The organism is Phenylobacterium sp. (assembly GCF_016793225.1).
Taxonomy (GTDB): domain Bacteria; phylum Pseudomonadota; class Alphaproteobacteria; order Caulobacterales; family Caulobacteraceae; genus Phenylobacterium.
In genome coordinates this window covers 1-53,416 of record NZ_JAEUMN010000156.1, presented here as the reverse complement: position 1 = coordinate 53,416, position 53,416 = coordinate 1, and the positions used below count along the sequence as shown (strand labels likewise).

Genomic DNA, 53,416 nt, shown 5'->3' with positions numbered 1-53,416 from the left:
GACGATATCCGGGACGCTCGACTCCACCGCCCTGCCCAACGCCGCCTTCTGGTTCATCAATCCGGCCGGCGTCGTGTTCGGGGCCGGCGCGCGGGTGAACGTGCCGGCGGCCGCCTACTTCTCCACGGCGGCGGCGCTGCGGTTCGCGGACGGGATGCGCTTCTCGGCCGCCGCGCCCGACGGCTCCACCCTGTCGATCGCCGCGCCGGAAGCGTTCGGTTTCGTGGGCGGCGAGGGCGCCATCACCATCAACGGCGCCGGTCTGACCTTCGCCCCCGTCCAGTCGACGCTCAGCTTCACAGCATCCAGCATCCGGGTGGAGGACAGCGAGTTCGCCGTGCGCGGGCTTGATCTGGTCGCCGCCGGCGGAGCGGCCAATGTCCGGCTCGGCGAGCCGTTGTCGGGGTCGACTTCGGGGAACGTGGAGATCTTCAACAGCCTGCTCGGGGTTGTGGACATCGCGGCGGTGGGCGGGCGCTCGCTCCGGGTCGGAGGCGGGGCGATCGATCTCCAGACGTCCAGCCTCTTCTCGGACGGCAACGTCATCGTGCAGGCGTCTCGTCGTATCGACGCCACGGGCGCGTCGATCAACGTCTCCGGCCTGTCGGGCGACGCAGCGGGCGTCATCGTGCTTCGCGCCCCCGAAGTCATCCTGGACGACACCCGCCTGCGCGCCGACGCCGCCGCCGAGAGCGCGCCAGGCCGCATCCTGGTCGAGGGCGAACGAGTCGCCCTCCTGGGCGCCACCGTGCTTGCCGACGCCAAGGACGGCGTCGGCGCCCTGCCGGGGCTGGTCCAGATCCGCGCCACGGACGACCTCTTGCTCTTCGGCAGCAACATCAGATCGAACGCCAACGGCGACGCCGACGGCGGGGTCGTGACCCTGGAGGGGCGCGCCGTCGAGATCATCGACAGCAACGTCGAGTCCGACACCCTGCCGATCGCCCGTGGCAGCGCGGGCCTGGTGACCGTGAAGGCCGAGACGCTTTTGCTGGCGGGCGCGAGCACCATCACCTCCACCACCAACGGGGAGGGCGCCGGCGGGAACGTCCTGATCGACACGGGCGAGCTGCGGATGCAGGACGCCTCCGCGATCCGCTCCGACACCCGCGACTCCGGAGACGCGGGCAGCGTCACCATCCGGGCCGACAGCATCGATCTCATGGACCGCGCGTCCATCACGTCGCGGGCGCGCTCCGGCACGGGGGACGCCGGCACCGTGCTGCTCGACGTCGGGCGGCTCACGATGACGGACGCCCTCATCTCCTCGGGCACCGACAGCCGGGGCGACGCCGGCGCGGTTTTCATCACCGCGCAGGACATCGTGATGGACGGGGCGCGCCGCGCGTTCACCGCCATCACGTCCGAGACCTTCGGCCCCGGGGCGGCCGGCAACGTCTTCATCGACGTCAAGACCATGACCGTGCGGGACGGCGCGCTGGTGTCCTCCGACACCCGCAGCGAAGGCGACGCCGGCGGCGTGGCCGTGGTGGCCCAGGACCTCACGGTCGCCAACGGCGGCGCCATCTCCTCCGACAGCCTCGGCGAAGGGGACGCGGGGGACGTGGTCATCTCGGCGCGCCGGCTGACCGTGACCGGGGGCGACTTCGACGTCACCTACATCAGCTCCGACAGCCTGAGCACGGGCGACGCCGGCACGGTGAGCATCGAAGCCGGCTCCATCCTCGTGGACGGCCGGGCGTTCATCTCGTCGGACGCCTACTCCGGCGGTGAAGGCGGCCAGATCGTCGTGGCGGCCGACAGCATCGAGCTGCGCGACTTCGGCGCCATCCGCTCCCAGACGCGCTCGGACGGCGACGCCGGGCTGGTGCTGATCGAGACCAAGTCGCTGACCCTCGCGGACGGCGGCTTCATCTCCTCCGAAGCGATCGGGCGGGCCAGGGGCGACGCCGGGATCCTCGACATCGCCGCCGAGCGGGTCCTGGTCGGCGCGGAGTCCTCGATCTCCACCTCCACCGCCGGTTCGGGCGATGCGGGCGCGGTTTCCATCATCGCCGACGAGATCACCCTCGACGGCGGCACGGTCAGCTCGTCGGCCGAGCCCGGCGCCACCGGCTCGGCCTCGCTGCTCAGCCTGGAGGCCCAGACCCTGCGCATCCTGAACGGCGGCGCGGTGTCCACCCTGTCCACAAACCCCAACCCGGCCGGGATCGTGACCATCGCGGCCGGCGAGTTCCTGGTCGACGGCCGGGGCTCGATCGTCTCCAGCGAGAACCAGTCGGGAAATCCGAACTTCGGCGGCCTGGGACCGGGGCCCGGCGGCGACGCCGGCGCGATCTTCATCGCCGCCGACAACGTGACCATCTCGAACGGGGGCCGGGTCAGCACCAACGCCTTCAGCGGCGCCGCCGGCGACATCCAGGTGAGCATCCAGCGGCCGGGATTGTTCACCCTGGAAGGCGCTCAGGCGCCCGGCGTGATCCAGACCTCGTCCGGCCCCGGCACGGGCGGCAAGATCACCATCGCCGACCCCCTGGCCTTCATCTCCAACGGCGGCTCCGTGCTGGCGCAGGGCCAGCAGCGCGGCGCAAACGTGGTGATCCAGAGCCGCTACTTCATCAACTCGACCGATCGGGCGAACATCGTGGACGTGGCCGGTGACTTCACGCTGAACACCGCCACCTACGACGTCTCGACCGGCATCGTCAGCCGCGACATCTCGGTGCTCGACGCCTCGAAGGTGCTGCGCGGCCAGTGTCCGGCGGCCCGCTCCACCGGCGCGGTGAGCCAGCTCATCACCCGCCCCGTGGGTCCCTACGCCCGCGAAGGCGCCGCGGAGGCCCCGCAGCCCCGGGCGGTCGCCACGCCCGGCGGAGCCTGCCCTTGAACCGCCCTGCAGCCGGTCTGGCCGTCCTTCTCGCCGGCGTCGCCCCGGCGGCCGCCCTCGCGCAGCCCGCCCCGGCCGAGCTCTCGCCCGGACGCACGGGTCCCCAGGCGACGCCGCCCGCGCCGCCCCCGTTCGCCAAACCGGCGCCCGCCCTGATCCCCGCCCCGCCCCAGGGCGGCGGCGCGGCGCCCGCGCAGGACGGCGGCCTGCCGGTCCGCGACGTCCGGATCGCCGTGGCGGGTCCGCATCGTGCGGCCGTGCCGCCGCGCGGATGGCGGCCCCCGTCGGAACCGGGCGAGGGTCTCGCACTCGACCATCAGGCGGACGAGGCGCTCGACGAGGCCTGGCTGCGTCGCCAGTTCGCGCGCAACGGCCTGCCGGGCGCGGGGGTCGCGCGGGCGCTCGCCCTGGTTCAGGTCGTCAACCGCAGCTTCCTCAGCGCGGGCTTCATCAACTCGGGCGTCGTGGTGCGACCCAGCCCCGAGGACGGCGTGCTGGCGCTGGAGATCGTCTACGGCGGCCTCGCCTCGCCCGCCGGCGACCTGCCGCCGGTGACCGTCGCCTGGACGGGGGGCCGCGCCAAGGGTCTAGACGCCGACTACGTCATCGCGCGGATGCCGTCGGCGGCGCGCCGCCCGCTTTCGGCCTTCGAACTGGAGCGGGATTTCCGCCTCCTGGCCGAGGACCCTGCGATCCGCACCATCAACGCCGACCTGCGCCCGGGGGCCCGCCCCGGCGAGGCGTCGCTGGCGCTGGCCGTGCTGCCGCAGGACCGCTACGACCTCTACGTGACCGCGGCGAACAGCCGCTCGCCCACGGTGGGCGGCGAGCGTGCGGCCGTGGGCGGCTCGATCCGCAACCTTCTGGGACCCGGCGATCTCTTCAGCGCCGAGCTCGGCGTCACCGACGGCGTGGAGGACGTGACCGCGGCCTGGACCTTCCCGCTCGTCTCGCCGCGCACGCAGGTGTCCGTGCGCGGGGCCTACAACGACGCCGCTGTGATCGACCGGCTGCTCGCGCCGCTGGACATCAGCGCCAAGGACCGCGCCCTCGAGGCCGGCGTGACGCGCAAGGTCCTCGACGTCCCGCTGCTGCCGGCGACCCAGCCGGGGCGGTGGACGCCCGCGCGCACATTCAGCGTGGGGGCGCTGTTCGCCTGGCGTCAGTCCACCTCGTACCTGCTGGGCGAGCGCTTCTCCTTCGCGCCGGGCGCCGTCGACGGCCGCACCGAGTACTATGCCCTGCGGCTGGTGGCGGACTATGTGACCCGCAACGTCGACCGGGTGTTCGCGCTCTCGGTGACGGCCACCCAGGGGCTCGACGGGACCCGGCCCCCTGTGGTCTCGCGCCTCACGCCGGACCGCGACTTCCGGGCCGTGCTGGCCCAGGTCAACTACGCGCGGCGCCTGGACGACGCGGGGACCGAGCTGCGCCTGCGCGCCTACGGCCAGTGGTCCGACAGCGCCCTCTATTCGGGGGAACGGTTCTCGGCGGGGGGCGAGTCCACCGTGCGCGGCTACCGCGAGAACCTGCTGCTGGCCGATCACGGCGTCGCGGGTTCGGTCGAGGTCGCCCGGCCCATCAACCTCGGGGGAAGCGCGCGCGCGGGCGGCTTCGCCTGGGGCGCCTTCACCCTCTCGGCCTTCGCCGACGGCGCGTATCTGCGCGACTACAAGAACAGCCTTTTCGACTCGCGGATCTACAGCGTCGGCGGTTCCGTCACCTGGACCCCGGCAGACTGGCTGTTCGCCCGCGCCACGTTCGCCGAGGACCTCAAGGAGGTGGAGGTGGCGGGCGTCCGGGACCTGCAGGACCGCGGCCTCTCCTTCCGCGTCACCTTGCGGCCCCTTGCGCTCTGGCGCTGAACGCAGATCGGCTCAGCGGGCCTTCCCGGCCGCGTTGACCGCAACGGCTGCCCGGATCAGCGCCATGAAGGCCGCCTCGTCGATGCGCGCGCCTTGCGGCAGGTCGATCGCCCGCCGCGTCCCGCCTGCGAGGCTGGCGTTGAACAGGCCGGCGGGGTCGGGGACGGAGGCGCCCTTCACGAAGGTCAGCTTCACCGCCGTCTTGTAGACTTCGCCGGTGCAGAGGACGCCGCCGCACGACCAGACGGGACCACCCCACTTCCATTCCTCGACGATCGCGGGATCCGACGCCAGGATCAGGCGCCGCGCCTGCGCCAGCAGATCGCCCCGCCACTCGCCGGCTTCCTCGATGCGGGCGTCGATCATCTGCGACGGCGTCACGCCCGGCGGCGGCGGCCCCATGGTCTTCTTCATCGCGCTCTCCTGCCCACAGGTAGACCCCGGTTCCCGATCCGGGGGAAGGCCTCGCCGCCGCGCGATGAAAACGCTTTCCCGAGGCCGCTCGCCGCGCCACGCTGCGGCGAGAACCGCCGGGGAGGACGCGATGGCCGGACGTGCAAGGGCAGGCGCATGGGTCGCACCGTCGTTTCTGGCGTTCGCCGCCGCCGCAGTCCTCGCCTGCGCCGCTTCGCCCGCGGCGGCGCAAAACGCCCTGACGGCGGCGGAGGCCCGCGCCGGGTGGAAGCTGCTGTTCGACGGGCGAACCGCGGCGGGCTGGCGCGGCTTCAAGGCGCCGGCGCCCGATCCGGGCTGGCATGTGAAGGACGGCGCCCTCAGCCCCGATCCGAAGACCTCCAAGGATATTATGACCAAGGAGACGTTCGGCGACTTCGAGCTCGCCTTCGACTGGAGGATCGGTCCGAAGGGGAATTCGGGCGTGATGTACCGGGTCACCGAGGAGGGACAGCAGACCTACTGGAGCGGGCCGGAGTACCAGGTGCTCGACAACAGCCGCGGCGAGCCGCCCCGGCAGCGCGCCGGCGCGCTCTACGACCTTGTCGCGCCCACGCAGGACGTCACGCGGCCGGTGGGCGAGTTCAACGAGTCCCGCATCGTCGTCCGCCGCAACCACGTCGAGCACTGGCTGAACGGCGTGAAGGTGGTCGAGTACGACCTCGGCTCGGACGACTTCAAGGCCAAGGTCGCGGCCAGCAAGTTCCGCATCTGGCCGATGTTCGGCACGGCGGCCCGAGGCCACATCGCCCTCCAGAACCACGGCGACGAGGTGGCCTACCGGAACATCAGGATCCGTCCGCTGGACTGAGCCGGCGCCGCTAGAGCCTGTCCGTTTGATGGACCCCTCAAGACCGGTCGAACAGGCTCTGTCTCTTTGAATTGGAACGCGCTCTCGCGGCGAGCGCGGCTTCCACTTTCGCCGAACGCGCTCAGCCCTTCACCAGCTCCACGCGGGTTCCGCAGAGCTTGACCGCGCCGTCGTCGTCGACGGCGCCGCGGGCGGCGGCCCGGGCCTTCACCGCGTCCGGGTCGCGGACCTTCACGTCGAACGCGCGCAGGCCCTCGCCGCGGCCGTCGGTCACGGGCACGAAGCGGATCTCGCCGCCGTCGACGCCGACCACCCACGCGCCGTCGCGGTAGCTGACCGGGCGGTCCATCACCTGGCCCCAGCGGGTCGCCATGGCCTCGGGGTCGTCCCCCTGCAGCTCGGCGCCGACGATTTCCAGCGAGGTGTCGGTCCGGACGTTTTTCTCCCAGTCGGGACCGCCCCACTCCCAGCGCGACTTGGGGACCATCACGTCCAGCGAGAGGATCGCCCCGCCCACGTCGCGGGGGTGGAGGTGGCTGTAGGCGACCTTGCCGTCGTCGCGGTCGGTCTGGTGGACGATGCGCACGCCGATGTCGGCCATGCGCTTGCGGGCGCCCGCCATGTCGCCGTCGATCTGCATGATCACCATGTAGCCGCCGTCGCCGCCGCGCTTGTCCAGAAGGCGGCCGGCGGTGGTGCCCTCCTGGATCGGCGAGACGACCTCCAGGAAGGTGTCGCCGATCGGCCAGACGGCGTTGTGCAGGCCGAAGTGGCCGACGCCGGGGTCAGGGTAGTCCTTGCCCAGGCCCAGCACCTCGACGATCTCGGCCTTGGCCTTCTCGAGGTCCTGGCCCACCAGGGCGATCTGCCGAAGCCGCATGCTGTCCTCCCGTCGCTTTGCCGAAGACTACGGGGTCCGCCGCCACGGCGGTCAAGGTCGATCGCGCGCGGACGTCTTCCAGACCGGACGTTCAAAGGCGTAGTGTCGCGCCCAACGAACGGAGGGAGACCCACCATGGCCGCGATCGACACCGGCACGAACGACCTCTTGGCCGACCTCGACGGCGGCGTGCTCACCATCACGCTGAACCGTCCCGAGGCGCGCAACGCCATGAGCGACGACATGAACCAGGCCCTGGCGCGCACGCTCGCCGACGCGGAGTTCAATCCCGACGTGAAGGTCCTGGTGCTGACCGGCGCCGGCAAGGGTTTCTGCGCCGGCGGCGACGTGAAGGGCATGAACAGCCGCAACGAAGGCGGGGGCACCGGCCAGGGCATCGACTACGCCATCCACCGCCAGCGGGTGAACCAGCGGGCCACCGCCGGCAAGCTCTTCAAGATGCCGAAACCCACCCTCGCCGCCCTGCCCGGCGCCGCGGCGGGCGCGGGCCTGGGCCTGGCTCTCGCCTGCGACCTGCGGATCATGGCCTCGACCGCGATCATGACCACCGCCTTCGCCAAGGTGGGCTTCTCCGGGGACTACGGCGGCACGTACTTCCTCACGCAGCTCGTGGGCTCCGCGAAGGCGCGCGAGATGTACTTCCTGTCCGACCGCGTCGACGCGCAGGAGGCGCTGCGCCTGGGCCTCACGAACTGGGTCGTCGAGCCCGACGCGCTGCAGGCGAAGACCAAGGAGATCGCCGCGCGCCTCGCGAACGGCCCCACCATCGCCTACCGCTACATGAAGGAGAACCTGAACCGCGCCATGGCGGGCGACGTCGACGACTGCCTCGACCTCGAGGCCACGCACCACGTCCACTGCGGCCAGACCGCGGACCACAAGGAAGCCGCCCGCGCGTTCGTCGAGAAGCGCGAGCCGGTGTTCGTCGGGCGCTGAGCCCTGGCGCGCTGCGAGGTCCTCGCCGCGGTCGCGGCGCTGGCCGTTCTGGCTGGTTGCCGCGAGGCGCCGCAGGCGACCGCTGGCGCGCCCCGGCGACCGTGCCTGGCCGAACGCGCGGCGCCTGAGGCCGCGCCGTCCACGGCCGGCATGGTGCTGATCGAGGGCGGCGCCTTCCTGCAGGGCGCCAAGCCCGCCCGTCGCGAGGAGGGCCCGCCGCGCCGCACCACGGTGGGCAGCTTCTGGATCGACCGCACCGAGGTGACCAACGACGATTTCGCCCGGTTCGTGGCGGCGACCGGCTACGTCACCCTGGCCGAGCGGCCGCTCGACCCCAGGGCCTATCCGGGACTGTCGGGAGACCAGCTCAAGCCGTCGGCGATCGTCTTCGTGGGCGCCGAGAACATCGACGCCGGTCCTGGCGGCTGGTGGCGGGTCGTCCAGGGCGCGGACTGGCGCCATCCGCATGGGCCCGGCAGCTCGATCGAGGGCAAGGGCGCCTGGCCGGTCGTGCAGATCGCCTACGACGACGCCCTCGCCTACGCGCGCTGGCTGGGCCGCGACCTGCCCACCGAGGCCGAATGGGAGTACGCGGCGAGGGGCGGCCTCGACGACGCGGCCTACACCTGGGGCGATGCACCCATCGACGCCCGGGCGCCGCAGGCCAACACCTGGCAGGGCCCCTTCCCCGCCGTGGACGCCGGCGGCGACGGCTACAAGGCGCAGGCCGCGCCGGTGGGCTGCTTCCCCGCCAACGGCTACGGCCTGCGCGACATGGCCGGCAACGTCTGGGAATGGACCCGGGACTGGTACGCGCCGAACCTGGATCCGTCGGAGACCCGCGATCCCGTCGGTCCCCCGGCCCGGACGGCCTTCGCGCCCGGCGAGGAGCGGCGGCGCGTGATCAAGGGCGGCTCGTACCTCTGCGCCGACAACTTCTGCTTCCGATACCGTCCGTCGGCGCGGGAGGCGGGGCCCACGGACACCGGCTCCGACCACGTCGGCTTCCGCACGGTGCTGCGCGTCGCCGACGCGGCGGGCGGCGGGCGCGCAGGCGCCGCGGGTCAGAGCGGCTCGACGATGCGCTGACGCTGCAGGCCGAGGCCGTCGATTCCCGCCTCGACGACGTCGCCGGCCCGCAGGAAGCGGGGCGGCCGCTTCCCGAGGCCGACGCCGGGCGGGGTGCCGGTGAGAAGAACGTCGCCGGGCGCGAGGCTCATGAAGCGGCTCACGTAGCTGATCAGGGCGGGGATTCCGTGGACCATCTGGTCGGTCGAGGAGTCCTGCATCCGCTCGCCGTTCACGGCCAGGTGGATCGGAAGGACGTGCGGGTTGGGGATTTCATCGCAGGTCACCAGCCAGGGCCCGAGCGGCGCGAACCCGTCGCACCCCTTCCCCTTGTCCCAGGTCCCGGTCCCCTCGAGCTGCCACTGGCGCTCGGAATAGTCGTTGGCGACGCAGTAGCCGGCCACGTGCGCGAGCGCCTCGGCCTCGCTGACGTGGGCGCAGCGCCGGCCGATCACCACGCCCAGCTCGACCTCCCAGTCCGTCTTCACCGAACCCCTCGGCAGCGGCAGGTCGTCGTTGGGCCCGGTGGGCGCGCAGGCCTTCATGAAGATCACCGGCTCGTCCGGGACCTTGGCCCCGGTCTCCGCGGCGTGGTCGGCGTAGTTCAAGCCGATGCAGACGATCTTGCCGACGGCGCCCACGCAGGGCCCGAGCCGCGTGCCGGGGTCCACGGTGGGGAACTTGGCGATGACGAGGTCGCGGACGCGGCCCGCGGCGACGCCGGTGAGCGCCGGGCCCGACCAGTCCTCGATCTCGCTCGAGAGGTCGCGCCAGACGCCCCAGTCGTCGATCGCGCCAGGCTTTTCCCGTCCCGGGTCGCCGAACCGGATCAGCTTCATGGCTGCGAATCTCCCCTAGCGGCTACGGCGGCCTCGTACTCGCAGGCCGCCGTGGCCGGAAAGTCCGGGCTGGCACGGAGGTTGGGCGGTCGTTTAGCCGCTAGAATATCGACCAGCCCGTCCGCTGGACCAGCTTCTCCAGCGCCAGCGTTCCCACCTGCGAGTTGCCGACCGCGTTCAGGCCCGGCGACCACACCGCCACGGCCGCGCGGCCGGGCACGATGGTCAGGATCCCGCCGCCCACGCCGCTCTTGCCCGGCAGCCCGACCTCGAAGGCGAACTCGCCCGACGCGTCGTAGTGGCCGCAGGTGAGCATGATGGCGTTGATGCGCCGCGCATGCTCGGTCGAGACGATGCGCTCGCCGGTGATGGGGTCGACGCCGCCGTTGGCGAGGAACAGGCCGGCGCGCGCGAGCTGCTGACAGGTGATCCGCAGGGCGCACTGGTTGAAGTAGGTGACGAGCGCGTCCTCCACCGGCGCCTTCAGGTTCTCGAACCCGCGCATGAAGTAGGCGAGGCTGAAGTTCCGGAAGCCGGTCGCGGCCTCCTGGGTCGCCACCTCCTTGTCCACGTCGATGGTGTCGTTGGCGGCGAGCTTGCGCAGGAAGTCGCGGATCTCGCCGATGGCTTCGTCCGGCCTGCGGCCGGCGAGCACCGCGTCGGTCACCACGATCGCGCCCGCATTGATGAAGGGATTGCGCGGCACTCCCCTTTCGGCCTCGAGCTGCACGATGGAGTTGAACCGCGATCCCGACGGCTCGCGGCCCACCCGCGTCCAGAGCTCGTCGCCCAGCTTCTCCAGGGCCAGCGCCAGGGTGAAGACCTTGGAGATGCTCTGGATCGAGAAGGGCATCCAGGAGTCGCCCGTCTCGGCGACCTGGCCGTCGCAGGTGATGATCGCCATGCCGAACCGCCGCGGGTCGACCCGCGCGAGAGGGGGGATGTAGTCGGCCACGAGGCCCTCCCCGCGGTGCGGCTGGATCTCGCGCGCCACGTCGGCCACGATCTCGTCGAGGTTCAGGCTCCCACCCATGGGACGACGGTATGCGCCGTGCGGAGTCGCAGCAAGGCAGCGTCAGCGCGGCCGGCGCACCATCGGATAGACGCCCGGGAAGTCGCCGGGCGCCACGTGCCCCAGAACCTCGAAGCCATGGCGTTCGTAGAGCGGCACGTTCTTGGGATTGGAGCTCTCGAGGTAGGCCATGACACCGTCCTCGTCGCAGCGCCGCAGCGACGCCTCCAGGATCGCGGAGCCGTAGCCGCGGCCCTGCCGCGCGGGATCCACGCCGATCATGGCCAGGTACCAGTGCGGCTCGTGCGGATGATACGCGGCCATGGCCTCGCCCACCTCGCCCAGCACCGGCAGCTTCGCCTCGCGCGCCAGCTCGCCGATGACCGCGAGCATCGCGTCGCGATCCGACTCCACGCCCGGGGGCAGCCACAGGGCCGCCGCGGCGCCGTCCTCCGCGATCCAGGCGGAACCCAGCTCCAGCGCCGCGCCGCCCATGCCCGTGGCGAAGCGGCGGAAGCCCTGGAACAGCGCCTCCGGCGTGTCGAGGACGTAGCGCAGGCAGGGGTCGGTCGCGAACGCCAGCATCAGGGTGTTCAGGACGGCCTCGCCCTCGGACGCGTCCGCCACCCGAACCTCACGGTGCAACATCTGAGTTCCCCGACCGCCGCCTGTCCGGCTGGACCGCTGCAATTGAGCAGGCAACCGGGCCGCCGCCAAGGCCGCTTGCGCGGGCGCGCCTTGTGCTACGGTCAGAGCCGGGGATGGGGACCGGGGCGAGTCGGTGGCTGACGACACCTCCACGGCGGATCGGCGGCGCGGGCGCGAACGGCTCGACGCCTGGCTCGCCGGCTATCGCCCGCTTCCCGGCGCCCCGGACGAGCTCATCGGCGCGGACGGCAAGCCGCGCGACCACTGGATGGGCTTCCTGTCCGAGTTCGCGGGCTACGCCTCGGACTCCGACGGCCGCTTCGGGATGGCGGCGCGGCACATCCGCGACTCCGGCGCGTCCTACCGCATCTACGGCGAGGAGACCGAGCGGAGCTGGCCCCTGGACCCGCTGCCGCTGATCCTGGGCCAGGCCGAGTGGGACCAGATCGCCGAGGGCGTGATGCAGCGCGCGAACCTCATGGAGGCCGTGCTGCAGGACCTCTATGGCGAGGCCCGGCTGGTCAGCGACGGGGTGCTGCCCGCGGCCGTGGTCACGGGAAGCCCGGACTTCCTGCGCGCGATGCGGGGCGCGCGGCCGCCGGGCGGCCGCTACCTGCAGGTCTACGCCGCCGACCTGGGACGCGGCCCCGACGGCCGCTGGTGGGTGCTGGAGGATCGCGCCCAGGCGCCGTCGGGCGCGGGCTACGCCCTGGAGAACCGGCTCGTCGTGAGCCGCGCCTACCCGAACCTCTACACGTCGCTGAACGTGCACCGGCTCGCGCCCTTCTTCGACGCCCTTCGGCGCGGACTGGCGGCCAGCGCCGAGCGCGAGGATCCGCGGATCTGCCTGCTCACCCCAGGCCCGTTCAGCCAGACCTACTTCGAGCAGGCCCACCTCGCGCGCTACCTGGGCTTCCTCCTGGTGGAGGGCGACGACCTGGTCGCGCGCGACGGCAAGGTCTGGGTGCGGACCATCGCCGGGCTGAAGCGCGCCGACGTCATCCTGCGCCGCGTGGACAGCGACTTCCTGGACCCGCTCGAGCTGAACGCCGCGTCGCGCCTGGGCGTGCCCGGCATGCTGGAAGCGATCCGCGCCGGCGGCGTCACGGTGCTCAACATGCCGGGTTCGGGCCTGGTGGAGTCGCGCGCCCTGATGGGCTTCTCGGCCTCGCTCGCCCACCGGCTGCTGGGCGAGGAGCTGAAGCTGCCGAACGTCGCCACGTGGTGGTGCGGGCAGCCCCAGGAGCAGGCTTTGGTCGAGGCCGAGCTGGAGCATATGGCGATCGCGCCCGCGTTCCCGGGCTATGGCGGCTTCCTCTCGGGGCCGCGCCTCGTGGCCGACCTGACGGCCGAGGAGAAGAGCGAGCTGCGGGCCCGCCTGCGGGACCGTCCGGGCGACTTCGTCGGGCAGGAGGTCGCCCAGCTCTCCACCATGCCGGTGCTGCGCAACGGCCGCCTGGAGCCCGCGCCGTTCGTCCTGCGCGTCTTCTGCGCCGCCACGCCCGAGGGCCTGCGCGTGATGCCCGGCGGTTTCTGCCGCACGTCCGAGGGCGCCGACGTCCGGGCGATCTTCATGGGCGAGGGCGCGCGCACCACCGACGTCTGGGTCGTCGACGACAAGCCCGTCGAGCGGATGACGCTGATCCAGGCCGGCGACGACGTCCGCGTCCGGCGCATCCTGGGCCATCTGCCCAGCCGCGCGGCCGACAACCTGTTCTGGCTGGGCCGCTATCTCGAGCGCACGGAAGCGACGGTGCGCATGGTCCGGGCGCTCTGCTCCAGCGTGATGGACTCCGAGTCGTCGCTGCACGGCCGGGGCCAGACCTTCGCCGCGCTGCGCGACATCCTGGCCGACTGGGGCGCCCTCAGCGCCGGCGCCGGCGTCGCGCTGGACGCCGCCCGCCGCGCCCTGCACGACCAGGCCGCCTGGGGCTCGGTGATCAACCTGGTGCGCTCGGCGAAGCGCACGGCGTCCGGAATGCGCGAGCGCCTGTCGGCCGATTTCTGGGGCCTGCTGGTCGATCTGGAGGCCGACCTCGCCGGCGGCGGCGGCTCCATCACCAACGAAGCCCAGGCGCTGGAGCAGGTGGAGAACGCGCTGCGCCACCTCGCGGGCCTGTCGGGTCTTGCGCAGGAGAACATGAACCGCGTGGCGGGCTGGCGCTTCCTCGACATGGGGCGGCGGATCGAACGCGCCACCAACACCTGCCAGTTCGTCCGCACCCTCGCGCACGATGACGCCTCGATCGACGACCTGGACCTGCTTCTGGACCTGAACGACAGCCAGATCACCTACCGCGCCCGCTACATCATCGGCCTCGCGCTCAATCCCGTCCGCGACCTGGTGATGCTGGACCCTTTCAACACCCGGTCCGTCGCCTTCCAGGTGGCCGCGCTGAAGGAGCACATCGCGGTCCTTCCCACCCTGCGGGAGGACGGGATACCCGAGCCCCCGTCGCGGATACTCCTGCCGCTCGCGGCCGAGCTCGAGACCGAGGACGCGCATGCCCTCTCCGGCGCAAACGTCAGGCGCTACGAGGAGACGCTGATGAGCCTCTCCAACGCCATCGCCGACCGCTTCTTCCTGCAGGGCGCCAACGCGGTGCCTACGGTCAAGCTGGTGGGGCTCGCGTGAACTACAAGCTGCGCCACCGGACGACCTACAGCTACGAGGACGAGGTGAGCTTCGCCCGCTGCGTCCTGCGGCTGACTCCGCGTTCGTCGCCGACCCAGACCGTGCTGGACTCCAGCGTCACCGTCACGCCCGCGCCGTCGCGCGAGCTCGACCGCATCGGCCCCTTCGGCGCGCGCATGCTGACGGTCACCGTCGACACGCCGCACAAGGCCCTGGTGATCGAGGCGAACTCGCGCATCGAGGTGCACGTGCCGCCGCCGGGGGATCCGCAGGCGAGCCCGCCCTGGGAGACCGTCCGCGCGACGGCGCTCGCCACGACCGACCTGAACGCCGAGGGTCCGGCGGCGTATCTCTTCCCGACGAGCCGCACCCCGATCGTGCCCGAGATCACCGAGTACGCGCGCGCGAGCTTCCCGCCGGGCCGCCCGATCGTCGCGGCGATCGACGAGCTCAACCGCCGGATCCACGCGGAATTCCGCTACGACCCCGGCGCCACCGAGGTCTCGACGCCCGTCGCCCAGGCGTTCGCCGCGCGCCATGGCGTCTGCCAGGACTTCGCCCAGATCATGATCTGCGGCCTGCGCGGCCTGGGCCTCCCCGCGGCCTATGTGTCGGGCTACCTGCGCACCATCCCGCCGCCGGGCCAGCCGCGGCTGGAAGGCGCCGACGCGACCCATGCCTGGGTCGCCGTCTGGTGCGGGGCGGACCTGGGCTGGGTGGGCGTCGACCCCACCAACGCCATCCTGGCCGGCAACGACCACCTCGTCCTCGCCGTCGGCCGCGACTACGCCGACGTCGCCCCGATCGACGGGGTGATCCTGGCCTCCGGCGCCCAGACGCTGAAGGTCGAGGTCGACGTGATCCCGGAAGACGCCCTGCCCTGACCACCGCCAACCCGCGGTTCCTGCGCGGGATCCATCCGTGAGCCGGACGCCTCGCGGACGGCCGTCGCTGCGGATCGCGCCGTGGTCCTCCCCTTGCAGGAAAGGGGGCCCTGCGTCAGCAGGGTGGAGGGGTCGCCGGCGCCGTGGATCAGCCCGCTCCACCATGCTCCGCATGGTCCCCCTCCCCTTGCAGGGGAGGACCGGGGCCAGCTCGCAGTGGCCGCTCGCCCTCTCCACCGCCCGCTCTTCGGCGGGCGGTCCCCCTCTCCCGCTTTGCGGGAGAGGAAGGTGCGGCGGGGCGCGGCGCCCGGCGACCGAAGGACCGTCCTCCCCCGCAGGGGGAGGGGGACCGCCGAAGGCGGTGGAGGGGGGCTAAGCTCGGCGCTCAACACCCCTCCACCATGCTGCGCATGGTCCCTCTCCCCTTGCAGGGGAGGACCGGGGCCAGCCCTCAGTGGCCGCTCGCCCTCTCCACCGCTATGCGGGAGAGGAAGAGCCTCGCCGGACGATCATCAGCATCTGGTTCCGCTCCTCCGCCTCGAGCGCGGCGGTGAAGCTGGGCTGCTCCAGGGAGGCGTCGAAGGAGCGCTTGCTGACCCGCAGGGCGTCGGGCGCGGCCTTCAGCATGTCGCGCGCCAGCGACAGGCCGTGCTCGTCCAGGCCCTCCTCCGGCGTCACCGCCGAGACGAGCCCCGAGGACAGCGCGTCGGCGGCGCGGATGGGCCGGTTGGTGAGCAGCGTCTCCCGCGCCTTCGACAGCCCGATGGTGCGCTGGAGCCGCCAGCTGACGCCGAGCTCGGTGCCCGACAGGCCGATGGCGACGAAGGCGGGCACGAAGGCCGCGCTCTCGCTCGCGACGATGACGTCGCAGGTCAGCGCGATCGCCATCCCGCCGCCGGCGGCCGCCCCGCGGACGGTGGCGATCAGCGGCTGCGGGCACGCCCGCATCGCGACGAGCAGGTCGCGCAGCACCCAGTCGCCCCGCGGCCCGTCCTGCAGGGCGTCCGGCTGCCCCATCGCCTTGAGGTCAGCCCCGGCGCTGAAGGCGCGGCCCGCGCCGCGGAGGATTACCACGCGGACGTCCCGGTTGCGGCGCAGCCCTTCGAAATGGGCGAGCAGCGCGTCGGTGAGCGGCTGGTTCAGCGCGTTCAGCCGGTCCGGCCGGTTCAGGGTCACGCGCTGCAGGCCCTCGCCCAGGTCCTCGACCGCCAGGATATCGTCCGCCATGTCGCCGCTCCGATGGTTGCGGCGTGACCATGTCGCTCCGGCGGGCGCGCCGCAACGGCGCCGCGACGTCAGCCGGCGGGCGCCGGGCGGGAGGCCAGGCGCTCGCCGCCGGCCCAGCAGGCGTGCGTCCCGGACGAGATCCGATGCGGCAGGAGGATCCGGCAGACGGGGCCCGCCTCGATGTCCTTCGCATCGACCACCACGCACTCCGAGCGGTTCTCGGCCATGTCGGTGATGAAGCTCACGAGGTAGCCGTCGTCCTCGGCGGTCCCGCCGACGCGCGGCGCGAAGGGAGCCTCCGAGCCGTAGCGCCCCTCGCCGAAGGCCAGGCTCCAGGACCGGCCGGTGTCCAGGTCGTGCTTGACGATCCCGGTGAACAGGAACCAGCCCGGCTTGGCGGTGGTGGAGTAGACGTAGCGGTTCTTCACGCCCGCCACCCTCTGGTCGAAGGTCCCGAACTCCAGGATGCGGTCGTCGAGCGGCCCCTCCTTCGTCTCGCCCGTGCGCAGGTTGAAGCGCCAGCGGTAGAGCTTCGGCTTCATGGAGTGCTCGTCGAGGTAGGCCATCATCTGGCCCATCCGCCCGAAGCCCGGCAGCGGCGGCGGGGCCGGATCCTCCTGGAAGTAGCCGTCCAGGATCACCTCGTCGCCTTCCTCCCAGGCGTTCAGCCAGTGCAGGACGTAGCAGGGCCTGGCCTCGAACCAGCGGATCTCGTCGGGCTGGCCGTACCTCGGGATCAGCGCGAAGCGGCTGGGCATGTCCGGGTGGAACCGGGCCGCGTGGATGCCCCGCGGCAGCAGGTCCTCCTGCCAGAACAGCGGCAGGTCGTTCAGGATCGACCAGTTCTTCGTGAACGCCATGTCGTGCGGCAGGCGCGGTCCCGGCAGCGGGATCGGCACATAGTGCTTCAGCCGGTTGTCCGGCCCCACCACGCCGTAGTGCATGAAGGGCGCGGTCTTGGCGTAGTTGAAGAACAGGAGTTCGCCCGTGGCCTCGTCCACCTTCGGATGGGCCGAGATGCCGTCGGCCGGGACCCAGCCCTCGACGCCGAGGGTCTCGAGCGTGGCGGGGTCCAGCCGGTAGCCCTCTCCGCACTGGTAGAAGGTCGAAAGCACCTGGCCGGCGTGCACCACAACGTCGGTGGACGACGAGTCCTTGAGGCCGCCCTGTGCGCCCCAGCCCGGCCGGAGCGACTTGGACGGATGTTCGGCCAGGCCGGCCCAGAGGGCCTCGCCCGCCTCGGCCTCGGCGAGGAAGCCCTTCGTCCGCACGAAGCGGTTCCGGTAGACGGCCCTGCCGTCCCGGAAGCTCATCGCATGGATCATCCCGTCGCCGTCGAACGGGTGGTAGAGGCCGATCGGCTCGTGGACCGGGTTCTCGGTGTTGCGCAGGTAGACGCCGTCGAGGTCCCTGGGGATCTCGCCGATCACCGTCAGGTCCGCCCCGTCCCATTCTTCGAACGTCGGGCTCCAGGCGCCGGTCATGTACGGATGGTCCGTGTCGGGCCGGATGGTCGAAGGGACACGGTTCACGAGCGTGGGCATGTGCGGCCTCCTGGCGCCACAGTAGCAGGCTAGCCCCCGGCCGCAGCCCCCCCGCGCACGATCTCGTCCGCCGCCTGGGCAGCGATGGCCTCGGCCTCGCCCGCCGGGACCCCCAGGCCGCGCAGGACGAGCGCGCAGAGCTGCTGGGCGAGGCTGACGGCCAGGGCCGGCGACGGCTCGCGGGAGGTGCGGGCAAGCCCCGCCTGCGACGCGCCCATCACGAACAGCATCGCCGATTCCAGCGTCGCGATGGCGAGGCGGCCGGCGGCGAGGCCCGCCGTGAGGTCATCGGCCAGGCCCTGGTTCACCGGCGCGCTGAGGTTGGTCTCGCCGGTCGAGACGCGCACCAGCACGCGCGTGCGCTGGGGCTCGTCCAGGGCATAGCGCTGGTAGACGCAGAGCGCCCGGGCGATCCGCCGGGCCGGATCCTCCACGCCGGCGTTCACGCGGCCCACGGCAACTTCCAGCTGCTCGCGGATCTCGGTCATGACCGCCTTCACCAGCGCTTCGCGGTCGGCGAAGTGGTTGTAGAAGCTGCCCTTGGCGACGTCGGCCGCCCGCACGATGTCGTCGATGGCGACGGCGTCTATCGGCCGCTCGGCGAACAGCTTCCGGCCCGCGCCGATCAGGGCGTCACGCGTGCGCTGGGCGCGGACGGTCAGGACGGCGGGTTGGGGACTCATGCTGCGCCCAGGGTGACGGGCCACGCCGGCGGGCTCAAGCCAGCGCGGGAGCGGCGACCCTGGCGCGCCAGTCCTGAAGCAGGCGTCCGGGGTCCCCCGCGCCGAACACATAGCGGTCGGGCCGCACCAGCACCGCCGAGGCGCCGTGCCGGTCGAGCCACGCGGAGAGGCCCTCGCGGTGCGCCGGCGCCAGCCGGTCGAGCCCGACCGAGACCACGCCCGCCGCCGCGGGCGGCTCGGTCCGCGCGATCAGCCAGGGACCGCTTCCCAGTTCGTCGTCGAGACCCCGTCCCTCGCTCCAGGTCTGGATGAAGAGCGCTCCGGCCGCGGGATCGTCGGCCCGCAGGCAGCCCGCCCCCAGGGACGGCGTGAACATCGGCACGGGCGGTCGGGTCGCGGCCAGCATCGCCGCATCCCGGGCCGCCGCCTCGGCGCGGTCCAGGGTGCAGACGGTGCGGCCCATCTGGATGGCCAGCTCCACGTAGCCCCGCACGTGCGGCTCACGCTCGGTCTGGTAGGTGTCGAGCAGGGCGTCGTCCGCCCCGCCCAGGACGGCCGCCAGCTTCCACGCCAGGTTCGCCGCGTCGCGCAGGCCCGAGCACATGCCCTGTCCCGCGAAGGGCGGCATCTGGTGCGCGGCGTCGCCGGCCAGCAGGACGCGGCCGGACCGCCAAGTCTTCGCCACCAGGCCGTGGAACCGGTAGACGGCCCGCCGCTCCAGCTCGATGTCGCCCACGTCCCAGGCTTCGATCAGCGGACGGATGAAGTCGTCGCTCACCACCGCCGCAGGGTCCTCGCCGGGGAGCAGCATGAATTCCCAGCGGTGCCGCCCGGGGCCCATCAGGACGCAGGTCGTGGGCCGGGCCGGGTCGCAGATCTGCAGGTTCACCTCGGGCGTGCGCGCGCCCTCGCCCACCTTGACGTCCACCACCAGCCACGGCTCGTCGAACCCGTAGTCGAACAGCTCGCCGCCCACGCCGGCCCTAACGGCGCTGGAGGCGCCGTCGCAGCCGACGAGCCAGCGCGCATGGACGGTCTCGACGCCCTGCGGGCCTTCCAGCGCCGCCTCCACGCCGTCGCCGTCCGCCTTGAAGCCCGCCAGCTTCCAGCCGGTGCGCGCCTCCACCGACGGCAGCGTCGCGAGCCGGTCCCGCAGCGCGAGCTCCACGCCCGGCTGGTGGAACATGTAGCTGGCGCGCCAGCCCGACGGCGTCGCGCTGGCCGTGGAGTCGAACCGCATGAGCAGCTGCCCGTCGGCCGCGCGGAACTCGTAGGCCGGGGCCGGCCGGGCGTGCCGGGCCACCGCCTCGGCCACGCCGAGCTGCTGGAACAGCCGCATGATCTCGTGATCGAAGTGCGCGGCGCGCGGCAGCGGATAAACCTCGGTGTCCTTCTCGATCACCAGGGTCTTCACGCCCAGGTCGCCCAGCAGCGCGGCCAGGGTGGCGCCGGTGGGGCCCATCCCGACGATCAGGACGTCGACGGACCGGCTCATGACGCGGCCGCCTGCGCGCAGGGGTTCTCGATCGCGCCCAGGCCCTCGATCTCGATCCGCACCCGGTCGCCGTCCTTCAGGAAGCGCGGCGGCTTCATGGCCGCGCCGATCCCGCCCGGCGTGCCGGTGAAGATCAGGTCGCCGGCTTCCAGGGTCATGGCGTGGGACAGGTGGGCGACCTGGTCCCAGACGTCGAAGACCAGATGGCGCGTATTGGAGTCCTGGCGCACCTCGCCATTGACCAGCGCCCGGATCGCCAGGGCGTGCGGGTCGGGAACTTCGTCGGCGGTGGTGATCCAGGGGCCGAAGGGAGCATGGGTGTCGAACGACTTGCCCAGGGTCCACTGCGGCGTGCGGTGCTGCCAGGCCCGCTCGGTCGCGTCGTTGCCGACGCAGTAGCCGAAGACGGCGGCCGGGGCGGCCTCGCGGGTCAGCCGCCGGCCGCCGGCGCCGATGACCGCGACCAGCTCGGCCTCGTAATCGACGAGGCCGCCGGGCAGGATCTCGATGGGGGCGTAGGGCCCGTTCGCCGAGGTCGCGGCCTTGGCGAACCAGACCTGGTGTTCGGGCTTCGCCATCCCGGACTCCTCGATGTGGTCGGCGTAGTTCAGGCCGATGGCGAAGATCTTGCCGGGGCGGGGGATCGGCGCGAGCAGGCGCACGTCCGAGAGCGCCAGCGTCTCGGCGGCCGCGTCCGCGATCGCCCGGACGTCCCGCTCGGCGGCCGGCCACCGGGCGATCAGGTCGATCATCGTCGTGGCGAGCCGGGGCGCGGCGCGCGAGATCGAGGCGACGCGGTCGCCCAGGACGACGCCCAGTTCGGGCGCGCCGCCCGCGGTGAAGGTGGCGAGTTTCATCTTGGTGCTTCCCCTATCGGCCCAGGGTCGCCGGCGGCGGCGGGCCCCACTGCACCGCCAGCAGGTCCTGCAGCGTCGCGGTGTTGGACCCGTCGGCCGCGGTGAACAGGTCGCCGTCGGTCCAGTGCTCGAGCGTGTGGCCCCACGGGTCGCGCCAGTAGTCGAAGACCTGGCTGCCCAGGACGTGCCGGCCGACGCCCCACTCCGGATGGCGGCCCGCGGCCTTCAGGCGGTCGTGCCCGGCCATCAGGTCGTCGAGGTCGGCGACCTCGTAGGCGGCGTGGTTGAACCCCGGCCCCGCCGGGCTCTGCAGGAGGAACAGCGTGTGGTGGTCGGTGGGCAGCTCGCCGCGGTCGCAGCGCAGGAAGGCGCCCAGGGCGAACTCGGGCGTCACCTGGATCTCGTCCGAGGTGATGAAGCCGAAGCGCGACTTGTACCAGGCCTCCGAGGCGCGGAAGTCCGAGACGTTCAGGACGCAGTGGCCCAGGCGGACGACGTGGGCGGCGCCGGCGCCCGTGCGCTTCACCGCCCGTTGCCGCGGCCGCCCGGCCGCGGAGTTCCACGGGGGCCGGCTGGGCAGGTCCAGTTCCGCGACGGGGCCCTGCCCGGCCACGACCTCGACCGCGTGGCCGTCCGGATCCGTGAGCCGCACCACGCGCCCGCCGCCGGGGCCGTCCAGGGCCTCGACCGCGGCGCCTTCGGCGGCGGCGAGGGCTTCCAGGTCGGCCAGGCTCGACGCACGGAAGCCGACCGCGGCGAAGCCCGCGTCCCCGGGCTCGGTCACATGCAGGAAGGGCGCGGGCCCCGTCCCGCGGCCGTACAGCCGGCCGTCGCGCATCTCGGCCGCGATGCCGAAGTCGGCCAGGAACGCCGCCATCTCGGCGAGGTCCGGCGCCCGGAAGCGCACATAGGCGATGTCTTCGACCCGGATCATGAGCGCGCCTCCACATTGACCATTTGGTCATGTAGAAAGCCCCTCCGGCGGCCAGCTGTCAACGGCTAAGTTGACGAAATGGTCATTTCTCTTTCAGGCCTTGCTGGCGCATGCGCCACAGCAGGGTCTCGATGCGGTCCTGCCCGAAGAAGGGCTCGTCCTGGAACACGAAGGTGGGGACCCCCCAGTGGCCCACGCTTTCCAGCCGGTCGTGACTGGCCTGGATCGCCGCCTCCAGGCGCTCGCCCTCCGCCGCGACGGTGCGGTCCAGGTCCGCGAGGTCCAGGCCCGCCCGCGCGGCGGCCTCGGCCAGATGGTCGCCCTTGTCCCAGCCGTCCACCTCGCCGCTCCAGATCAGGCGGCTCACCTCGCAGATGAACGGCAGGCCCTGGCCGCGCTCCACCGCCGCCTGCCCCAGGTGCGTGAGCCGGCGGATGTAGGGCTGGTCCTTCGGGATCTCCCGGGTCGCCATGTTCATCACGATGGGATCGGGCCGGGGCGGGCCGAACGTCATGCCCAGCATCTGGGCCGTCCGGAAGCAGTCGCGCACCACGTACATCGGCCAGCGGGGGTCCTGCCGATCGAAGAAGCCGTCGACGCGCACGGCCAGGGGGTACACCGGCCGGATCGACAGTTCGACGTCGTAGGTCCGCGCGATCTCGGCCAGCCGCGGCGTGGCGAGGTAGGAGTAGGGGCTGCGGAACGACCAGAAGACTTCGACCTCGAGCGTCATCGAACAGCGCCCCCCACTTGCGTTTCTGACTGTCTAGTTCAATAGTGACGAACCAGTCAAGAAACGCAGGTCGTCCTTGAGCGCCGTCCCGAAGCCCGACCGCCGCCGCGCGCGGACACGCGCCGCGCTCCTGCGGGCGGGCCACGAGCTGTTCGCCGTGCGCGCGGTGGAAGCGGTCTCGATCGACGACATCGTGGCCGCCGCGGACGTCGCCAAGGGCAGCTTCTACAACCACTTCCCAGACAAGGAGGCGCTGGCGCGGGCTGTCGCCGACGAGGTGCGCCAGGGCGTGGAAGGGCTGGCTTCGCGCGTGGCCGCCGAGGCCGCCGACCCCGCCGAGCGCATCGCCCGCGCCCTGTGCGGCTTCGTCCGGCAGGCGCTGGAGGACCCGTCGGCGGTGCGGGTCGGCCTGCAGCTCTTCCGCGGGGCCCATATCCCGGACTTCCCCAGCAACGCCGGCGTCCGCGCCGATGTCCGCGCCGGGCTCGCCTCGGGCCTGTTCGGCGGCGTCGGCGCCGAGGCCGCCGTGCTGATGGCGGTGGGCGTGGTGCAGATCGCCGTGGCGCGGGTGCTGGAGCCGGAGGGCGGCGAACCCGCGGAGCGGCGGCGCGCCGCCGCGCTCTCCCGCGACCTCGCCGCCGGCCTGCTGCGCGGCCTGGGCCTCGATCCGGCGCAGGCCAGAGCCGTCGCCGCCCGCGCGGCCGCCGACATCCTCGGCCCCGGCGCCGCCGGCTGAGTCTCAGAAGGAACCTCGCCCATGCCCATAACCCGGATCGTCGTCACGGCCTACGGGCTGCTGTTCGCCGCCCTCGGCGTCGGCCTGTGGATCGCGCCCGAGCCGCTGGCCGCGCGCCTGGCCATCGCGCCCATAGGTATTCCGGGGCTCTCGGCGATCAGGGGCGACCTGGGCGGCATGTTCGTGGTCCTCTCGGCCCTCTGCCTGGTCGGCGTCTGGAGCCGTCGCCGGAGCCTGCTGGTGGTGGCGGCCCTGGCGCTGTGCGCGGTCGTCACGGGTCGCCTGATCAGCCTCGCGGCGACCGGCAGCCCGGCGGGCCTCGCCCTCGCGCTGCCCGTGGAGGTCGGCGCGATCGTCGCCCTGGCCCTGCACGCGCGCAGCATGGGCCGCCCCGCCGATCCGGCGCCGAAGACCCTGCGCGCGGTGCTGGTCCTGTTCCTCCTCGTGGCCGTCCTCGTCGCGGCCGGGGCCGCGGCGCTGCGCGCGCCGCAGGTCCAGGACCGGCTCTTCGCCTGGGCCGCCCAGACGCTGGTGGCCCAGGACAACGCCGCGCTGCTGGGCGACGACGCGCTGCGGGTCGCCCTCTGCGGCACCTCCTCGCCGCTGCCCAGCAACCGCCGCGCCAAGGCGTGCGTGGCGGTGATGGCCGGCGGGAAGATGTACATCGTGGACTCCGGTCCTGAATCCACCGAGCGGCTGATGCAGTGGGGCGTGCCGCTGGACCGGGTCGCCGGCGTCTTCCTGACGCACTTCCACTCCGACCACATCGGCGACCTGCCCGAGCTGAACCTGCAGACGTGGGTCGCGGGACGGCCCGGGCCGCTGGCGGTCTACGGTGGCCCCGGCGTGGAGCAGGTGGTCGCGGGCTTCAACACGGCCCTCGCCCAGGACCAGGCCTACCGCACCGCTCACCACACCGCCCGCATGCTGCCGCCCCAGACGGCGCCGATGCAGGCGCGACCGGTCGCCATGACCGGGCCCCAGCCTCACCGTGCGGTCGTCTACGACGACGGCGCCATGCGGATCACGGCGATCGAGACCAACCATGCGCCGGTCTCGCCGGCCTACGCCTACCGGTTCGACTACCGGGGCCGCTCCGTGGTGATCACCGGCGACACGACGGCCGACCCGCGCCTCGTGGAGGCCGCGCGGGGCGCCGACATCCTGTTCTCGGAGGCGCTGAACCGCGACATGGTCCGGGCGCTCGAAGGCGTGGCGCGCAGGAACGGCCGCGACCGCGTGGCCCACATCATGGCCGACATCCAGAGCTACCACATCTCGCCCGAGGAGGCGGCGGACACGGCCAACCGCGCCGGCGTGAAGCTGCTGGTGCTGTACCACCTGATCCCCGCGCCGGATAACTTCGTCCTGCGCGGGATCTTCACCCGCCGCATGAACGAGGCCCGCAAGGGGGACTGGCGCCTGTCGGACGACGGAAGCCTCTACACCCTGCCCGTGGGATCGAAGGCCTACGAGGCCGGGCGGGTGCCCCACCTCGCGCTCTGAGCGGCCGGAGCCGGGGGCTCAGGCGTGATGCGGGCGCAGCGCGTGCGCCACGTGGAAGCTCCCCGAATGGCTCAGCACGATCCAGTCGCCGGCGTGGGCGACCACGGGCCCGTCGGGGGTGCGCACCTGGACGGCGGCGGCTTCGGCGACCGCCTGGGCGTCCTCTCCGAGCCACTGCCAGAGCACGGCCCAGTTCTTCCGATCGTGCGCCGGGGGAACCCGAAGCGCCGCTCCGTGGTCGAACGGTTGATGCAACTGGATGACGCGCATGGCCTCGAGAATCACAACGCTCCTGGGCCCGCAGTTCCGCGGTGCTTCGGTTACCAAGACCTTGACCGAAGGCTGTGGGTCGCAAGGCCGCGGTCTGTGACCCACAGGTTGAACGGGAATCCCCTGACGGCTGAAAAAGCTTTGCAGTTCCGGCACAAACGACCTTTAGTCGCAACTTGGGCTTGCGGTGTCGGACGGGGACACCGCTTCAGGGAGGGTTGAAGGTATGGCGGAGGTGTCTACCAAGGCGCCGGATCCGATGGACATCGCGCTCGGGGCCGCGGTGCGTATTCGTCGGCGGACGATCGGGATGTCGCAGGAGGCTCTGGCAGAGCAATGCGGCGTCAGCTTCCAGCAGATCCAGAAATACGAGAACGGCGCGAACCGCATCTCGTTCTCGCGCCTGGTGCAGATCTCGCGCGCGCTCCGCTGCCGCGTGACCGACCTGATGGACGTCTTCGACGGCGCCGACAAGGAAACCGCCGAGGATCTCGACCTGCTTACCCGCATGCGCACGCCTGGCGCGCTGGAGCTGCTCTCGGCCTACGAGAAGCTGGCCCCGGAAATCCGGGCGTCGCTGGTCAACCTGGTGCGGGCGCTCACGGTGCAGCAGGCGGCGCTCGCAGCCGCCGCCGCAGGCAAGCAGGCCCAGCCGGCCTGACGCCGAGCGCCTCGGCGCAACGGCCACACTTGAAGCCGAGGGGACGGCGGGCGGACGCGCCCGCCGCGCCTTTGCGCGTCAGCTCGCCGCCAGGACCTTGTCGATGAGCGCGCGCGGCTCGGCCGCCGACCAGTCCGCGTCGCCGGCCACCCGCGCGGCCTCGGCGCCGTCCTTGCCGTAGATGATCGTGGTCGGGAAGCCGGGCACGTTCGCCTTGAACGGAAGCTTCGCCGGGCCGTCATGGTAGAAGGCCAGCGGGGCGTTCTGCGCGATGAAGAGCTTCGCCTTCGCGGCCGCCTCGGGCGTGTCGATCGACACCACCACCACCTCGACCGGCTTGCCCTCGTAGGCCTTGGCCAGCTTCGCCAGCGTGGGCATCTCGACCTTGCAGGGCCCGCACCAGGTGGCCCAGATGTTCAGCACCACCACCTTGCCCTTGAAGTCGGCGATCTTCACCGGCTTCCCGGCCGCGTCGTTGAAGGCGTAGTCGGGCGCTGGGGTCGGTGATTCCGGCGTCGACACCTTGCTCGCGAACGACGCCTCGCCGGGCTTTCCGACCGTGGCGGACGCGCCGGCTGACGGCGCGCTCGGCGCCGTCTTGGTGGAAGCCTGAGCGATGATGTAGACAACCGCCGCAACGCCCGCGAGGGCGACGATCCATAGGGCCCAGGTCAGGAGCCCACCCTTGGGCTTCGAACCGGCTGGACTCTCGCTCATATGACCTCGTCTTCAAAAGGCCCGCCCGAGCGCCCCGCCCCCGAAGGGCAGGCCATGTGGGGCGGACGGTTCTCCGATAAGCCGGCCGAGCTGATGCAGGCGATCAACGTCTCCATCGGCTTCGACAAGCGTCTGGCGGCCCAGGACCTGGCCGGGTCCCGCGCGCACGCCGCGATGTTGCGCAAGGCGGGCGTGATTACAAGCGAGGACGAGGCCGCGATCCAGGGCGGCCTCGACGCCATCGCCGCCGAGATCGAGGCCGGGGACTTCCCCTTCCGGGAGGAGTTCGAGGACATCCACATGAACGTGGAGGCGCGGCTTCGGGAGCTGATCGGACCGGCGGCCGGGCGGCTGCACACCGCGCGGTCCCGCAACGACCAGGTGGCGCTCGACTTCCGCATGTGGGTTCGCGACGCCTGCGACCGCACCATCGGCCAGCTCCGGGCGCTGCAGACGGCCCTGCTCTCCAAGGCCGAGGCGCACGCCGACACCCTGATGCCCGGCTTCACCCACCTGCAGCCGGCCCAGCCCGTGACCTTCGGCCACCACCTCATGGCCTATGTGGAGATGTTCGGCCGCGACGCGGGCCGCTTCGCCGATGCGCGGGCGCGGATGAACGAGTGCCCGCTGGGCGCCGCGGCGCTCGCCGGTTCGCCCTTCCCCATCGACCGGGAGATGACGGCCCGCGCGCTGGGCTTCGACCGTCCCACGGCCAACTCGCTCGACAGCGTCTCGGACCGCGACTTCGCCCTCGAGGCGCTGGCTGCTGCGTCGCTCTGCGGCGTCCACCTGTCCCGCCTGGCCGAGGAGATCGTGGTCTGGACGACCCCGCAGTTCGGCTTCATCCGGCTGTCGGACGCCTTCACCACCGGCTCGTCGATCATGCCGCAGAAGAAGAACCCCGACGCCGCCGAGCTGGTGCGCGCCAAGGTGGGGCGGCTGCTCGGCTCGTTCACCCAGCTCACCGTGGTGATGAAGGGTCTCCCGCTCGCGTATTCGAAGGACATGCAGGAGGACAAGGTCCCCACCTTCGAGGCCTTCGACGCCCTGGAGCTGAGCCTGCGGGCGATGGCCGGCATGGTGGCCGACCTGGAGCCCGTGGCGCCGCGCATGGCGCAGGCCGCCGGCGCGGGGTTCTCCACCGCCACCGACCTGGCCGACTGGCTGGTGCGCACCCTCGACATGCCGTTCCGCGACGCCCACCACGTCACCGGCGCGGCCGTGAAGCGCGCCGAACAGCTGGGGTGCGACCTCGCGGACCTGCCGCTGGCCGAGCTGCAGGCGCTCTCCCAGGGCATCGGCCCCGACGTCTACGGCGTGCTCACGCCCCAGGCATCCGCGGCCAGCCGGAAGAGTTATGGTGGGACTGCGCCGGACCAGGTCCGGGCGCAGATCAAGCGTTGGAAGGAAGCCTTGGCATGACCCGCGTATTGGCGCTGACGATCCTCCTGGCGGCCGGCCTCGCCGGCTGCGGCAAGGTAGGCCAGCTGGAGCGGCCGGGGCCCCTCTTCGGCTCGGAGCGAAACACCACGGCCGACGCCGACAACCGGCAGCGGCAGCAGGACCCCAGCCGGCCGGTCGACACCGTCGACCCGCGCGACCGCGACACCGACCCGGCGCCGCCGCGGACGCTTCCGATCCCGGGCACCAACCCGAGCCCCGGCGACGTCGCGCCGCCCACCGCCCTGCCCGATCCCTACGCCAACCCCCGCAGATGAACCACTTCGAGCTCGCCACGAGCGGCCCCGCGGCGGGCGAGCTCGCCTGTGAAGACGTTCCCCTCTCGCGCATCGCCGAAGAGGTGGGCACGCCGGTCTATGTCTACTCGTCCGCCACGCTGGAACGGCACTTCACCGTGCTGCGCGACGCCCTGGTCGACGCCGGGCTGAAGGACCCGCTGATCGCCTTCGCCGTGAAGGCCAACTCCAACGTGGCGGTCCTGCGGACGCTCGCCCGGCTGGGCGCCGGCGCCGACGTCGTGTCCGAGGGGGAGATCCGCCGCGCCCTGGCGGCCGGCGTTCCGCCGGAGCGCATCGTCTTCTCGGGCGTCGGCAAGACCGAGCCGGAGATCGCCTTCGCCATCGAGACCGGCGTGGCCGAGATCAACCTGGAGTCCGAGCCCGAGCTCCACCTGGTGAACCAAGTGGCCCAGCGCCTCGGCCGCCGGGTGCCGGTGGCCATCCGGGTCAATCCCGACGTCTCCGCCGGCGGTCACGCGAAGATCTCGACCGGCAAGGCGGAGAACAAGTTCGGCGTCAGCTTCTCCGAGGCCGAGCGGCTCTACGCCAACGCGTCCAACATGGCCGGCGTCCGGCCCGTCGGGGTCGCGTGCCACATCGGCAGCCAGATCACCGACCTCGCGCCGATGGAAGCCGCGTTCGCCAAGATGCGGGGCCTCGTCGAGCGCATCCGCGCCGAGGGCCTTCACCTCGAGCGCCTCGACCTGGGCGGCGGCCTCGGGGTCCCGTACTTCAACCAGCCCGAACCGCCCTCCCCGGCCGCCTATGCGCAGATGATCGCCCGCGCCACCCAGGGGCTGGACGTCCAGTTCGCCTTCGAACCCGGGCGCATGATCGCCGCCAACGCCGGGGTGCTGCTGGCGCGCGTGACCCATGTGCACGAGCGCCCAGAGGGCCGCCGCTTCCTGGTGCTGGACGCGGCCATGAACGACCTGCTGCGGCCGGCCATGTACGACGCCTTCCATGACATCCGGCCCGTGAAGCCGCGCCCGGGCGACACCCTCGCGTACGACGTCGTCGGGCCGGTCTGCGAGACCGGCGACACCTTCACCCGCGACCGCATGCTGGCGCCGCTCGAAGCGGGCGACCTGGTGGCCTTCATGACCGCCGGGGCCTACGGCGCGGCCATGGCCAGCGAGTACAACTCCCGCCTGCTGGCGCCCGAGGTGCTGGTCCGAGGAGACCGCTACGCCGTGGTGCGGCCCCGCCCGACCTACGAGGACATGCTGGACCGCGAGCGTATGGCCCCCTGGCTCTGAGGCCGCAGGCCTGGCCGGTCAGAGGTCCAGGTGCATGAACTGGTTGAACGCGCTGGGCGCATAGCCGCCGAAGGCGTCCCCGCTCACGAAGCCGCGTCGCCGATAGAGCGCCAGCGCCGGCTCGAACGACGGCCCGCTGCCGGTCTCCAGGCTCAGCCGCCGATATCCCCGCGCCCGGGCCTCGGCGATGATCCGCTCCAGGATCGCCGCGCCGGCGCCCTGCCGCAGGTGATCGGGGTGCGTGCGCATCGACTTCACCTCTCCCGTCCCGTCGCCCAGGGCCCTCAGCGCCCCGATCGCCGCGATCGCCTCGCCACGCCACGCGCTCCACACCGTGACGTCCGGGCTGGCCAGGCCGGAGTCGTCGAGGGCGAAGCAGTGGCCCGGCGGGGAGTTGGCGCTCATCCCCGCCAGATGCAGGGCGACGAGGTCGCGGGTCGGCTGGCCCGACAGGTCGTCCAGGCGGACGTTCAGGACTTCAGCGACGGGCGAGGGCGACGACATAGGAACAGGGCCTTTCCGACCGGTTGGCGATGACGACGGGGCCCGGCGGGCCGAAGCCCAGGCAATCGCCCGGACCGAGGGTGTGGCGCTCGCCGCCCTCGTCGATGGAGAGCTCGCCCGCCGTCACCCAGACGGCCTGGCGGATCATGGCGTAGGACGACGCGGGGAACTCCACGCGCCGGCCCGCGGGCAGTTCGACGGCGACGAGCTCGAGCGGGTGGTCGGGACGGCTGAAGACCTGCCGGCGGACGTAGCCCGTTTCAGGGTCCCGCCACGATGGCTGCTCCGCGGCGCGGCTGAGCCGGCCGCCGCCCTCGGCGCGGAGCAGAAGCCCGGCCAGGGTCAGGTCGAACGCCGCGGCGATCCGGACGAGGACGACCGCGGTCGGGCTCACCTCTTCGCGCTCGATCTTGCTGATGGCGGCCTTGGAGACCCCCGAGCGGTCGGCGAGGTCCGCCAGGGACCACCCCCGCGCGTCCCGCTCCATCCGGACCCGACGGGCGAGCCGGCCCTGCGCATCGTCCACCAAAGTATCCATGTGTCTACGATACAGGACGACGCAGGCGCCTGCAAACCGCGTTTCCGGCGACGTGCAGATCCTCGCCTGCTGGGAGAGTCCGGTGGCCTTTCCCAGCACGCCTGCGACGTTGGCCGTTCAAACGGGGAGATCGACGTGTCCACCAAGCTGCTTGCCGCCACCGCCGCCATCGCCCTCCTGGCCGGCGCCACCTCCGCGAATGCGGTCACGGTGAACTGGACCGATTGGACGGCCCAAACGTCGTCGACGCACGTCGACGGCGTGATCACGGTCGGCAGCGACGTCATCGACGTCGACTACGATGGGGCCATCTGGTTCACCCAGACGGCCGGCGGGACCGACTTCTGGGTGGACAACGGGTACACGCAAGGGGTCGTGAACCGGCCCAGCGGCTCCGACGTCATCGCCCTGAACGCCCGTGGGCAGAAGACGATCACCTTCAGCCAGGCCGTGGTGAACCCCTACCTCGCCTTCACGAGCTGGAACGGCAACAACGTTACTTTCAGCTCGCCGTTCACCGTCGTCAGCCAGGGGTGCGGCTTCTGGGGCTGCGGCACGTTCAGCGTCAACGGCACGAACACCGGCTTCTTCGGCTCGGGAGAGGTGCACGGGGTGCTGCAGTTCCAGGGCACGTTCACCTCGCTCAGCTTCACCGACACCAGTGAGAACTGGCACGGCTTCACCGTGGGCGTCGGCGGCGTGGCGGGCGGCGTGCCCGAGCCCGGGACCTGGGCGCTCATGATCCTGGGCTTCGGCGGGGCCGGCGCCGCGCTGCGCAGCCGCCGGCGGGTGGCGGCGACCGCCTAGTCCATCGCGCCGACGTAGGGCAGGCCGCGCATCTGGCCGGCCACGTCCATGCCGTAGCCGACCAGGAAACGGCCCGGCGCCTCCCAGGCGACGTAGTCGGGCTCGATCGCGCGCGGGGTCGGCCAGGGCTTGCGGGCGAACACCGCCGTCAGCACCTCGCTGGCGCCGGAATCGCGCACGAGCCGGGCCGCCTCGGACAACGACAGCCCCGTGTCGAACACGTCGTCCACCACGAGGGCCTTGCGGCCGGCGATCGGGCGCTGCAGGTCGGCGCGCACTTCGCACCGGCCCGACGACTGGCGTTCGTCCTTGTAGGACGCCAGCCACATCGCATCGAACCGGACCAGCCGCCCCGCGCGGGCCAGCGCCCGGGTGAGGTCGGAGGCGAACCAGAGTCCGCCGGTCAGCAGGCAGACCACCACCGTCTCGTCGTCGATCCGCGGCGCGATCTCCTGCGCCAGCGCCTCGACGCGGGCCAGGACCTCGGTCTCGGAGATCAGGATGGTGGGCTCAGTCATGATGCTCCGCGTCGGGCTTGGGGGCCGGCGGCTGCAGGGCGTCCGGGCTGCCGGGCGGCAGCGGCTGGGCCTCGACCGGCGTCGCCGCGGCCGGCGGGGCGTGCTCGACCGGAGCCGACTGCGTCGCCCCGGCAGGAACCGTCCGGCCGGCGCCCGGATCGAAGGCGATCTCCAGCTCGTGGGCTCCGGCCGGCGGGTCCGGCAGGTTGACGGCGAAGTAGCGCTTCGCCCCGGGCGGCACCTTGGCGTTGAGGGGCTCGGCCACCAGGCTCGCCAGCGGCTCCCCCGCCTTGTCGAGCAGGCTGATCCGGATCGGCGGCGCCAGGGTCGGCGACTCCGCGGTCGAGCGGATGGCGCCCGTCACCGCCAGCACCGGACGACCGGCGACGAACGTCTCCTTCGCCACCACGCCTTCGATGCCCAGTCCCAGCGTGTTCACGGGCAGTCCGATCGCCGCGAAGATCGGCGCCGTGCCGGGGATCATGCCGGCGACCTGCCCGCGCAGCAGCACCAGCGCGCCGCCGGCCACGATCAGGGCGGTCAGCACGCCCGCGGCGATCAGGGCGGCGGTGGGACGCTTCCTGGGCGCCGGCGGCGGCCTGCGGGCCCGCGTCTTGGCGGGGGCCGCCACGACCTCGATGTCGTCATCGGTCGCGGCGGGTTCGGAGGACGACGCCGGCTGGGACTCGGACCCGCGCGCCGGCTCCGCCGCCGGGGCGGGCGCCGCCGCCGGCTCCGTCTCCTCGGTCTCGGGGAAGGCCCGCCAGCGCGCGGCGCAGCTGGTGCACTTCACGACCCGGCCTTCCCGCGGGATCTTGAGATCGTCCACGAAATAGCTGGTGGCGCACTCTGGACAGGTCAGTATCATTGGGCCGAATCGGACGCTCCAGCACCCTCCCGACCGAGGTCGCCGATTTCGGCCCACATGTCCAGAAACGCCAGCGCCGCCGCCGATGACCCGACGGCCGACGAAATCCTCCGTTTCGCCGGCGTTTCGATGCGCTATGGCCGCGGCCCGGAGGTGCTGAACGACGTCTCGCTGTCGCTGCCGCGGGGATCGTTCCACTTCGTCACCGGGCCGTCCGGGGCCGGCAAGAGCTCGCTGCTGAAGCTGATCTACCTGGCGGCCCGCCCGTCCTCGGGCTCGGTGCGGCTGTTCGGCGAGGACGTGACGGCGATGCCGGCGCGCGAGATGCCGCGGATCCGCCGGCGGATCGGCGTGGTGTTCCAGGACCTCCTGCTGCTCGACCACCTCTCGGCCTTCGACAACACGGCCCTGCCCCTCCGCATCGCCGGGCACAAGGCGGCGGAGTACCGGAACGACGTGGCCGAGCTCCTGACCTGGGTGGGGCTGGGACAGCGGATGGAGGCGCTGCCACCGACCCTGGCCGGGGGCGAGAAGCAGCGGCTGGCCATCGCCCGCGCAGTGGTCAACCGGCCTGAGATCCTGCTGGCCGACGAGCCGACGGGGAACGTCGACCACGAGATGGCCCTGCGCATCTACAGGCTCTTCGTCGAGCTGAACCGGCTGGGCACGACGGTCATCATCGCGACTCACGACCAGGACCTCGTGGCCCGCTCCGGCCGTCCGGTCCTGCACCTGGAGCGAGGGCGGCTGCGCCCAATGCCGCCGATGGGGCCGGCCGAATGAGCGCCGCGTTCGACCCGCAGCGCTGGAAGCCTGCGTCCTTCCTGCCCGAAGCCGAGGCGCGCGACCCGGCGCTGATCTTCGTCGTGGCGGTCCTCTGCTTCCTGGCCTGCCTGACCGGCCTGATGGTGATCGCGGGAGACCGGGCCGCGCACGGCTGGCAGAACCAGCTGACCGGAGAGGCGACCGTCATCGTCCGCGCCCGCGGCGGCGAAACGCCCGACGCGGCGGCGGCCCGCGCCGCCGAGGCGCTCGCCGCGGTTCCCGGCGTGACCGAGGCCCGCGCGCTGGAGAAGGAGAAGGCCTACGAGCTGATCCGGCCCTGGCTGGGCGACGTGGCCGACCTCGAGGACCTGCCGGTGCCGCGCCTCGTGGCCGTGGGCCTCGACGACCGCAAGCCCGCGACGGCCGCCGTGCTTGACAAGGCGCTGAAGGCCCAGGGCATCGACGCCGTGGTCGACGACCACTCGGTCTGGATCGAGGACATCCGGTGCGCGGCGGGCGTCGTCCGCTGGACGGCGGCCTCGATCCTCGCGCTCATCGCGGGCGCCGCCGGCGCGGTGGTGGCGTTCGCCACGCGCGCCGGCATCGCCGCCCGGCGCGACGTGGTCGAGGTGCTCCATCTCGCCGGCGCCGAGGACGCCCAGATCGCCAACCTCTTCGAACTGCGGTTCGCGCGGGTGGCCGCCGTCGCCGGCGCCATCGGGGCCGTCGCGGCCGGCGCACTCGGCGCCATGCTGCGCCTGATCGGCGGCGGCGAGGGGATCACGCCGGCGCTGCCGATCGCCTGGGCCGACCTGCTGGCGGTCCTGCCCTGCCCCGTCCTGGCCGCCCTGGTGGCCGCCGTCGCCGCGCGCATCACGGCGCGGCGGCTGATACAACGGCTCTGATGAAGTCGGTCGCCGTCTTCCTGGTCGTGGCGCTGATCTGGTTCTCGGGGCTCCTGGCGTTCGCCGCCCGCGTCCAGCAGTCGACGCCGCCCCGCGCGCCGACGCCGGCGCAAGGGGTCGTGGCCCTGACCGGCGCGAACTCGAACGACCGGCTGTCGGCCGCCATGGGGCTGCTCGAGGACGGCTACGGCCGGCGGATGCTGGTGTCCGGCGTCGACCGCAAGGCGACGCGCGAGGACATCCGCAACGTCAGCCGCGCGGTCCGGCGCCTCTACGACTGCTGCGTCGACCTCGGGTTCACCGCCGCCGACACCGTGGGCAACGCGCGCGAGACCCTCGCCTGGGCGAAGGCCATGCGCTACCGCGAGCTCATCGTCGTCACGGCGGACTTCCACATGCCCCGCGCCATGCTGGAGCTGAACGCGGTGCTGCGCCCCGCCGGCATCGAGACCCAGGCCTACGCCGTGCCGACCCGGTCGCTGAAATCCCGCGACTGGTGGCGCCATCCCGGCGCCGCGCGCTTGATGGTCGTGGAGTACTGCAAGTATCTGGCGATCCTGGCGCGCGAGGCGGTCCTGGGGCTCGGTCCCCGCGATCCGCCCGCCGCGGCCGAAAAGGGGGCCCCAGCTTGAAGGCCAAGCCGTGATCGTCGTCCGCTCGCTGCTCTACGTGGCGCTGTTCTACCTCTGGACCGCGGTGATCGCGATCCTGGCCACCCCGGTGCTGCTGGGTCCATGGCGCTGGACGCTCGCGCTGTTCCACTTCTGGGGCCGCGGCGTGACCGGCCTGCTCCGCATCTGCGGGATCAGGGTCGAGGTTCGCGGCCGGCAGTACATTCCGACGGGGCCCGCGCTCGTGGCGCCCAAGCACCACTGCATGCTCGACGTGTTCGCCCAGTTCACCTGGCTGCCCGCCTCGGCCTTCGTCATGAAGCAGGAGCTGGCGTGGATCCCCTGGTTCGGCTGGTACGCCAAGAAGGCGGGCGCGATCATCATCGACCGGGACGGCGGCTCGAAGACCATGCGCCAGGTGATCCGCGAGGGGGTCGAGCGCTTCAAGCGCGGACAGCAGGTCGTGACCTTCCCGGAAGGCACCCGCAAGGCGCCCGGCGCCGAGCCCGACTACAAGCCCGGCATCGCCGCCCTCTACCGCGAGCTGAACGTGCCGGTCTATCCGGTGGCCACCAACGCCGGCGTGCACTGGCCGGCGCACGGCTTCATCCGCCGGCCCGGCACCATCGTGTTCGAGTATCTCGAGCCGATCCCCCCCGGCCTCAAGCGGGCCGAATTCATGCGGATCCTGGAAGAGCGGATCGAGACCAGGTCGAACGAGTTGCTCGCGCTCTAGGGACCTGCGCGCCGCGCAGGCCCAGGCGATGACGCGGAGGCTAGGCCGCCAGCTCCCGCGCCTCGACCATGCCCAGCAGCCGCTCCATGGCCGCGTCGCGCACGTTCATTTCCCGAAGGTGCTCCACCAGGTCACGCAGATAGTCCACGTTGCGTCCGGACAGGCCCGTCGCCCCCGCGATCAGCTCGGCCTGCCGTTCCAGGCTGAGCGCGCCGGCCCACTGCGCGTGGCGGACGTCGGACAGGAAACACAGGCTCTCCACCCGCCGCCCGTCGTCCAGGCGGACGTGCCGCCGCGCCTCGACGTACGTCTCGGTCGGCTGTTCGCGCTCCATCAGATAGTCGTAGACGCCCGGCCAGTCGTCCTCGGCGACGCGATAGGCCGCGCCCCGGCAGGCGCCGCCGGGCGCCAGGCCCAGCACCAGCCCCGGCCGCGCGTAGGTTCCGCGGTGATGCACCGAATAGATGCAGAAAGCGCGCCGGCGCCCATGTAGCGTGGCGGTCCGGCGCTCTACATAGGGAAACCCCGGCCGCCACATCAGCGAACCGTAGCCGAAGACCCACCGTTCCGACGTCATCCCGCCCCGCAAGCCACGAAGACCATACCCCTGTGCCCGATCCGACCGCGCCCCGCAAACTCAGCCGCTGGCCCCTCTACATCGCCTTCGGGCTGGCCTTCCTCCTGGTGGTCGCATGGAGCGGCTTCTGGCTGTGGGCCCGCGGACAGGCCGAATCCCGCCTCGAGGCCGGCGTGTCCCAGCTGAAGGCGGCGGGCTACGAGGTGGGCTGGAAATCGCAGGCGATCGGCGGCTACCCGTTCCGCCTCAACGTCACCCTCACCGACCCCCGCATCCGCGACCGGTCCGGCTGGGCGCTGGAGGCGCCGCGCCTCGAGGCGCAGGCGTTCCTGCATGCGCCGACCCACTGGCTCGTGGCGACGCCCGACGGCCTGACGTTCGTTCGCCCCCAGGGCGGTCCGGTGCGCGTGCAGGGCAAGCTGATCCGCGCCAGCCTCAGCCACCTGCAGAACACGCCGCCCAACCTCTCCTTCGAAGGCGTGGATCTGGTCTTCCAGCCGGCGGCCGGCGCCAATCCCTTCGCCCTGGAGCGGGCTCAGCGCGTCGAGTTCCACCTGCGCCAGGCGCCGAGCGCGCTCGACGAAGGCGGCGTGTGGCTGACGGTGAAGGACGGCAAGGCGCGGCTGTCCGGCCTCCTGGGCCGGATCGCGGGCGAGAAACCCATCTCCATCGAGTGGGACGGCCGCCTGACGAAGATGAGCGCCTTCCGCGGCGCCGATTGGCCGACCGCCGTCCGCAACTGGGACCGCGCCGGCGGCCGGATGAGCGTCAAGCGCGCCGGCCTGACCGCCGGCGACGCCCTCATCGGCGCCAACGCCGGTTCGCTGGGCGTCGACTCGGACGGGCGGCTGACGGGCAGCCTCGACGTCTCGCTTCGGCAGGCGCCCCGCGCCATCGGCGCGCTGGGCGACACCGGCACGATCCCGCGCGAGACCGCGGTGGCGGCCGCGGCGGTGGCCGGCGCGCGTGAGACCGGGGACCTCGCCCGAATGACCCTCTATTTCCAGGCCGGGCAGACCACCCTGGGCCCGGTGGCGATCGCCAGGGCGCCCAAGGTCTACGAGACGCGCTAAGCTGAGCCATGGCCTCGCTCTACGACCGCTTCGTCCTGCCCCGCCTTCTGAAGTGCGCCTGCTCGGCGCCGCCGATCGCGAAGCAGCGGCAGAAGGTGGTTCCCAAGGCGGAGGGCCGGGTTCTGGAGCTCGGCATCGGCATGGGCCTCAACCTCGCCTTCTACGATGGGGCGAAGGTGTCGAGCGTCACCGGGGTCGACCCGGCGCCGGAACTGCGCCGCATCGCCGAGGCCGCGCCGCGGGATCCCCGCATCGCCGTGGCGGTCGAGGACGGAACGGCCGAGGCCCTCCCCTTCGAGGACCGGTCGTTCGACTGTGTGGTGTGCACCTTCACCCTGTGCTCGGTCTGCACGCCGTCAGCGGCGCTGGCCGAGGCGCGGCGTGTGCTGAAGCCCGGCGGGCGTTTCCTCTACGCCGAGCACGGGCTTTCGCCCGACGCCGACGTGGCGAAATGGCAGCGGCGGATCGAGCCCGTCTGGAAACGCATCGCGGGCGGCTGCCACCTGACCCGGCCGGTCACCAGCGCCATCCAGGCGGCGGGCTTCCGCGTCGAGCGGTCCGACAGCATGTACCTACCGCGGGCGCCCCGGTTCGCCGGCTGGAGCGAGTGGGGCGAAGCGGTCCCCTGACGCGTCCCTCAGGCCTCGCCGTGGAACGGCAGGGCGAACGCGCGGAAGCGGCTGGGCAGGCGCAGGGCCGCGCGCGTGGCGTCCCGGACCGTGGTGTAGTGCTGCGCGAGTTCCGACGCATCGGTCCACGCCACGGGGGCGGCGCGGAGAAGGTACTCAAGCCCGTCCGGCTTGGTGCGGGCCACGAGAACTGAAGACGCCATCGGCTTGTCTCCAAAGCCGGCGTGCCGTTTTGGCCCGCCTAACGCGTTACGCAACAATTCGCGTGCCAGACGCATCGCGTTCGCCTCTCAGGGAGAATCGCGCCCAAGCTCCAGCGTTCGGGAGCGGGGCGGCGAACGATGGCCGAGGTCGAGTACACGGTGGATCTGGTGGACGGGGTCTGGACCGTCGGCCTGGGCAAGAAGCGCTTCGGCCCCTACTCCAGCCTCGAGACCGCCACTGCCGCCGCCATGGGGGCCGCCGGCAAGGCCGAGGCCGCGGGCCACGTCGCCCGCGTGGTGATCAACGGCCCGGATGACGAGTCGCCGACCAGGGACGCGCAGTCGGACGCGGCGGCCTGAGAAACCACGTGGTGGAGCGTCGCTGGTAGCTGGGGCCCGCTTCCAGCTTGATCAGACGTTCCCGACCGTGGCGATCGCCTGCTGATTCGCGGTCGCCAAGGCTCACCCGGCCTAATCTGGCGCTGTTCCTCCGCCGAGAATCGCGCGTACAAGAGGGCGTTTCACGAGAAACGCTCGTCCAGGTCCTGTGTGACCTGTGGACGGCACCCCCAACATATTGACTCAAACCGAGACCGATTCCACCGTTCGGCTCGTGACGCTTCGGCGGGCACGAAAAAGGCCGCGGGGAGCTCTGACCTTCCCCACGGCCCGTGCGCTTCGGAGCTTCTCGCCGCAAGCCTGGCCGGGCTGCGGGAAACGCGCTTTCGAGTGAAGCCTCGGGACGATGAGTCGTCGGGGCGGTGCGTGTCAAGCCCGGCAGAACACACATCCGAAGAAGGATGACTGCCATCATGGCTACGTTCCAGATTACTCATCACCGGCCCGACGGCTTCGATGTCGACCGCCGCCTCGAAGGCCTCTACGGCCCTGAGTGCGGCTACCTGGATATCGACGCGATCCTTCGGCTAATGGATCAAGGGCACCGTTTCTGGACGGTCGCTCAGGGTCGGTCGGTCTGGCTGATGTCTGCTGTTAGCCAACGCCTTCGACGCTTCGTGAAGACCGAGGCGGACGGCTTCGTGCCAAACAACCTCCTGGCCTTGCCGGTCTTCTAGCTACAGCAAGGCTGCCTACCCAAGCGCCCGCCGGGGGCCCCTCCTCGGCGGGCGCCTTCGTGAGGGCGCTCCGAATTCTGCTGGTGGCTCCGTGCGACAGGCATGGCGACTCGCGAGACACTGCTGTGGCCATGCAGAAGGCAGAAGCTGAGAAGGCGATCCGCCACCTGTGCCATGAATGGCGCAAAGTCGAAGGGCTAAGCCAGGTGGACCCTGGGCAGCTCAGCGTCTTTGCCTTCATGAGTTGGTTGCGCGAGCACCACCCGAGCGTCCTCAACTTTCGCTCGATCATGGGCGTGCACGAGACGGTGGATCTGTGGTTCGATCAGGAGTTCGGCCAGACATGGAGGCGCTGAGCCGAGCGGGGGGCTCCGGGAGCCGCCGCCCGCTCGCCGCCTAGCTGCTGAGCTGCCGCCCTATGCCCTCAGATGCTCGAGGACCTCGCGGAACTGCGGCATGCTCAGGGTCAGGTGCCGCTTGCCGTAGTCGGCGCCGTCGAAGCCGCCGAGACGCTCGAGGCCGTCCAGAACGAGGTGCTGCAGGCGATTGAACCGCCGGCTCAAGCGGGCGACGTGGAAGCCGTCGCTGGGGTCCTGCGTCGCCTCGTCTACGATCTCACGTGCCACCCGGCCCAGCTGGAGCGCCTGGAAATAGACGCCCTCCAGCGTGCACGCCTCCAGCCATTCGGCCTGCTGGCCTAGCTGATCGGCGCAGTCGAGGAGCTCCTGGCTAAGCATCTCGTCCTTCATGCGCTGCTGATCTGGCCGGCCGAAGGTGTTCTGGATCTTGGCGTCCTCGTCCTCGAGGTGCGCGAACCGGCGCGCGATCGCCGCGACGGGGCAGGCGTCCAGGGCAACCTGGCGGCCGTGGCGCTCGTGAAGATCAGGAGTGTGGGCGTTCATGGCGATAGTCCTTGCTGGTCGGCTTTCGAAGGCCGCGCCGGCGATCGGCGCCGGCAGCCGGGGGTTCGAAACCTGCCAGCAAGACAGGCCGACGGCTTTTAGGCTTTCGCCCTGGACATGGCGCGCCGCCCCCGGCCACATAGGGCCAAGGTGCTTCGCGCCGCCAAGCGCGAGCCTGTTGCGAGCCGTCACGCTCGCTTTTTTGGTCGGGGGCCCGCGCCAACGGGTCCGACCTATTGCTGGTCCGGGTTTCGAAGCCCGCGCGGAATCTGCGCTCATTCGGCCGCCGCTTCAAGCTGCGGACGGCGAACGCCGTTCGCGCCACGAGGAATTCGGACAATTTGTCCGAGATTCGGTGGCTCGCTCGCGCGGTGTTGACGCCGGGCCGCCGCAGGCGGTCGACTGTTCAGAAGGTCCGTCGCAAGGGACGTGAGGCCTAGGTGGGCGGCTCTCTAGGCTGAGCCGCCCTGCGCCCTAGTCGCAGGCCCCCTAGTCGGCTCCGGCCGTGACGCCGAACAAAGGTCGCAGACCGGCGGCTTAAGCGATACCCCCGTAAGTTTACGTAGGTGTGTGGCGCAGGCCTGGCGCGGGCGGCCCTGTGAACTGCGCCGCCGGAGGCGGTTCGACTGTCATGCCAGGCCGAAACGTCGTCCTGGCCTTCAGGTCGCTTCGCGATCGCATGCGGCCGGCCGATACGTCGACCACCAGCTGCGCACCAGGTCGGCCGCGCGGGGGCCGCGATCATCTCCCGCGGTCGTGTCCGCCTGGATCCGGCGGAGGCATTCGTCCGCCGGCGTCGGCAGCACGAACACCCTTGCGCCCATCGTTCGGGCCCACCACTCACGATGTTCGGCGATGGGCTCCAAGGCGATCAGCCAGGCCCAGCGCCAGCGGAGGGACGTGTCAGGCCGCGCGAGGTCCGCCAGTAGCCGGTTGCGCTCCTCGAGGACCGCGAACACCTGCTTGTCGGTGAGAGTGGCGCCAACGCGCTCGGGAGCCGCGCGCCCGCGCCCGAACATCTGCCTCGCCAGCTCGTCGAAGCACAGCACGAGGTCGCGGGGTTGCGCATGGGCCCGCACGTAGGCGGACTTGCCCGCGCCTGGCGGGCCGCAGATCAGGTTGAGAGGTATGTAGCTCCGCCCGATCCCGGACGGACGGCTGAGGTCGCCGGCGGCCATGGGCGGATTACTCCTTCAGGAGAGGCGAACGGCGTTCGCGTGGGCAGGCGAACGCCGTTCGCGTGTGTGGTGTGGCCGCAGCGCCGCCGCCGTCTCCTCAGCCGGCGACGCTGCGGCCATGACGCTGGGAACGCGTGCAGGGCCGTCGAAAACGGAAGGGCATGCGCTACCACTCCGCCTCACAGGGACCACGCTCCCAACGTCGCGCGTGACCCGCTCGTTCATTGTACCGGGCGGGCCAAGCATCTCGTTCACTTCGCGGCCGCGGCGGCGGCCAACTCCTGGATGTTGATGTCCATCGCCGTGGCGAAGTCTGCGTCGCCGCGATGAGCGTCGACATACTGCGCCAAGCGGTCCCGACTCTCGGGATCGAACTTCAAGCGCAAGCGCCTCAACGTCCCTAGGTGCTGTTCCACGGTAGGGCCGGCCACCTTGCGCACCGCGTCGACGACAGGCGCGATCGGTGCGGCAGCGACAGGTGGGTCCTCGCCCCACAACTCCGCCCAGCTGCGGAGCCGCGGCGGCATGTCGTAGTGATCCCACGTCGAGAGCCAGCAGCTGGTATCCCGGTAAGCGGGTTCGTGAACGATCGCGATGTGACTGATCCTCGCGCTGGTCACCAGGTCCATCGGCTGGCCGCCGTGATCTCGCGTCCGAGTCGCCTTGCGGGTGCCGGCGGCGAACTGGACGGATACGCCCAGGCGATCCTCCGCCAAGTCACGCGCCCAGGCCCACACTTCACAGCGACCCGGCAGCGCAGCCTCGAAGCGCAAACCGTGGTCGTTCTGGTCCAGGCGAAGAGTGCCAGCCTTCGTGTCCGCGAAGGCCTCGCCATCGTGCAGGCACCGGATATCGATTGGGCCCGCCAAGTTGAACGCGTACGCCTCGATCATCTCGACCTGTGCGCCGCCCTCGGCGATGCGCGCGGGGAGCCCGAACGGGGCTGCGAAGCCCCGGATGAAAACCCGGTCGGTCATTCGCCCGCCCCCGCCAGGATTCGGTTGGCCAGATCGATCGCCTGGTGCGCCGGCAGCGGAGAGATGTTCCCGATCCGCTCCAGGCCGTTCCCGACGTCAGGCGTGTAAGGGGGCTTCTCGCTGGCGACCTCCGCGAGGACCTCCCACGCCGCGAGGAACTCGGAGGCGGCCGCCTTCAGCTTCCGAGCCTGCTCAACCTCCAGCGGACGGAGGGCCGCGCGAATGGCCTTGTTGTGCGACGGCTCCAGCTCGGCGCGGCGGATCCGCAGCGTCCGGATGCTATCCTCCAGGTCGGCCAGCCGGGCCTCGTGCGCCTGGTCGGGCTTGTCGGACCGCATAGCCGCCTTCCGGTGGATCAGCGCCAGGCGCTCTGCGCGGACGGCCTCCAGCTCGGCGCGGACGGCCGCCAGCTCCTTGGGCACGGGAAGGCTCACCAGGGCGGAACGAACGGCGGAGGGCGGGCGCAACAGCTCCTGCAGGCGCCGGCGGCGCGTGCGCAGCACCTTCACCTCGGCCAGGGCTTCGCTGTAGGCCGCGACGATCTCGCGCTGCTTCGCTTCTGTCAGCCGAGCGCCCCGGGCAATCGCGGCCGCAGCTTCGCCTACCGCCTGGCGCTTCGCCTCGGCGTCGGCCTCGAGTTGGGGGAGCTGCGCGTTGATGCTGTCCAGCTCCGCTTGCAGAGCGTTCGGTGCGACGGCCCGCTTCACGGCGTCCAGGGGTTTGGCGAGTGATTCGATCATCATGGTTCGGGTCATACGCCGCGCCGCGCCGCCACCCCGTCACGCGTGACGGTCCTCCGGATCAGCAGCAGGATCGCGACGGCGATGGCGTCCGGATCGGCCTCATCCCATGCCGGGAGATGGCCACCCTCGATCAGGCTTTCGACGTCGTCGAACGACAGCTCCACGCGGACCAAAGTCCGCCCATGGCGGATGCGCTCGCGCCGCCGGCGCTGTCTATCAGCGGCCGAGGCAGGCACGAGGGCCTCCCAGGAAAAAGTTAAGCGATTTCAGCGAAAACTTGCGCGCGATGCCCAAGCCGGTCCGGGAGCCGAAGGTCTGTAGAGATTCGACCCCCCTACCCCCCCGAACGAGGCGAGTGACGGCAAGTGACGTCGCCCCGGGTTTGTCGCTGTGACGCGCGCATGTCTGCGCACGCGCGTAGAGGGGCAATGCCGGAAGGGCGTCACGTGGTGTCACTCGGCGTCGCTCACCGAGAGCGCCCGCACCCTCAGGCCCCGGAATCCTCGAGCGGCGTTGGTGCGGCGGTATTCGAACCCGTGGCTGGTCAGCGTCTGGACGAACCGCTTGGTGGGCCCGACGTACTCGCCATGCCGTGTGGCCCAGGACTTCCAGCTCGCGTAGAGCGTACCCGTCGGCTCGAAGGCGTCGCCGTGCCGCTCACAGCAGTCTTCCACCCATTGGCCGAACGCGTCCTCCGCCTCGAGGTACTCGGCCGTGGCCGCTGCCACAGCCGGCGGAGGCGCCAAGCCCTCCTCGCGGAAGGCGTCGTACCCCTCGATCATCCAACGCAGGATCGCCGGCCACTCGCTCCGGAGCTTCTCGGCCAGGTCGGGGTCGCGCTCTTGCGGCGGAATGGTGACGGTGAAGGGCAGCAGTTGGAACCGGCGGCGGATCGCCTCGTCGACGCCCCTCAGCGCGGGCTTGTGATTGCCGGCGACCAGCAGCTTGAACTGCGGCCGGAACTCGAAGAAGTCCTGCCGCATGAACCGGGCCTTGATGGCGTCGCCTCCGGTGAGCTGCTTAACCCTGGACTCCGCCCAGCGCCGCCCTTCCTCGGTCTCGACGGACGTGACCAGGCGCGCGCCGCGCAGATCCGCCAGCTCGGTAGGGTGGCGATCCTCCTTGGAGGCCATGAGGGTTTCCATGGGCGTGGAGGTCGCATAGTCGCCCAGCACGCCCATAAGGGTGTTCACGAAGACCGACTTGCCGTTCGCGCCCGTGCCGTAGGCGAAGAAGATCGCGTGGTGGCTCGTGTCGCCGCTGAGACAGTACCCAGCGATCTTCTGCAGGTGGCGCGCGAGCATCGCGTCGCCACCTGTGACCTCGTCCAGGAAGCTGCGCCACCGTTCGGGCTTTACCCCCGACGCGGCCGGCGCGACCGCGGTGGACTTCGTGAAGTAGTCCTCTGGGACGGCCGGCCGCTCAGTCCACTGGTTAAGGTCGACCACGCCGCCCGGCGTGTTGAGAAGCAGGGGGTCGGCGTCCCATTGGTCGACGGTCGCGGCTAAGCGCGGATCGCACCGCGCCAGCCTCTCGACTGCGCTCACCGTCCGGTAGCTCGCCAGTGCGAGCGCCTCCTTGGGGTTTGAGGATCCGCACGCGGCCTGCCGGCAGGTCTCTCGCACGGCGTAGAGGGTGGCGAGCTTCACGTCGGCCGCCCACTTGTGCCCCACGAGGCGGTACCACCTGCCCCAAGCGGCCACGTAGCGGGCGTCCCCGGCCCGCTCGCCTGCGACCCTTAGCGCGAGGTCCTCGTCAGAATAGGCCGGCGCCTCGACGCCCTCGTCCACCGCGAAGGGCCCGTCGCCGGCGGCCTGGAATGTGGAAATCACGTTCACGCGTGAGCCTCTGCCCCGATCAAGCCAGGTCGAAGGCGAACGGCGCTCGCCTCGCGGGGTCGGTCGCCGGGCGACTGAAGCGAACGCCCTCCCCAGCGGCGGCCTCAGCGATGCCGATGACCCCGCATTCCCGAAGCGCGTTCTCAAGCGCCGCCCGGGCCGGCAGCTCGATATCGCCACCGGCCTCAAAGGCCGCGACGACGTCGATGGTAAGCCGAGCGCGCCGCGCCAGATCGTCTGCGGTGAGGCCCAGCAGTGCGCGAGCGGCCCGACATTGGGCAGGCGTGTGGATCCCCCGCTTGTCCCTCACGCCTGCGCCCTCTCGGCCGCGGCGGCGGGCGCCTCCAATTCGCCGCGGAGCCAGGCCCGCAGCCGAGAGCGCGAAGCGCACCATCTGCCGCCGATCTTGCGGGCGGGCGGCAGCGCGCCAGAACTCAGCATGTGGAAGGTCGCACTACGCTCTCGACCGATCTCGGCAGCGATCGCCTCGCAGCCCCACAAGATGTCGTCGTTGCGTTGTTTCGCATCAGCCATCAACGTTTCTCCGGATTGAGAGATAATGCTGATTTGCTGAGGCGGTTCGCGCTGGTTGACAAGAGGTTTCTAACGTTCGTAAGAAATACCTGCGAATAGGAGCGACCCGTTGGAACCGGAGGCAAAACGCGGCGGACGGCCCCCGAAGCCGGCTGAGCCAGGAACAAGGGTTTCGCTCGGCTTGAAGGTGACGCCCTCGATCAAAGCCCTGCTGGATGAACGGGCCCGGGTGACAGGTAGGACCCAGTCACAAGAAGCGGAGCTATGGCTGGAGCAAGCCAAGGCGCTGAACGACATCGGGTCTGCTGGCCCGGCGATCACAGATGCCCTGCAGGCGATGATCCGCGCGGCCCTGGATGTTCGCAACGGGGTCTTGGGAGACCCGTCCCGCTCGTTCGCCGCGCGCGATGAACTAAGGCGGCGCTGGGTCTCCATCTCCCAGCAGGTATTGCCGCACGTGTCCGAAGATGATCCCGGCGTCGCGGCGGCGCTGGCGTCGCTGAAGGCCCTGCGCGGGGCGGCGATGGTCGCCTCGCACCGCCTCGCGCCCGCGAATGCCAACTGGGATGATCCGCACTTGAATGAGGTGGATCGCCACTTGGCGGCGATTTTCGAGGAACAGCTCCGCCCAGGGTCCCCTGCCTGGGACAAGGCCATCAACGACATCCGCAAGGCCGCTCGCGACTACAGCGGCGACCTAGGCCAAGCCCTCGGGATCGTTTTGAGCTGCGCCGCCGCAGCGGAGGGCACGGCCCTCTGGGCGAACACCACATGATGCCCCGCGCCGCCGTCTACGCCCGCTTCAGCGACGACGTCCAGAACCCCCGCTCGATCGCCGACCAGGTCGCCCTCTGCGCCGCCTATGCGCAGCGACAGGGCTGGACCGTCACCGCCACCTTCTCCGACGCCGCGATCTCCGGCGCCGCCAAGGCCAACCGCCCGGGCCTGATCTCCGCCCTGGCCGCCGCGGCCGACCACCAGTTCGACCTGCTGCTGGCCGAGGACGAGGACCGCCTGGCGCGCAACCTCGAGGACCTGGCCCACGTCTGGAACCGCCTCGAGGACGCGGGGGTCCAGCTCTGGACCTGCGGCTCGGGCCGGGTCGAGCTGATGCACGTGGCGCTCAAGGGCTACGGGGCCCAGGACTTCCTGCGCAACCTCTCGGCCAAGACGCGGCGCGGGATGCTCGCCAACGCCGAGGCGGGGCTGGCCACCGGCGCCCGGGTCTACGGCTACCGCTCGGCCCCCGGCGGCGACGTCCAGGTGGTCGAGGCCGAGGCCGCCGTGGTGCGCCGGATCTTCGCGGCCTATGCCGCCGGCGAGAGCCTGCGGGCGATCACCGAGGCCCTGAACCTCGAGGGCGTGCCCAGCCCCTCGGGCGGCCGCTGGGCCCCCAGCACGATCACCGGCAGCCGCCAGCGCGGCAACGGCGTCCTCCGCCAGGGGCTCTACGCCGGCGAGAAGGTCTGGAATCGGGTGGCCATGTCCAAGGACCGCCAGACCGGCCGCCGGATCTCGCGCCCGCGGCCGCCGGCCGAGTGGAAGCGCACGCCCGTGCCGCACCTGCGCCTGGTCGACGCCGAGACCTGGGCGGCGGTCCACACCCGCCTGGACGCCGCCGGCGCCGCCGCCCCCGCCCATCGGGCCCCGGCGCCGCCCCGGCCCCTGTCGGGCCTGATCCGCTGCGCCGAGTGCGGCGCGGCGATGACCACCTTCAACGGCCGCGGCCGGCTGATCTGCGCCGCCCGCCGCGCCCACGGCGCCGCCGCCTGCGGCCACGACCGCAGCGTCGCCCGCCACGAGGTCGAGGACCGCGTCCTCACGGCCCTGCGCACGCGCCTGCTGGGCCCCGAGGCCGTCCGGCTCTACGTCAAGACCTACCACGACGCCTGGGCCGCCCGCGCCCAGCAGGCGCGCCGGGACACGGCGCCCCTGTACCGCCGCGCCCAGGACCTCGACCGCCAGATCGCCCGCCTGGTCGACGCCATCACCGCCACCGGCCACAGCCCCGCCCTGACCGCCCGCCTCGCCCAGCTCGAGCAGGACCGCGCCGACGTCGCCGCCGCCCTGCGCGCCGCGGACGCCTCCAGCCGCGCCGCCACGCCGCCGCTCACCCTGCACCCCCGCCTGGCCGAGATCTTCGCCCGCCGCGTGGCCGACCTTCAGGCCCACCTCGCCACGCACCAGGGCCGCGCCCCCACCTCCGCGTCGAGCAGCGACACCCTCGCCCGCCTCCGCCAGGTCGTCGCCCGCGTCGACGTCCGCGCCCTCCCGGACGGCCAGACGATGATCCGCCTCCACGGCGCCCTCGCCCCGGCCCTGACCGATGGTCCCGTGGTGGAGCGTCTGAATAAGGTGGTAGCTGGGGCGGGCTACACCAGCACCCAACCGAGCGTTCCCGTGGTGTTCAGGCGTAGGCTCTAGGCGATGGCAGGGCCCGAGCGCCGCGCGCACGGACAGCGCGAAGCTTGCAAGCCTCCGAGGATCAGGGCGCTCGACTGGTCGAGGGTCACTACGGCAGGTCGTGGCGAGGGCTAGCGGGCCCTGAGCACGAGCGGTACGGTCGCGGTGATGATGGAAGTCGCTCTCATCGAGGCTGCGAAGCGCCAAGCCCGACTGGATCTCTTGAAGGTGATGGTCGCTCAAGCGGGGGTCAACGCCGCCCTTTCCACAGCAGTCGCCCGGATGGCGATGGGTCAGAAAATCAGCCAGGCAGAACTGGTGCAGATCACGAACGCCAACGATGCCGTGCTCAAGCTGCTAGACGAGTGGCTCAAGGAGCGGGAGGGGGAACTGCCGGATGGCTGACACCCCCAGCCCAATCGCCGAGGCCGAGGAAATGGCGCGCCGCCTCGCGCGGATCGAGCAGAACCGCGCCAGCGAGCCGCCTCTTGCAACTTCGGAGAACGAGGGCGACTCTAAGGATATGGACGCCACGGACGCCAAGATCGCAGCTGCGGAGGCGCGGGCCGAGACTTCCCTAGCGAAGGCTATGGGCGAGATGCGCGCCGAGTTCGCAGCCCTGCGCGGCGACATCCGCGAGCTCAAGGCATCCTCCGCCAGCAAGGGAACAGTCGTGCTGACTGGCGTGACCGTCTTTTTCGGCATTGCGGGCCTACTGCTGGCGGTGCTCGCCTATGGCGGCGACCGCTTCGGCGCCGGCGCGGCTCAGCGCGATATGGTCCGCGCGGCGGTTCAGGAAGTGATGGCGCAACGGAAGGCGGCGCGGTGATGGGCGGCGGCTTCCGGAGCAGAGTGGATCAAGGAACGTGCAGCTTCTGCGGATGGAGCGCACCGGCTCTTCCCTCCTGAGCTGATGCATCACGTGCCGCCTTGAGGCCAAGGGCCAACGCCTTTGGGCCGAGGCAAGGGTAGTTTTCGGCCCGAAGCCGACGGGCAAATCCTGCTGGTGGGCGGCCCGGGGTGCGCTACGTCCCCGTTGGTCCGAAGACCAGCTACGCGACTGACTTGGCCGCCCAGCGCCGGTTTATCCGCAGGATCCCGGAATGGATAGAGGCCCGCGGGGAGCGACCTCCGGGCCTCGTGGTGCAGCCGATGGAACCGCGTCGTCGGGAACAGCCGCACGAGCAGAGTATCGACGCTGACGAGCAGGCACGCAACTTTTCCCGCTCGTATCGACTACGCCGAAACGATGACGAAGATCGAGCCAAAGTCGCCGGAATGGGGTGGCTCCCTCCACTTCGCCGATCTCACGCACCCCACTCTTCGCTGCAGCAGGGGGCAGAGCTTTTTCGGATAGACGAAGCCCCCGCAGAGAACTTGCTCGCGGGGGCTTCAACGCGCTCTCTGCGGCTGTGGAAACCCCTGCGCGTCATGAGTTGAACCGTTCGGCGGCGGCCTGGGTTCCCGTTGCATCTACACGCGATGCCGAGGCATGATCCTCAGGCACAGCGGACGGCCGAGGCGCGAGGCCCCGACCGTCCAGCGCCAGTCGTGGGACCGACCCTAAGGTGGCTCCGGCCAGCGCAACGCTGTTCTACGGGCCCTCCGGCCTCGTGGTCACCCCCGTAGAATCCCGGATGGCGCTCGGCGGCGTGTTGCCGTTGGCGCGTCGCAGATTCAGTTCTCGCTCTTCCGCCAGGCGGTCCCACTCTGAGGCGAGAAGCAACAATTGGTCGCGGATCACGCGCGGCATCTTCGGGGCAAGCTTGCGGCAGTCTTCCGCGTTTCTTCTGTAGTCCTCGACCCGACGCATTCCCGTTCATGACTAGAAGGAGGCGACCTCCGTCTCAACAGGCACGGAGGTCGCCGAGTTTCTACTTTCAGTAGGCCACACTACCCGGAGGGAACTCCGCAGTCGAGAAACGACGCAGTGTGAGGTTTGTTCCTTGATTTTCGCCCGCGTGACATCATCCAAGCATGGCCGGGACCGTCGAGCTTTAGGCCGACCCCACCTCCGCCCGACAGCATCGCGTCTACCGCGAAGGGACTCGCGCGCCGGGTGATTTGATTGCTCAAATCCGAAGGATACGCCGATATACTGCACACATAAGCGTTTTGGGGGACGTGGGGGCTTTCATGAAACAGGGGTTCACGACCGTGCCGCAGCTTGACCGGCGGCGCTTGGCCGCCATCGCGGCACTCTCGTCGCTTTCCATTGCGGCACCCGCGATTGCTGCGGACGTGTTCGGCTCAGGCGCGGTGATCACCAATCGCGCCTGTGGCGCCTCTGGATCTGCATGCAACGTTGCAGCTAGTCCGCGCCTGCAGCCACACCAGTACTTCGGCGGATACGGCTTAGGCCTGTCGGCCGCCCCCAACAACATGCTTGCCGGTGCGTCAGGCGCGGCTGAGGTGACCTTCAGCGAAGATTATCTGCCGACCGTCCGGGTGGCGTCTCAAGCCGGAGCAGAGACGCGTACAGGCGCGTCGGCCACAGCCTTCCGCAGCTTTACCTACGGCGGCGACGTAGCCATCGATTTCGCACTTTCTGGTCTTCTGCACTTCTACACGTCCGGAGACCAACTCGGCCCTCTGGGCGCTAACGAGTTCACGGGTGACGGAATGCTCAACGTGGCGCTCTCGCTGCTGCGCGTCCCCTACGTTGCGCAGTCGTTCACGCCGGCGAGCAGCGCTATCGATATCATCAGCAACTCGTCTATTGGGTTCGCCGAATGCGGCGCAAGTGGCGTGATTGCTGCAGCAAGCTTCAACAGCGGCGGGATGTCGGCTGGCGAATACAATCAGAACATAGGCCTCTCGGAAGCTTGCGGTGGCGGGGCGATCCGGATCAACCCGGGTGACAGCTTCGTGGTGGTCGCCACCCTTCAGGCAATCTCGAATCGGACCGGTTTCATCGACGCGATGAACACGTTCCACGTCGTCTACGACGAACAGAACACTTTCTTCGCCGGCACCCAGGAGGCCGTCGGCCAAGGCTTCCTGGCAGATAATGTGCAAGTCGGCGCTGCGGTACCGGAGCCGACCACCTGGGCGCTCATGATCGGGGGCTTTGGCCTAGCCGGCGGTCTGCTTCGGAGGCGGTGCTCGCTTCCGACATAAGGCGCGCCCGGCTTGTTCCTGTCGGTTGACTGGCTGGAGATGTTCCGCGTCGTTCTATGACATGGAGTAGGATCTGCCCGCCGCTAGCCAATCCCGCAGGCTTATATCCGCTCGTCATACTGCACGCTTTCCAGGAAAAGTATCAGGCGCTGACGGCAAGCTTCTGACCTGACTTCCCGGTACGCACGGAGCAGCTCGAGCGCGCCGCCCTCGTTTAGCAGTTCCACAATGTCATCGTTAACCGCTGCGGCACTTGGACTTTCACCGAAAAAGTCCCCTACCGGCGTTCCAAGCAGGGCCGCTGCCCGGGCGATACTTGAGGCGCTGATCCTGTTCGCGCCAACCTCGTACTTCTGAACCTGCTGGTGGGTAACACCGAGCGCGGCCGCCAGGGCGGGCTGAGAAACGCCTCGCCACTGCCGGATCATCCGGAGGCGGCGCCCGATCGCTGCATCAACAGAGGTGGCACGGCCGCTCTTCATACGACTGCGTCGCCCACCGACGCCGTTCAGTCAATAAAGCAGAGCTTCACGTCGCAACGGCTGGCGAGACGATCCAGACCCCGAGCACTGGGGGGTACTCGGGGTCCGCCCGAACCAGCCTAGTGACGGCCCGGGAGCCGACCGCACCGGGGGGCGCGACCGGCAGCGAAGCTTAGCAGGTTGCTGCGGATGCCGGGCGGAACATCCGCGGGAGCGACTGGGTTTGCCGTCCACAATGCCCGACCCCGAAGAGTGCCGGCTAAAGGCTGAAGCCTACCTGCGAAGAGCCCTCGCCGCCCAGGATCTCGGCGAATGAGGTCGCTGCCTGGCTCTTGCGGCGCACTGGCATAACCAGGCTCGAGAAGCTGAAGCAGAGCGCGATCGGGCCAGAAACCGACATCCTGGCAGAAGCTAGCGCGCGCAGGCCGGCATCGACCCACTCAATGCGTTCGGATCACCCTTACTCGGAAAGCCCGGCCCTCGGCGTCGCGCAGATCGAACAGCGCGTTGGCTTCCACCACCCCGCCGGGCTGCTCTGCGGCTGTGTCCAACTGTAGCGACGGATCGAGCTCAAGAGCTGCGTGGAGGCGCAGCGCCAGCGCATAGGCTGGCGAATGTGTCGGGGGGTTCGGGGCGCTCTTCGCGGCGGGTTTGCGGGCCATGGTGTAGCCTAAACGCAGAACCGCCTTTTAGGTCTCCCTCAGCACTCTCCTTGGCTATGGCCGCTCGGTCATCGTTGGAACACTGCCGCAGGCGGAACTCGCGGCCTCCAGCTCCAGGATACGTGCGTCACGCTGTTTGCGGCCTGCGAGCAGCAACTTCACCTTCTCCAGCATGTCACCGGCGGCCCGCAGGGCTTCCGGCGTGTCGGAGTAGGCCGGAGACGGCCCCGGATCCGCAGCGCACTTGACCGGCACGGCGACCTTCACCTCTCGGTACTCGATGCGTGGCGCCGGTGCTGACGCGCAGGACGCCAGAACCGGGATCAGCGCCAGGCACGCCACCAGCCTCATTCGGCGTTCTCCTCGATCAACCTCGCCGCGGCCTCGCACCGATCGCCGGCGACCTCTGTCGCCAGGATCCGCTGCGCGTCCTGCCGGTAGCTCTCAGCCACCGATCGCGCCGACTGCAGCTTCTTGCGGCTGATCTCGCGGAGGCGCTCGCCCTCCTTTCGGACCAGCTCCACCGACGCCGAGGCATCGGCCGCGGCTTGATGGGCACGAGCCTCGTTCCCGCGGCACGTGTCGAGATCGACCCGCAGCGTGGCGGCAGCGGCTTCCGCCGCAGCCTGCCGCTTCTCAGCGGCCGCGCGGCCGGAGCACTGCACGACCCCGAACATCAGCAGCACCAAGCACAGGGCAGTGGCGATCGGTCCCGCCAGCCGCGATGCCAGCAGCTCCAGGATCATGCCAGACCTCTCTCGCAGAGCGCGCGCTCGGCCGCCCGGCGTCGGACGAGCCCCGACAGTTGCCGGCCGCCGGCGTAGACCCAGCGCGATAGGTCGGCGCACGCGCCCCGGAGATCACCAGCGTTGGCTTTTCTCGCCACGCCTGAGGCGCAAAAGCGGTTGCTGCCGACGTTGAAGGCGAAAGACGTGAACGCCGCCCGCACCTCGGTCGGCAGGTTGGCCGGCAGGCAGTGAGCGATCTCCAGCCCATGGGTCGCAGCGTCGTCTGCCAGCCGCCGCGCGCACTCGGCATCGCTGTAGGTGCGCTCCATTTCGATGCCGGCCGTCGAGCCATAACAGGCCGTCGGAATGCCGACGGGGTCCTTGTAGGCCTTGGGCACGTAGCCTTCGAACTCGGCGATCACCGGGATCGCCAGCGCGGCAGCGGCGAAGACGGCAGCGACGCCCTTGGCGACGTTGGCCCGGCTCATGTGGGCGACAGGCTCATCATGTAGGCCACGAAGTGCGGCCAGAGCTTCACCGCGAGTTGGAAAAGAAAGACCAGCAGCCCAAGGCAGCCGCCGACAGCGCCCAGCACGCCGAGCACCTTCATCAGGCTCCACGTCGCCAACGCACCGCTCTTCGGCTTCTCCTCGCCTTCCTCGGGCTGCCGCAGCCCGAGCGCGAGTACGAGCCCCCGAACCTCACCGCGGAGCTCCGCTAGGGCGCCGAACATCTCCTCACGCTTCTCGTTCGCAGTCTCCATTGCCAGGAGCTGGGC

General features: G+C 71.1%; 62 protein-coding genes (1 of these 62 cut by a window edge). 28 read left to right on the top strand and 34 right to left on the bottom strand.

Annotated elements, in window-relative coordinates:
• Window positions 1-2,848, top strand: partial view of a filamentous hemagglutinin N-terminal domain-containing protein gene (locus JNK30_RS18590; protein WP_293484520.1) — the 3' portion only. Its footprint begins 293 nt before the window's first position; only the last 2,848 of its 3,141 coding nucleotides appear in the window; the start codon falls outside the window, past its left edge; the stop codon is at window positions 2,846-2,848.
• Window positions 2,845-4,713, top strand: a complete 1,869-nt coding sequence (locus JNK30_RS18585) for a ShlB/FhaC/HecB family hemolysin secretion/activation protein (protein ID WP_293484519.1) — start codon at window positions 2,845-2,847, stop codon at window positions 4,711-4,713. Before JNK30_RS18590 ends, JNK30_RS18585 begins: the two co-directional genes overlap by 4 nt.
• 12 nt (window positions 4,714-4,725) lie before the next feature.
• Here the strand turns inward: JNK30_RS18585 and JNK30_RS18580 are convergent, their stop codons facing one another.
• The gene (locus JNK30_RS18580; protein WP_293484518.1) at window positions 4,726-5,127 is read right to left on the bottom strand and encodes a DUF1801 domain-containing protein; all 402 of its coding nucleotides are present in this window, start codon (window positions 5,125-5,127) and stop codon (window positions 4,726-4,728) included.
• 130 nt (window positions 5,128-5,257) lie between these two features.
• Between JNK30_RS18580 and JNK30_RS18575 the strand changes: the two genes are divergently transcribed.
• Complete coding sequence (locus JNK30_RS18575) at window positions 5,258-5,977, top strand: DUF1080 domain-containing protein (RefSeq protein WP_293484516.1); 720 nt, start codon at window positions 5,258-5,260, stop codon at window positions 5,975-5,977.
• Between the two features lie 121 nt (window positions 5,978-6,098).
• On the opposite strand, the gene JNK30_RS18570 is transcribed toward JNK30_RS18575, so the two are convergent.
• Window positions 6,099-6,857, bottom strand: a complete 759-nt coding sequence (locus tag JNK30_RS18570; RefSeq protein ID WP_293484515.1) for a VOC family protein — start codon at window positions 6,855-6,857, stop codon at window positions 6,099-6,101.
• Window positions 6,858-6,992: 135 nt separating this feature from the next.
• On the opposite strand from JNK30_RS18570, the gene JNK30_RS18565 reads away from it, so the two are divergent.
• Entirely contained in the window at window positions 6,993-7,814 is an 822-nt protein-coding gene (locus JNK30_RS18565; RefSeq protein WP_293484513.1) for an enoyl-CoA hydratase, read from the top strand.
• A 150-nt stretch (window positions 7,815-7,964) separates the two neighbouring features.
• Window positions 7,965-8,903, top strand: a complete 939-nt coding sequence (locus JNK30_RS18560; RefSeq protein ID WP_293484511.1) for a formylglycine-generating enzyme family protein — start codon at window positions 7,965-7,967, stop codon at window positions 8,901-8,903.
• Here JNK30_RS18560 and JNK30_RS18555 read toward each other — a convergent pair.
• From JNK30_RS18555 to JNK30_RS18545, 3 genes are all read right to left on the bottom strand, one after another.
• The gene (locus JNK30_RS18555) at window positions 8,879-9,721 is read right to left on the bottom strand and encodes a fumarylacetoacetate hydrolase family protein (RefSeq protein WP_293484510.1); all 843 of its coding nucleotides are present in this window, start codon (window positions 9,719-9,721) and stop codon (window positions 8,879-8,881) included. The genes JNK30_RS18560 and JNK30_RS18555 overlap by 25 nt on opposite strands.
• 100 nt (window positions 9,722-9,821) lie before the next feature.
• Window positions 9,822-10,754, bottom strand: a complete 933-nt coding sequence (locus tag JNK30_RS18550; protein ID WP_293484508.1) for a glutaminase — start codon at window positions 10,752-10,754, stop codon at window positions 9,822-9,824.
• 42 nt (window positions 10,755-10,796) lie between these two features.
• Window positions 10,797-11,381, bottom strand: coding sequence for an N-acetyltransferase (locus JNK30_RS18545; RefSeq protein WP_293484507.1), 585 nt, complete (start codon window positions 11,379-11,381; stop codon window positions 10,797-10,799).
• Between the two features lie 133 nt (window positions 11,382-11,514).
• Between JNK30_RS18545 and JNK30_RS18540 the strand changes: the two genes are divergently transcribed.
• Window positions 11,515-14,016 carry a circularly permuted type 2 ATP-grasp protein gene (locus JNK30_RS18540; RefSeq protein ID WP_293484505.1) on the top strand — a complete coding sequence of 834 codons (2,502 nt, stop codon included), beginning with the start codon at window positions 11,515-11,517 and terminating at the stop codon, window positions 14,014-14,016.
• Window positions 14,013-14,900 (top strand): transglutaminase family protein, encoded by an 888-nt coding sequence (locus JNK30_RS18535; RefSeq protein ID WP_293484504.1) that lies wholly within the window; start codon window positions 14,013-14,015, stop codon window positions 14,898-14,900. The genes JNK30_RS18540 and JNK30_RS18535 overlap by 4 nt, the downstream gene beginning before the upstream one ends.
• 477 nt (window positions 14,901-15,377) lie before the next feature.
• Here the strand turns inward: JNK30_RS18535 and JNK30_RS18530 are convergent, their stop codons facing one another.
• The 7 genes from JNK30_RS18530 to JNK30_RS18500 form a co-directional block, all read right to left on the bottom strand.
• Window positions 15,378-16,127 carry an enoyl-CoA hydratase-related protein gene (locus JNK30_RS18530; RefSeq protein WP_293484502.1) on the bottom strand — a complete coding sequence of 250 codons (750 nt, stop codon included), beginning with the start codon at window positions 16,125-16,127 and terminating at the stop codon, window positions 15,378-15,380.
• Window positions 16,128-16,195: 68 nt separating this feature from the next.
• Complete coding sequence (locus tag JNK30_RS18525) at window positions 16,196-17,671, bottom strand: carotenoid oxygenase family protein (RefSeq protein ID WP_293484501.1); 1,476 nt, start codon at window positions 17,669-17,671, stop codon at window positions 16,196-16,198.
• Between the two features lie 29 nt (window positions 17,672-17,700).
• The gene (locus tag JNK30_RS18520) at window positions 17,701-18,354 is read right to left on the bottom strand and encodes a TetR/AcrR family transcriptional regulator (protein WP_293484500.1); all 654 of its coding nucleotides are present in this window, start codon (window positions 18,352-18,354) and stop codon (window positions 17,701-17,703) included.
• 34 nt (window positions 18,355-18,388) lie between these two features.
• On the bottom strand, window positions 18,389-19,849 hold the full coding sequence (locus JNK30_RS18515; protein ID WP_293484498.1) for a bifunctional 3-(3-hydroxy-phenyl)propionate/3-hydroxycinnamic acid hydroxylase: 1,461 nt from the start codon (window positions 19,847-19,849) through the stop codon (window positions 18,389-18,391).
• Window positions 19,846-20,706 (bottom strand): fumarylacetoacetate hydrolase family protein, encoded by an 861-nt coding sequence (locus JNK30_RS18510; RefSeq protein WP_293484497.1) that lies wholly within the window; start codon window positions 20,704-20,706, stop codon window positions 19,846-19,848. Before JNK30_RS18510 ends, JNK30_RS18515 begins: the two co-directional genes overlap by 4 nt.
• A 13-nt stretch (window positions 20,707-20,719) precedes the next feature.
• On the bottom strand, window positions 20,720-21,640 hold the full coding sequence (locus JNK30_RS18505) for a VOC family protein (protein WP_293484495.1): 921 nt from the start codon (window positions 21,638-21,640) through the stop codon (window positions 20,720-20,722).
• Between the two features lie 82 nt (window positions 21,641-21,722).
• Window positions 21,723-22,373 (bottom strand): 2-hydroxychromene-2-carboxylate isomerase, encoded by a 651-nt coding sequence (locus JNK30_RS18500; protein ID WP_293484493.1) that lies wholly within the window; start codon window positions 22,371-22,373, stop codon window positions 21,723-21,725.
• A gap of 76 nt (window positions 22,374-22,449) precedes the next feature.
• Here JNK30_RS18500 and JNK30_RS18495 point away from each other — a divergent pair, with 76 nt between their 5' ends.
• Entirely contained in the window at window positions 22,450-23,109 is a 660-nt protein-coding gene (locus JNK30_RS18495) for a TetR/AcrR family transcriptional regulator (RefSeq protein ID WP_293484492.1), read from the top strand.
• A gap of 21 nt (window positions 23,110-23,130) precedes the next feature.
• Window positions 23,131-24,615 (top strand): MBL fold metallo-hydrolase, encoded by a 1,485-nt coding sequence (locus tag JNK30_RS18490; protein ID WP_293484490.1) that lies wholly within the window; start codon window positions 23,131-23,133, stop codon window positions 24,613-24,615.
• Between the two features lie 18 nt (window positions 24,616-24,633).
• On the opposite strand, the gene JNK30_RS18485 is transcribed toward JNK30_RS18490, so the two are convergent.
• Window positions 24,634-24,885 (bottom strand): hypothetical protein, encoded by a 252-nt coding sequence (locus JNK30_RS18485; protein ID WP_293484489.1) that lies wholly within the window; start codon window positions 24,883-24,885, stop codon window positions 24,634-24,636.
• A gap of 259 nt (window positions 24,886-25,144) precedes the next feature.
• On the opposite strand from JNK30_RS18485, the gene JNK30_RS18480 reads away from it, so the two are divergent.
• Window positions 25,145-25,546: a helix-turn-helix transcriptional regulator gene (locus JNK30_RS18480; RefSeq protein WP_293484488.1), complete on the top strand. Its 402-nt coding sequence runs from the start codon at window positions 25,145-25,147 to the stop codon at window positions 25,544-25,546.
• Window positions 25,547-25,624: 78 nt separating this feature from the next.
• Here the strand turns inward: JNK30_RS18480 and JNK30_RS18475 are convergent, their stop codons facing one another.
• On the bottom strand, window positions 25,625-26,263 hold the full coding sequence (locus JNK30_RS18475) for a TlpA disulfide reductase family protein (RefSeq protein ID WP_293484486.1): 639 nt from the start codon (window positions 26,261-26,263) through the stop codon (window positions 25,625-25,627).
• On the opposite strand from JNK30_RS18475, the gene argH reads away from it, so the two are divergent.
• The 3 genes from argH to lysA are packed head-to-tail and all read left to right on the top strand — an operon-like array spanning window position 26,264 to window position 29,261.
• Entirely contained in the window at window positions 26,264-27,685 is a 1,422-nt protein-coding gene (gene argH, locus JNK30_RS18470; protein ID WP_293484484.1) for an argininosuccinate lyase, read from the top strand. It abuts the gene before it with no gap.
• Window positions 27,682-27,981: a hypothetical protein gene (locus JNK30_RS18465; RefSeq protein WP_293484482.1), complete on the top strand. Its 300-nt coding sequence runs from the start codon at window positions 27,682-27,684 to the stop codon at window positions 27,979-27,981. Before argH ends, JNK30_RS18465 begins: the two co-directional genes overlap by 4 nt.
• Window positions 27,978-29,261: a diaminopimelate decarboxylase gene (gene lysA, locus JNK30_RS18460; RefSeq protein ID WP_293484480.1), complete on the top strand. Its 1,284-nt coding sequence runs from the start codon at window positions 27,978-27,980 to the stop codon at window positions 29,259-29,261. Before JNK30_RS18465 ends, lysA begins: the two co-directional genes overlap by 4 nt.
• Window positions 29,262-29,279: 18 nt before the next feature.
• Here the strand turns inward: lysA and JNK30_RS18455 are convergent, their stop codons facing one another.
• Complete coding sequence (locus JNK30_RS18455; protein WP_293484478.1) at window positions 29,280-29,765, bottom strand: GNAT family N-acetyltransferase; 486 nt, start codon at window positions 29,763-29,765, stop codon at window positions 29,280-29,282.
• Window positions 29,740-30,303 carry an XRE family transcriptional regulator gene (locus JNK30_RS18450; RefSeq protein WP_293484476.1) on the bottom strand — a complete coding sequence of 188 codons (564 nt, stop codon included), beginning with the start codon at window positions 30,301-30,303 and terminating at the stop codon, window positions 29,740-29,742. The genes JNK30_RS18455 and JNK30_RS18450 overlap by 26 nt, the downstream gene beginning before the upstream one ends.
• Before the next feature lie 135 nt (window positions 30,304-30,438).
• Here JNK30_RS18450 and JNK30_RS18445 point away from each other — a divergent pair, with 135 nt between their 5' ends.
• On the top strand, window positions 30,439-31,110 hold the full coding sequence (locus JNK30_RS18445) for a PEPxxWA-CTERM sorting domain-containing protein (RefSeq protein WP_293484474.1): 672 nt from the start codon (window positions 30,439-30,441) through the stop codon (window positions 31,108-31,110).
• Here the strand turns inward: JNK30_RS18445 and JNK30_RS18440 are convergent.
• Window positions 31,107-31,628: a phosphoribosyltransferase gene (locus JNK30_RS18440; RefSeq protein WP_293484472.1), complete on the bottom strand. Its 522-nt coding sequence runs from the start codon at window positions 31,626-31,628 to the stop codon at window positions 31,107-31,109. The two genes, JNK30_RS18445 and JNK30_RS18440, sit on opposite strands and share 4 nt — an antisense overlap.
• Window positions 31,621-32,496 (bottom strand): DUF3426 domain-containing protein, encoded by an 876-nt coding sequence (locus JNK30_RS18435; protein WP_293484470.1) that lies wholly within the window; start codon window positions 32,494-32,496, stop codon window positions 31,621-31,623. The genes JNK30_RS18440 and JNK30_RS18435 overlap by 8 nt, the downstream gene beginning before the upstream one ends.
• A 57-nt stretch (window positions 32,497-32,553) precedes the next feature.
• On the opposite strand from JNK30_RS18435, the gene ftsE reads away from it, so the two are divergent.
• From ftsE to JNK30_RS18415, 4 genes are read left to right on the top strand one after another with little or no spacing between them, the layout of a single operon-like run.
• On the top strand, window positions 32,554-33,279 hold the full coding sequence (gene ftsE, locus JNK30_RS18430; RefSeq protein WP_293484468.1) for a cell division ATP-binding protein FtsE: 726 nt from the start codon (window positions 32,554-32,556) through the stop codon (window positions 33,277-33,279).
• Window positions 33,276-34,166, top strand: a complete 891-nt coding sequence (locus JNK30_RS18425) for an FtsX-like permease family protein (RefSeq protein WP_293484466.1) — start codon at window positions 33,276-33,278, stop codon at window positions 34,164-34,166. The genes ftsE and JNK30_RS18425 overlap by 4 nt, the downstream gene beginning before the upstream one ends.
• Entirely contained in the window at window positions 34,166-34,798 is a 633-nt protein-coding gene (locus JNK30_RS18420; protein ID WP_293484464.1) for a YdcF family protein, read from the top strand. Before JNK30_RS18425 ends, JNK30_RS18420 begins: the two co-directional genes overlap by 1 nt.
• A 10-nt stretch (window positions 34,799-34,808) precedes the next feature.
• Window positions 34,809-35,513 (top strand): 1-acyl-sn-glycerol-3-phosphate acyltransferase, encoded by a 705-nt coding sequence (locus JNK30_RS18415; protein WP_293484462.1) that lies wholly within the window; start codon window positions 34,809-34,811, stop codon window positions 35,511-35,513.
• A 40-nt stretch (window positions 35,514-35,553) separates the two neighbouring features.
• On the opposite strand, the gene JNK30_RS18410 is transcribed toward JNK30_RS18415, so the two are convergent.
• A complete protein-coding gene (locus tag JNK30_RS18410; RefSeq protein WP_293484460.1) occupies window positions 35,554-36,090 on the bottom strand; it encodes a gamma-glutamylcyclotransferase in 537 nt (178 codons plus the stop codon).
• 32 nt (window positions 36,091-36,122) lie between these two features.
• Here JNK30_RS18410 and JNK30_RS18405 point away from each other — a divergent pair, with 32 nt between their 5' ends.
• On the top strand, window positions 36,123-37,163 hold the full coding sequence (locus tag JNK30_RS18405) for a DUF2125 domain-containing protein (RefSeq protein ID WP_293484458.1): 1,041 nt from the start codon (window positions 36,123-36,125) through the stop codon (window positions 37,161-37,163).
• An 8-nt stretch (window positions 37,164-37,171) separates the two neighbouring features.
• Window positions 37,172-37,792, top strand: coding sequence for a class I SAM-dependent methyltransferase (locus tag JNK30_RS18400; RefSeq protein WP_293484457.1), 621 nt, complete (start codon window positions 37,172-37,174; stop codon window positions 37,790-37,792).
• A gap of 8 nt (window positions 37,793-37,800) precedes the next feature.
• On the opposite strand, the gene JNK30_RS18395 is transcribed toward JNK30_RS18400, so the two are convergent.
• Window positions 37,801-37,995: a hypothetical protein gene (locus JNK30_RS18395; RefSeq protein ID WP_293484455.1), complete on the bottom strand. Its 195-nt coding sequence runs from the start codon at window positions 37,993-37,995 to the stop codon at window positions 37,801-37,803.
• A gap of 138 nt (window positions 37,996-38,133) precedes the next feature.
• On the opposite strand from JNK30_RS18395, the gene JNK30_RS18390 reads away from it, so the two are divergent.
• From JNK30_RS18390 to JNK30_RS18380, 3 genes are all read left to right on the top strand, one after another.
• The gene (locus JNK30_RS18390) at window positions 38,134-38,355 is read left to right on the top strand and encodes a hypothetical protein (protein ID WP_293484453.1); all 222 of its coding nucleotides are present in this window, start codon (window positions 38,134-38,136) and stop codon (window positions 38,353-38,355) included.
• A 440-nt stretch (window positions 38,356-38,795) separates the two neighbouring features.
• Window positions 38,796-39,071, top strand: a complete 276-nt coding sequence (locus JNK30_RS18385; protein WP_293484451.1) for a DUF3892 domain-containing protein — start codon at window positions 38,796-38,798, stop codon at window positions 39,069-39,071.
• Between the two features lie 131 nt (window positions 39,072-39,202).
• The gene (locus tag JNK30_RS18380; RefSeq protein WP_293484449.1) at window positions 39,203-39,427 is read left to right on the top strand and encodes a hypothetical protein; all 225 of its coding nucleotides are present in this window, start codon (window positions 39,203-39,205) and stop codon (window positions 39,425-39,427) included.
• Between the two features lie 60 nt (window positions 39,428-39,487).
• On the opposite strand, the gene JNK30_RS18375 is transcribed toward JNK30_RS18380, so the two are convergent.
• From JNK30_RS18375 to JNK30_RS18340, 8 genes are all read right to left on the bottom strand, one after another.
• Window positions 39,488-40,165, bottom strand: a complete 678-nt coding sequence (locus JNK30_RS18375; RefSeq protein WP_293484447.1) for a hypothetical protein — start codon at window positions 40,163-40,165, stop codon at window positions 39,488-39,490.
• 467 nt (window positions 40,166-40,632) lie between these two features.
• Entirely contained in the window at window positions 40,633-41,151 is a 519-nt protein-coding gene (locus JNK30_RS18370) for an AAA family ATPase (protein ID WP_293484445.1), read from the bottom strand.
• A gap of 251 nt (window positions 41,152-41,402) precedes the next feature.
• Complete coding sequence (locus tag JNK30_RS18365; RefSeq protein ID WP_293484443.1) at window positions 41,403-42,128, bottom strand: HK97 family phage prohead protease; 726 nt, start codon at window positions 42,126-42,128, stop codon at window positions 41,403-41,405.
• Window positions 42,125-42,871, bottom strand: coding sequence for a hypothetical protein (locus JNK30_RS18360; RefSeq protein WP_293484442.1), 747 nt, complete (start codon window positions 42,869-42,871; stop codon window positions 42,125-42,127). Before JNK30_RS18360 ends, JNK30_RS18365 begins: the two co-directional genes overlap by 4 nt.
• A gap of 8 nt (window positions 42,872-42,879) precedes the next feature.
• The gene (locus JNK30_RS18355; RefSeq protein ID WP_293484440.1) at window positions 42,880-43,035 is read right to left on the bottom strand and encodes a hypothetical protein; all 156 of its coding nucleotides are present in this window, start codon (window positions 43,033-43,035) and stop codon (window positions 42,880-42,882) included.
• Between the two features lie 288 nt (window positions 43,036-43,323).
• The gene (locus JNK30_RS18350; protein ID WP_293484438.1) at window positions 43,324-44,709 is read right to left on the bottom strand and encodes a phage/plasmid primase, P4 family; all 1,386 of its coding nucleotides are present in this window, start codon (window positions 44,707-44,709) and stop codon (window positions 43,324-43,326) included.
• Between the two features lie 19 nt (window positions 44,710-44,728).
• Window positions 44,729-45,019: a transcriptional regulator gene (locus JNK30_RS18345; protein WP_293484436.1), complete on the bottom strand. Its 291-nt coding sequence runs from the start codon at window positions 45,017-45,019 to the stop codon at window positions 44,729-44,731.
• The gene (locus tag JNK30_RS18340) at window positions 45,016-45,243 is read right to left on the bottom strand and encodes a hypothetical protein (RefSeq protein WP_293484434.1); all 228 of its coding nucleotides are present in this window, start codon (window positions 45,241-45,243) and stop codon (window positions 45,016-45,018) included. The genes JNK30_RS18345 and JNK30_RS18340 overlap by 4 nt, the downstream gene beginning before the upstream one ends.
• Before the next feature lie 181 nt (window positions 45,244-45,424).
• On the opposite strand from JNK30_RS18340, the gene JNK30_RS18335 reads away from it, so the two are divergent.
• From JNK30_RS18335 to JNK30_RS18315, 5 genes are all read left to right on the top strand, one after another.
• Entirely contained in the window at window positions 45,425-46,018 is a 594-nt protein-coding gene (locus tag JNK30_RS18335; RefSeq protein ID WP_293484432.1) for a hypothetical protein, read from the top strand.
• Window positions 46,015-47,667, top strand: coding sequence for a recombinase family protein (locus JNK30_RS18330; protein ID WP_293484430.1), 1,653 nt, complete (start codon window positions 46,015-46,017; stop codon window positions 47,665-47,667). Before JNK30_RS18335 ends, JNK30_RS18330 begins: the two co-directional genes overlap by 4 nt.
• 147 nt (window positions 47,668-47,814) lie before the next feature.
• Window positions 47,815-48,051, top strand: coding sequence for a hypothetical protein (locus JNK30_RS18325; protein WP_293484429.1), 237 nt, complete (start codon window positions 47,815-47,817; stop codon window positions 48,049-48,051).
• Complete coding sequence (locus JNK30_RS18320; RefSeq protein WP_293484427.1) at window positions 48,044-48,475, top strand: hypothetical protein; 432 nt, start codon at window positions 48,044-48,046, stop codon at window positions 48,473-48,475. Before JNK30_RS18325 ends, JNK30_RS18320 begins: the two co-directional genes overlap by 8 nt.
• 1,307 nt (window positions 48,476-49,782) lie before the next feature.
• Entirely contained in the window at window positions 49,783-50,766 is a 984-nt protein-coding gene (locus JNK30_RS18315) for a PEPxxWA-CTERM sorting domain-containing protein (protein ID WP_293484425.1), read from the top strand.
• 101 nt (window positions 50,767-50,867) lie between these two features.
• Here JNK30_RS18315 and JNK30_RS18310 read toward each other — a convergent pair whose 3' ends face one another.
• The 6 genes from JNK30_RS18310 to JNK30_RS18285 form a co-directional block, all read right to left on the bottom strand.
• Window positions 50,868-51,248 (bottom strand): helix-turn-helix domain-containing protein, encoded by a 381-nt coding sequence (locus tag JNK30_RS18310; protein ID WP_293484423.1) that lies wholly within the window; start codon window positions 51,246-51,248, stop codon window positions 50,868-50,870.
• Between the two features lie 440 nt (window positions 51,249-51,688).
• The gene (locus JNK30_RS18305) at window positions 51,689-51,910 is read right to left on the bottom strand and encodes a hypothetical protein (protein ID WP_293484421.1); all 222 of its coding nucleotides are present in this window, start codon (window positions 51,908-51,910) and stop codon (window positions 51,689-51,691) included.
• Between the two features lie 54 nt (window positions 51,911-51,964).
• Window positions 51,965-52,261 carry a hypothetical protein gene (locus tag JNK30_RS18300; RefSeq protein ID WP_293484419.1) on the bottom strand — a complete coding sequence of 99 codons (297 nt, stop codon included), beginning with the start codon at window positions 52,259-52,261 and terminating at the stop codon, window positions 51,965-51,967.
• A complete protein-coding gene (locus tag JNK30_RS18295; protein ID WP_293484418.1) occupies window positions 52,258-52,656 on the bottom strand; it encodes a hypothetical protein in 399 nt (132 codons plus the stop codon). The genes JNK30_RS18300 and JNK30_RS18295 overlap by 4 nt, the downstream gene beginning before the upstream one ends.
• Window positions 52,653-53,126, bottom strand: a complete 474-nt coding sequence (locus JNK30_RS18290) for a lysozyme (protein WP_293484416.1) — start codon at window positions 53,124-53,126, stop codon at window positions 52,653-52,655. The genes JNK30_RS18295 and JNK30_RS18290 overlap by 4 nt, the downstream gene beginning before the upstream one ends.
• Window positions 53,123-53,416: hypothetical protein (locus tag JNK30_RS18285; protein WP_293484414.1), on the bottom strand; the 294-nt coding region annotated here is incomplete at its 5' end. The genes JNK30_RS18290 and JNK30_RS18285, both read right to left, overlap by 4 nt.

Coding starts and splice junctions, on each gene's coding strand:
- JNK30_RS18580 (WP_293484518.1), bottom strand. CDS start 5,127: ATGAAGAAGACCATGGGGCCGCCGCCGCCGGGCGTGACGCCGTCGCAG.
- JNK30_RS18575 (WP_293484516.1), top strand. CDS start 5,258: ATGGCCGGACGTGCAAGGGCAGGCGCATGGGTCGCACCGTCGTTTCTG.
- JNK30_RS18570 (WP_293484515.1), bottom strand. CDS start 6,857: ATGCGGCTTCGGCAGATCGCCCTGGTGGGCCAGGACCTCGAGAAGGCC.
- JNK30_RS18565 (WP_293484513.1), top strand. CDS start 6,993: ATGGCCGCGATCGACACCGGCACGAACGACCTCTTGGCCGACCTCGAC.
- JNK30_RS18560 (WP_293484511.1), top strand. CDS start 7,965: ATGGTGCTGATCGAGGGCGGCGCCTTCCTGCAGGGCGCCAAGCCCGCC.
- JNK30_RS18555 (WP_293484510.1), bottom strand. CDS start 9,721: ATGAAGCTGATCCGGTTCGGCGACCCGGGACGGGAAAAGCCTGGCGCG.
- JNK30_RS18550 (WP_293484508.1), bottom strand. CDS start 10,754: ATGGGTGGGAGCCTGAACCTCGACGAGATCGTGGCCGACGTGGCGCGC.
- JNK30_RS18545 (WP_293484507.1), bottom strand. CDS start 11,381: ATGTTGCACCGTGAGGTTCGGGTGGCGGACGCGTCCGAGGGCGAGGCC.
- JNK30_RS18530 (WP_293484502.1), bottom strand. CDS start 16,127: ATGGCGGACGATATCCTGGCGGTCGAGGACCTGGGCGAGGGCCTGCAG.
- JNK30_RS18525 (WP_293484501.1), bottom strand. CDS start 17,671: ATGCCCACGCTCGTGAACCGTGTCCCTTCGACCATCCGGCCCGACACG.
- JNK30_RS18520 (WP_293484500.1), bottom strand. CDS start 18,354: ATGAGTCCCCAACCCGCCGTCCTGACCGTCCGCGCCCAGCGCACGCGT.
- JNK30_RS18515 (WP_293484498.1), bottom strand. CDS start 19,849: ATGAGCCGGTCCGTCGACGTCCTGATCGTCGGGATGGGCCCCACCGGC.
- JNK30_RS18510 (WP_293484497.1), bottom strand. CDS start 20,706: ATGAAACTCGCCACCTTCACCGCGGGCGGCGCGCCCGAACTGGGCGTC.
- JNK30_RS18505 (WP_293484495.1), bottom strand. CDS start 21,640: ATGATCCGGGTCGAAGACATCGCCTATGTGCGCTTCCGGGCGCCGGAC.
- JNK30_RS18500 (WP_293484493.1), bottom strand. CDS start 22,373: ATGACGCTCGAGGTCGAAGTCTTCTGGTCGTTCCGCAGCCCCTACTCC.
- JNK30_RS18490 (WP_293484490.1), top strand. CDS start 23,131: ATGCCCATAACCCGGATCGTCGTCACGGCCTACGGGCTGCTGTTCGCC.
- JNK30_RS18485 (WP_293484489.1), bottom strand. CDS start 24,885: ATGCGCGTCATCCAGTTGCATCAACCGTTCGACCACGGAGCGGCGCTT.
- JNK30_RS18480 (WP_293484488.1), top strand. CDS start 25,145: ATGGACATCGCGCTCGGGGCCGCGGTGCGTATTCGTCGGCGGACGATC.
- JNK30_RS18475 (WP_293484486.1), bottom strand. CDS start 26,263: ATGAGCGAGAGTCCAGCCGGTTCGAAGCCCAAGGGTGGGCTCCTGACC.
- argH (WP_293484484.1), top strand. CDS start 26,264: ATGACCTCGTCTTCAAAAGGCCCGCCCGAGCGCCCCGCCCCCGAAGGG.
- JNK30_RS18465 (WP_293484482.1), top strand. CDS start 27,682: ATGACCCGCGTATTGGCGCTGACGATCCTCCTGGCGGCCGGCCTCGCC.
- lysA (WP_293484480.1), top strand. CDS start 27,978: ATGAACCACTTCGAGCTCGCCACGAGCGGCCCCGCGGCGGGCGAGCTC.
- JNK30_RS18455 (WP_293484478.1), bottom strand. CDS start 29,765: ATGTCGTCGCCCTCGCCCGTCGCTGAAGTCCTGAACGTCCGCCTGGAC.
- JNK30_RS18450 (WP_293484476.1), bottom strand. CDS start 30,303: ATGGATACTTTGGTGGACGATGCGCAGGGCCGGCTCGCCCGTCGGGTC.
- JNK30_RS18440 (WP_293484472.1), bottom strand. CDS start 31,628: ATGACTGAGCCCACCATCCTGATCTCCGAGACCGAGGTCCTGGCCCGC.
- JNK30_RS18435 (WP_293484470.1), bottom strand. CDS start 32,496: ATGATACTGACCTGTCCAGAGTGCGCCACCAGCTATTTCGTGGACGAT.
- ftsE (WP_293484468.1), top strand. CDS start 32,554: ATGTCCAGAAACGCCAGCGCCGCCGCCGATGACCCGACGGCCGACGAA.
- JNK30_RS18425 (WP_293484466.1), top strand. CDS start 33,276: ATGAGCGCCGCGTTCGACCCGCAGCGCTGGAAGCCTGCGTCCTTCCTG.
- JNK30_RS18420 (WP_293484464.1), top strand. CDS start 34,166: ATGAAGTCGGTCGCCGTCTTCCTGGTCGTGGCGCTGATCTGGTTCTCG.
- JNK30_RS18410 (WP_293484460.1), bottom strand. CDS start 36,090: ATGACGTCGGAACGGTGGGTCTTCGGCTACGGTTCGCTGATGTGGCGG.
- JNK30_RS18400 (WP_293484457.1), top strand. CDS start 37,172: ATGGCCTCGCTCTACGACCGCTTCGTCCTGCCCCGCCTTCTGAAGTGC.
- JNK30_RS18395 (WP_293484455.1), bottom strand. CDS start 37,995: ATGGCGTCTTCAGTTCTCGTGGCCCGCACCAAGCCGGACGGGCTTGAG.
- JNK30_RS18390 (WP_293484453.1), top strand. CDS start 38,134: ATGGCCGAGGTCGAGTACACGGTGGATCTGGTGGACGGGGTCTGGACC.
- JNK30_RS18385 (WP_293484451.1), top strand. CDS start 38,796: ATGACTGCCATCATGGCTACGTTCCAGATTACTCATCACCGGCCCGAC.
- JNK30_RS18380 (WP_293484449.1), top strand. CDS start 39,203: ATGCAGAAGGCAGAAGCTGAGAAGGCGATCCGCCACCTGTGCCATGAA.
- JNK30_RS18370 (WP_293484445.1), bottom strand. CDS start 41,151: ATGGCCGCCGGCGACCTCAGCCGTCCGTCCGGGATCGGGCGGAGCTAC.
- JNK30_RS18365 (WP_293484443.1), bottom strand. CDS start 42,128: ATGACCGACCGGGTTTTCATCCGGGGCTTCGCAGCCCCGTTCGGGCTC.
- JNK30_RS18360 (WP_293484442.1), bottom strand. CDS start 42,871: ATGATGATCGAATCACTCGCCAAACCCCTGGACGCCGTGAAGCGGGCC.
- JNK30_RS18340 (WP_293484434.1), bottom strand. CDS start 45,243: ATGGCTGATGCGAAACAACGCAACGACGACATCTTGTGGGGCTGCGAG.
- JNK30_RS18330 (WP_293484430.1), top strand. CDS start 46,015: ATGATGCCCCGCGCCGCCGTCTACGCCCGCTTCAGCGACGACGTCCAG.
- JNK30_RS18325 (WP_293484429.1), top strand. CDS start 47,815: ATGATGGAAGTCGCTCTCATCGAGGCTGCGAAGCGCCAAGCCCGACTG.
- JNK30_RS18320 (WP_293484427.1), top strand. CDS start 48,044: ATGGCTGACACCCCCAGCCCAATCGCCGAGGCCGAGGAAATGGCGCGC.
- JNK30_RS18315 (WP_293484425.1), top strand. CDS start 49,783: ATGAAACAGGGGTTCACGACCGTGCCGCAGCTTGACCGGCGGCGCTTG.
- JNK30_RS18310 (WP_293484423.1), bottom strand. CDS start 51,248: ATGAAGAGCGGCCGTGCCACCTCTGTTGATGCAGCGATCGGGCGCCGC.
- JNK30_RS18305 (WP_293484421.1), bottom strand. CDS start 51,910: ATGGCCCGCAAACCCGCCGCGAAGAGCGCCCCGAACCCCCCGACACAT.
- JNK30_RS18300 (WP_293484419.1), bottom strand. CDS start 52,261: ATGAGGCTGGTGGCGTGCCTGGCGCTGATCCCGGTTCTGGCGTCCTGC.
- JNK30_RS18295 (WP_293484418.1), bottom strand. CDS start 52,656: ATGATCCTGGAGCTGCTGGCATCGCGGCTGGCGGGACCGATCGCCACT.
- JNK30_RS18290 (WP_293484416.1), bottom strand. CDS start 53,126: ATGAGCCGGGCCAACGTCGCCAAGGGCGTCGCTGCCGTCTTCGCCGCT.